The sequence below is a fragment of the Shinella sp. GW821-FHT11G07 genome, assembly GCF_058808115.1.
The window spans coordinates 1-56257 of the sequence record NZ_JBXARJ010000003.1 but is presented as its reverse complement, the minus strand read 5'-3'; the positions used below and the strand labels follow the sequence as shown (position 1 = coordinate 56257).

Below are 56257 nucleotides of genomic sequence, written 5' to 3'. Positions count from 1 at the left end.
CGACCAGAATCGCGTCGGCAAATATATCCGGTTCGAGGCGACGAATGCGCAATTGATGACGGAACTGGCCCGGCCGGAGGATCTGGCGGTGGTCAACGAGCCGTTGCGCTATGTGCGCGCGGCGCAGGGCCTTGCCCGCGGCATCGTGCTGCTGCCGATCAACAGCGCCTCCGGCACGCCGCTCGGCGTCATCGCCGCCAGCCAGGATTTCAGCGCCTCGCGCGCCGCCGTCAGCCGTTCCCTGATCTGGCAGGGCGTGGTGACCCTTATCGCCATCATTCTTCTTGCCGGCTTCATCCTTGTCGTGCTGCGCGGTTTCCTCTTGCGGCCGCTCGCCGTGCTCGGTGAGCGCTTCGAGGCCGTGGGTGCGGGCACGCCGCTGACGCCGATTGCGGGAACAGAGAAATTCCCGGCGGAAATGCAGCCGCTGGTCACCTTGTACGACCGTATCCGCAGCCGCCGGACCGAGCCGGAAAAGGCATGACGATGGTCCCGCTTCGTCTCTTCCTCGTCTGCCTTGCCTCGCTGCTTGCGCTCTTCGCTTTTGCGACGGCAGGTTTGGCCGCTCCGCCGCTGCCGCGCGACAAGGGGCTGCCGATCACCGTGCAGGCCGGCGCCTCGGTTCTGTCGATCGAGAGTTTCGACGAGAACACCGGAACGTATCGAGCAACCGTGGACTTGCGCCTGCGCTGGAATGATTCGCGTCTTGCTGCAGCCACCGACGCGGGGGGCGCCCCGCCGGAGACGCTGCGGGGTTCTGCGGCCGAAGCCCGCATGAAGGACATCTGGATCCCGCCGGTCCGCATCGCCAACCAGACGGGTGAGGCGCTGCGCTCGGAATATGGGCTCCGGATTTATCCCTCCGGCCGCGCCGAGCTGCTGCACCGCGTGACGGCCGATTTCACCGTCGGCGTCGACGTGCAGCGCTTTCCCTTCGATCGCCAGAAACTGACCATCGAGATTGCCGCCGACACGCTGACGACCGCCGAGATGCAATTGCGCTTCGACCAGTCGGATATCGACTTCAGCCGCCCCTCCGCCAATGCGGAGCTAGCCGGCTGGAGCATCGGCCTCATCGACCTGAAGAGCGCGCCGCTGCCGGGCTGGTACAACGGAAGCCATGCGCGCATCATCGCCGCGCTGGATATCAAGCGCCAGCCAGGGCTTGTCGTCGCCTCGATCTTCATTCCGCTGCTGGCCTCGCTGCTCATCCCGCTGCTGGCGATCTGGCTGAACAGCATGGAAGACGGCGTCTTCCAGGTGGATACCTATGAGATGGTCAACATCATCATCGGCGGCCTCTTTGCGGTGATCGCGCTGAACTTTACGGTCTACAGCAGCTATACCGTGCTGTCGGTCGGCGACAACACGGTGAACCGGCTGTTTGCCCTCAACTATATCGGGCTCGCCTCGGCGCTGTTCGTCAACATCGTCTTCTCACGCTTCAACGTCATCGCGCGCCTGTTCGGTCCCTATGTGCAGGAGCAGGCCTATGTGACGCTGATGTGGACGATCCCGACGCTGATCCTGGTCCTGGCAACCGCCTTCATGCTGGCGGCTTACGTCTGATGTCGATCAGGCCGCCACGCGGATGGCGGCTTCTTCGCGGATGCGCTTGACCATCGAGCGCAGGCCGTTGGCGCGCTGGGAGGAGAGGTGTTCGACGAGGCCGATTTCGTTGAACGTGTCGATGGCATCGAGCGCGGCGATCTCGGAGGCGTGTTTGCCCGAATAGATGGCGAGCACAATGGCGACGAGGCCGCGCACGATATGGGCATCCGAATCGCCGTCGAAGGTCATCACCGGATCGGCGCCGCCCTCAATGTGGCTGACGAGCCAGACCTGGCTGGCGCAGCCCTGCACCTTGTTGGCCGCTATGCGCTTGTCTTCCGGCAGGTCCGGCAGCGCCTTGCCGAGTTCGATGACATAGCGGTAGCGGTCTTCCCATTCTTCGAGATAGGCGAAGTCGTCGATGATCTGCTGAAGCGTGGCCATGGCATTCCGTCCTGAGCAATTCCGGTGAAAGTGCGACGCGGTTTCGCGTCCGGAGTTGCGTCACTCTAAGGGATTACGGTCTTCATATAGGCGAGGGCGCCGGGAATTTGAACCGGAATCCTTCGCCACAAAAAGAAACGCCGTACGGAACGGATCCATACGGCGGTTGCAGGGGCAACGAGTCAGGCAGGCAGTATTTCGGAAAGTCTTAGCCCTTGTGGTCGGGGCGGCGGGTCGGGATGGCGACGGTGCCGGTGATGACCTCGTCGTCGGCATCGATTGCGGCGACATCCGGAAGCGGCTGGTCGAGCGCTTCGTCCTTCGCCGTATCGGCCTTGGCGACGGCAGCACCGTCTTCGGCAAACTGTGTATCGAGGAACTGGTAGGCGATGCGCGCACCTTCACGGGCCCGGTGGCCGAGAGCGACGAAGGTTTCAGCGCCCTTCTGGCAGACGTCAGGCTTTTCCAGGCACATCGCCGTCACATAGCCGAACGCCTCGCTTGCGGCGGTGAAGGTGTCGCCGAGTTCGACGTTCGGCCCCTTCTCCAGCTTCGCGGAGGATTCCGCGTCGAGGAACGGGAGCAGGACGAGAACCATGGAGAACCAGAACGTTCCCTTGATCAGAAACCACATCGCTTGCCATCCTTGTTATCGGGCCTCGGCTCTTTGCGGCCTTCGGCTTGCTGGTCCTTGGCGAACCGTTGATGCGAGAATAGGAGCCGGAAGGAAATTCCCCTTTTCAAGAATCACTCAGGTTTTGCCCAGATTTAAGTAAAATGCGACCTATCTCCGACTTTACCGGCATTTGAGGCAGATTTTAGCGATTGCCGTTAAGGATGAAGGCGTGGCCACCGGACCCAAGGCGCCGGAACGCCGGGAGGTGCATTTGGGGCGGCTTGCCCCAGAGGTTAACATGAACAGAAAAATGCCGCAAAATGAGGCGCTTACACCCCGTTAACCACGCCGGACGAATGGCCGGTGGATTGCCCCGAAATGGGACTTTTGAGGCTTTTTGGGCCGGTTTCGGGCCCCGTCGTTTATTCTTTCCTTAAGTCGCCGATGCGATTTTGGGCTCACACAAAAGAACATAAACGGCAGGGTTTTGCGTTGCGCCAATTGACCATCATCGCTGACAGAATGGCAGCCCGCCTGGGCGCCGTTGCGGGCGTTGCGGGCGTGGACGCCACGGATGAGCGCCCGTCCGCGTCACTGCGCGCCACGACGCTGGCGCTTCTTGCCGCCATTCCCGGCCTGCCGCTTGCTCTGTCCGCCATCATGCCCGCCTCGGCCGCGCTGCCGGCCGGTGTCGCTGTCGTCGGCGCCGGTGCGCTGCTTGCCGCCGCCGCGACCTCGGTGCGCCAGCCCAAGCCGCTGAAGCCGAAGACCTTTGCCGAAGAGCTGGCCGCCAGCGCGCCGGTGCAGACCTCTCCTTACGATCTGTTTGCCGGCCTCGTGACGCTGCACGATGCGCGTGGTTTCGTGACCGCCGTGCACGGCCGCGACCGTGCAGACATGCTCGCCTGGATGCGTGACCCGATGGCGCGCGGCTATCTCGACCAGATCCACATTTCCGACCGCCTCGGCTTCCTCGCCGCGATCGACCGCCTGCGCCAGGGTGGCGTGCGCGAGACGGTGGACATCCGCATCGACCGCCCGCGCCTGGAGGCGGATGCCGAGCAGTTCATGCATATGCGCGTGGAAATGACGGCGCTGCACGGTGCCGACGGCACGCTTGCCGCCGTCGTCGCCCAGTCGCGCGACATGTCCGAAGAGGCACGGCTGAAGAGCGAAGGTGCGCGCAAGACGGCGGAAGCCGAATCGGCCAACGACGCCAAGACGCGCTTCCTCGCCGCTGTCAGCCATGAGCTGCGCACGCCGCTGAACGCCATTCTCGGCTTCTCCGACATTCTGACCGGCGAGTATTTCGGCAAGCTCGAAAACGATCGCCAGCGCGAATATGTCGCCCTGATCCACCAGTCGGGTTCGCACCTGCTGTCGGTGGTCAACACCATGCTGGACGTCTCGAAGATCGAGGCCGGGCGCTACGAACTTTTGACCGAGCCCTTCATCGTCGCCGACAGCGTGCGGGCCTGCGAGCAGATGCTCGGCCTCCAGGCGCGCGACAAGGGCATCAAGCTGACGAGCCGCGTGCCGCGTGCCATCGGCGAGGCGGTGGCCGACCAGCGGGCGATCCAGCAGATCCTGATCAACCTCGTCGGCAACGCGATCAAGTTCACCGACCGCGGCGGCGTCGTCACCATCGATGCGGCGCGCGAGGGCAAGGACCTGCTTTTGACCGTCAGCGACACCGGCATCGGCATTCCCGCTGACAAGCTTGCGCTGATCGGCCAGCCCTTCATGCAGGTGCAGAACGAATATACCCGCAAGTACGAAGGCACCGGCCTCGGTCTGTCACTGGTCAAGGGTCTCGTGGCGCTGCATGGCGGCAGCTTTGTCATCCAGAGCCGGCCGGGCGAGGGCACCGTCATCACCATCCGCGTGCCGGCAGATGGGTCCGGCGTGATGCACGAGGACGACCACCGGCTGACCACCGCATCCACCGTTGATTTCCCGCCGCGCCTTGCAGCGGGCAGTGAGACCGTTTACGAGCCGTCGCTCGATGGCAAGGACACGACCCATGAACGCGCACGTCAGAAAACAGCCTGAGCGGCGGCCGCAAGGCCAGGCCCGCAAGGGCGGTTCCGGCAAGCGCGCGGCCGCGCCGCCGCCGCGCCGGCAAAACGTCGTCATCACCGGGCTTGTCGCGCTCGGAGGCCTCGCCGCGCGCAATCCCGGCACCGTCGGCGGCACCTGCGCCTTTCTCGTCGTGTTCTCCTTCGTGGCGGCCAACGCGCTGTGGTACCAACCGGGCGGCCATCCCGCGCCGTTCCTCAAGATGCGTGCGGCCGACAATTCGCTCGGCTTCACGGCGACCAAGCCCGAGCCGCACGACCAGACGACCTTCGTCATCGAACGTCTGGAAGAGGGCGAGGAACTGCCTGAAGTCACCGACGTGATGCCCGGCGAGCGGCCCTTCGACGAGGTGGCCAAGGTCATCGAGAAACGGCCGGCGCCGGTAAGCGAGACGACACAGGACGAGGCCGACCCGGTCGCTGCCGCGATCATGGAGGCCGAGGCCGATCCGGCGGTCACCTCCGCCGTGGCAAAGCCTGCACCGAGCGACCTGGTGATGAAGATCCAGAAGGGGCTCAGCAACATCGCCTACACGGATATCGCCGTGGACGGCCTGATCGGCGAAAAGACCCGCCTGGCGATCCGCCATTTCGAGAAGCATTACCGTCTCCCGGTGACAGGCGAGCCGAACACGCAGGTGCTCGCCAAGCTGAAAGACATCGGCGCGCTGTAATGCGCGCATGCGACCAAAGTCGTACGACTGCAACGCACACATCTACCGGTTGCTTTTAAAGGAAGCATTAACCATGCCTGCCGGATAATCTTCCGATTGCCGGGAGGATTGTCGAGCCATGTCCAACGCTGCCTTGCGTGAGACTGCGGATACTTTTGAAGATGATGCACCGGCCGATGCCGGGGCGCTGCGCCGGGTCGTGGGCGGGCTGGCCGCCGAGGCTTCGGATCTCGGCCTGCATCTCGTCGATATTGCGGGTTCCATTCAGGATACGGCCGCGCAATCGCGCGAACATGCCAGCCTCTTCACCCGGCTGACCCAGTCGGCGACGGCCATTGCCAGCACCAATGGCGACATTGCCCGCACGCTTGGAGAAACCGACCAGCTGGCCGCAAGCGCCCGCAAGGTGCTGGGCGAACAGGCGGTGCAGCTCGACGGCTCCATTGCGGCCATCGACCATATGGTGACGGCCTCCAACGAGATCGGCACGGAGATTTCCGCCTTCTCCCGGGCGCTGGCGGATGTCGGCCGGCTGGCCGACGCGATCGGCACCATCGCGCGGCAGACCAATCTTCTGGCGCTCAATGCCGCCATCGAGGCGGCGCGTGCGGGCGAGGCGGGCAAGGGGTTTGCGGTGGTCGCCGCGGAGGTGCGCACATTGTCGCTGGAAACCTCCAGCACGACGGCCTCGATCCAGAAGACGTTGCAGGAACTGCGCGCGCGCATCGACCGGCTGGAAGCGGCGGGCGAGGGCGCACGCGTATCGGCAGAAGGCGTGAAGGTGACGGCGTCGCAGGTGCAGGGCTCGTTTGCCGGCGTGGAGGCGGTCATGTCGAAAATCCTCGACAGTGCGTCCTCGCTCGCGGCCACGACAGGTGCCGTAGACAAGGAATGCAGCGAGTTTGCACGGTCGATCGGTGCAGCCTCGACGGAGATCATCCGCTCCAACGAGGTGCTGCAGAAGGCCTCCGGCAAGGTCGGCGAGGTGGTGACCATCTCCGAGCGCATCATCCAGGCGACGGCGAGCGCGGGGATCGAGACGCCGGACAGTCCCTATATCCGCCTGGTTCAGGCGTTGGCCGACGAGGTTTCGGCACGTTTTGCCGGTGCGGTGCTGAGCGGCGAGATCGGCATGGAGGCGCTGTTCGACCGGCAATACCGGCCGATCCCGGGCAGCGATCCGGTGCAGATGATGACGCGGTTCACTGACTTTACCGATCGCGTTCTTCCGGCAATCCAGGAGCCGGCCGCGACGCGCGACCAGCGCATCGCCTTCTGTGCGGCGGTGGACGAAAATGGCTACCTGCCGACGCACAACCGCAAATTCTCCGAGCCGCAGCGGCCGGGCGATCCTGCCTGGAACACCGCGAACTGCCGCAACCGCCGGATCTTCAACGACCGGGTGGGGCTGGCTGCCGGCCGCAACACACAGCCGTTCCTCCTCCAGACCTATCGTCGCGACATGGGCGGCGGGCAGTTCGTGCTGATGAAGGACATTTCCGCGCCCATCACCGTCAATGGCCGGCACTGGGGCGGGCTGCGGCTGGCGATCCGCGTATAGATCTGGCGATTGCCCCGGCACCCGGCGCGGTGTATGCCGCGACCATGCGTCTTCGCACCGATATCTTCGTCTCCGCCCTGATGCGCCGTGTCTTCGCACGCGGCGATTTCGCGGCTGTCGAGGCGAAGGGCGCGGAGGAGGCGGGAGCGGTGTTCGTCCGGCAGGTTTTCCGCGACGGCTCGGAGACCCTCTATGCCCCGGCGCCGCAGAGTTTCTTCGACGCGGAGGAGAGCGGCCAGCGGCTGTTCGAGACGCGGCTGAGCGGGGTGGACGCGGCCGCGGTTTCTGCGGCGATCGACCGGGAGCGGCGCTTCGACAGCGACCTCTGGGTGGTGACGGTCGAGACGGACGATCTCGGTGACCTGATCGATTTCGGCGTGGCCGAGCCGAAGGATGACGGGTTCTTTCGCCGTTAACCGCGTTGAGAAATTCGGCGGCACCGGCCGCATTTGAAACGGATTCTTTGCCGATAGGATTTTAAGACGTGGCCACGTCAATGATGGACGCCTGACAGGAATGACCAAGTATTACATCCAGGTCGACATGACGTCGACGCTCCTTGCCCGGCAGGCAAACAGCCAGTGGATTGTTGCGCCCGGCGTTTCGATCGCCACCAAGGGCACGGCCGTCGATGCCGCCGGCGCCCATACCGGCCGCTCTCTGGTGTTCGACGGCAAGGTGACGTCTTCCGCCGGCAATGGCGTGGTTCTGGGCTCCACCGCCATCAAGGCGAATGCCGGCGACGTTACCATCAAGGCGAACGGCGTCGTCTCCGCCAAGCTGATCGGCCTGACGGCGAGCGGGGCGGATCTGGTCCTTACCAACCACGGCACGCTGTCCGGCGGCACCTATGCCGGCGTCTTTACCGGCGAAGGCCTGAATTTCACCAACCGTGGATCCGTGTTGTCCAGCGCCGTCGGCGTCAAGGCGAGCGGCGATAATGCGCTTGTGACCAACCATGCCACGGTGAAAAGCGCTGGCGATGCAATGATCGTGTCGGGTGTGAAGACGATCGTCACCAATTACGGGCTCATCCGGTCGACGGCGGATGACGGCATTCGTAGCGTCGGCCTGAAGGCCACCGTGACCAACAGCGGCACGGTCGATGCCAAGCTCGACGCGATCACGGTCACCGGCGCGAACGCCATCATCACCAACAACGGCAAGGTCGTCTCGCGCGGCGACGAAGGCATTGTCGTGACGGGCGCCAACCTCGTCATGTCGAACAACGGTACGATCACCGCCGCCCGGGATGCCGTGCGGCTGGATGGTGCAAACGCCAATTTCGCCAACCACAAGACGATCACCTCGACCATGGGTGACGGCATCGACGTCGGTGGCGCGGGCGCACGGATCACCAACAATGGCATCCTGAAGGGTGCATCCGGCATCTTCATCGACGGCGCGAATGCGACGCTGACCAACAATAGCGCCGTGACGGCGACATCGGGTGTTGCGGTGTCACTGCTTGGCAGCGGCAAGAACATCTTTTCCAACAATGGCTCGCTGACCGCCGACAGCCTTGCGCTGAAGGGTGGCAGCGGTGTCGAGGCCATTACCAACAACGGCACGATCCGCGGCAATGTCGATCTCGGTGCCGGCAACGACATCTTCGACACACGCGGCGGCAAGGTGATCGGCTCGGTGGCGGGCGGCAAGGGCAACGACACCTATCTCGTCGCCGATGCGGCCCTGAAACTCGTCGAGAAGGCGGGCGAGGGGATCGACACGGTGCAGTCGTCGGTGAGCTACAAGCTCGGCGCCAATCTCGAAAAACTCATCCTGCTCGGCACCGCCGGCATGAGCGGCACCGGCAATGGCCTGGACAACGTGATCATCGGCAACAGCGGCGGCAACACGCTCTCCGGTGGGGCCGGCAACGATATCCTCGACGGCCGCAAGGGCAACGACACGCTCATCGGCGGTAGCGGGGCCGATGTCTTCATCTTCTCCAAGGGCTCGGGCAAGGACAGCGTGACGGATTTTGCGCCGGGCACCGACCGCGTCGATTTCTCTAGCCTTGCGGACATCACCAGCTTTGCCGACCTCGTGAAGAACCATGCAGTGCAGAGCGGCGACGACGTGCTGATCCGCGCCGGCAACGATGTGCTGACGCTGAAGCACGTCGATCTCTCCGATCTTTCGAAGGGCGACTTCCTGTTCTGACCGTCCTGTTCCTGCGGGAACAGCCGGCAGGCGGCCGACATGGGAAAAGGGAGGCACAGGCAACGGCCTGTGAACCCCTGGAGAAACGCCCATGTTTATCGTGCTGCCTGCCCTTGCACTGCTGATTTCGGGAATGTTCGTCGTGACCATGCTGGCCGCGCTCTCCGCCGAGCGCAACGAAGGCGCGACGGTTCGCCTGCCGGCCAAGCGCCGGATTTTCTAACAGAACTGGATTTCAACCGGCGGCGCGTTGCCGTTTCGTCACGGAGGACCTGTCATGGTGATCCTGCCCATTCGCCTGCGCGTCGTCGCCATTGGCCGCCTTCGGCAGGCCGTTGCCGTTCGTGTAGCTGTCCGCCCTCTGCCAGCTTTCGACCCTGAGGATCGCCTCGGCGGGGTCTAGCGTCGACAGCAGCGCTTCCGCGCCGCCCGCGGCAAGATGCGGGTAGATCTTTTCCAGAATGAACGCGCTGTCTGCTTCGGGCAGGTCGAGCGCCACCAGCGTTTCGGCAAGCTGCCGCCCCGAAACATCGAGCAGGATGCGCTCCGAAAGCCATTGGCTCGAGGCGAGCGCATCGGCGAGCGTCACCGCCAGCATCCCGATTTCCCCACCGCGCGCAAAGCGCACGAACAGCACCTGATGCATTTCTGTTGCCGGTTCGAGCCCGGCAGGCGCTTCGGCCGCAGGCGTTGCGGCACGAACGAGGGCGCGCAGCTCCTCGCGCATCTGTTCTTCCCGCTCCAGCCTTGCCGCTTCCGCGAGAGCCAACTCCCGGTCTTCACCGGTGCGGCGGCTTGCATGGTCCTGATGCGTGCCGACCAGCGCCTCGATGATCGCGGGTGAAAGATCGTCGCGCCGGCCGATGGCGTGGGCGTGCTCGGGACCGGATGCGCGCAGGATGCGCATCAGCGTCGCATCGGGGATGGCCTTCGAGCCCATGAGGAATATGGCGGCGATGCCGATCGGCTGTCGGGCGATGAAGAGGGCGGTGTCGTCGGGGATCTGCGGGCAGCGCGACAGGGCGGCGACGGCTTGCCGGCGCGCTTCCTCGGTGGAGGCGTCAAAGAGCGGCGCGAACAGTTCGCCGAACTGATAAAGATCCGACCTGGACGGAAAACGCAGGCTCTCGAAGCTGGAAACCGTGGCCATCAACACGATGTCCTTCGGCCGCCCCGCCTGCGGTCTCTCCAATTCGCGAAACCTGTCCGCCACAAAACACCCGTCATCCCCGGAACGGCAGCCCCTTGCCGATCCCCATTGTCGTTCATGAAAAATAGAGGAAAAGCGTTAGCGAGCCGTTAACCTTGCTCGCGCGGAAACGGCAATGTTTACAAAGCGCTGCCGCAGGAGTTGCAGGCCGTGCCTTCGCTGTCGGCGTGCCGCATCAGGACGCCTATCCGGCCAGCGCCTGTGCCATAGGGAACTGCGCGCGTGCGATCTTCAGGCTAGTGTTAACAGCATGTTAACCCGATAGTCGTTAGTTTTAGGGACATGGATCGGCTCGTCTAATTCGATGGACGTGGTATGATTCGGGTGTTGGAACGGCGGTCCGCCAAAGGGCGTCGCTGGTTCGATGGGAAAGGTGCGATGGTCCGGATACCGGACGGTCCCAGACAATTTCTCGTGAATGGGAAACTTTTGGACCCGTATCGCCGTTTTCCACCTGTATGCGACTGGGATGACATCAGCTCATGTCGCAGCCGGGTGACGACGGAACCGGATGCACCGGCCCGGAAACGGGCAGGGTGAGATTGTAGGAGTACTTCATCCGTCTCGATTCTTCTTTTGGAGGCGAGAATGGCAGACGTAGTACGATTAAAGGAATGGCTCGCGCGAACCACGAGACGCGACACCATTCGCCGCGAGGCCCCGGCCCAGGTGCTTCTGTTCACCGGCGTGCGCTATGAGCGCCTGACCCCGGCCATGCTTGCCGCGCGCAGCAAGGCCGCGAAGACGACCGCCCCGGATACAGCCCGCCGGCCCTGATGACGATTTCGCCGATCGCTGCGGTTGCAGCGTTTGGATTTGCGCGCTGATGGTCGCGGCGCATCTACGATCGCAGGGAAAACCTGCTCTTCGAGCTCCAGGCGAGCTACTTCCTTACTGTTGTTCTGCCGGAAACGGCTCGCAACTGGCATCCGCCAGGAAGGCATTTGCCGCGTTCTCGCGGCTTCGCGTGGGCACGAAAGTGCGCAGCACGGCGTAACCTTCCTCGCCGCGCATTTCGACCAGGATCGACTGTTCCAGCTCCTGCGGCACGGCCTTGCGGATGCCGATGAGCTGGATCGGCGTGGCGATCAGCGTGTCGAGCGCGCCGCTGACGGAGGTGCGGTCGTTCATGCTGAAGACCTCGTTGGAGGCTTCGTCATAGACGACGAGCGACCAGAACGGTACCTCGCCCGCCGCAAAAAGGCGGATCGGGCCGTTTTCCACCGAGAAGGTGCAGACGGCGGTCTTCATGGCCGGATCGTCGTTGATCGGCGCCAGCGTGCCGCCGGTGTTTGCCAGCGGGAAGAAACGGTTCGCCTCGCCGAAGCTCTGCACGCGGGTGTAGGCGTCGCGGCCGGTAAAGCTCGGCAGGGAAAGGATGATGACGATGTGCAGGAGTGCGGCGCCGACGAGGCCGACGGCGATGGCATAGAGCAGACTACGCATCGGCGCAGTCCAGCCGCGTGATGCCGGGCATGGCGAGGTCGATGACGCCGGAACTGCCGGCCGTCGGCGTGTCGAGCAGGGTCATGACCAGCAGGAACGGTGCCTTGCCCTCCGGCACGGCGAGCCAGTTGCCGGGCGTGGCGGACGCGGCGATGCGGATCGAAAAACTGCTGTCGGCGCTGCGCAATACCGACCAGGCGTTGATGCCGGTCGGCAGGCCGGGCAGCGTGCCCGGCAGCGGGTTACCGTTGCGGTCGGCCGCATGCAGCGTCCAGAGGCGGGCAGGCGGCGTGATGCCCTGGATTTCATACCGACAATTTTCGACGAGCGAGCGGTTCTCGCTGTCTTTTGCTGCGGTGAAGGTGAGACCCTCGGCAGCGCCGAGCAGCAGCTTGCCGTCGCGTGCGCGGTGCGCCTTCGCATAGGGGTCGGCGTCGATCGTCTGGGCGGCCGGGAAGGCGGTCCATGGCCCGAGCGCAATGGCGCCGAAGCCGACCGTTGCCCTCAGCGCATAGATCGAACTCAGGATGCCGAGGCCGAAGGCGACGGCGAGCGCTGTAGCGATGACAAGGGGTGTACGGAACAAGGGCAATCGACCGTTGGAATCAGCTTCTGGTTACTCTGTCCGGTTCGGTCGAGCCCCGTCAAGCGCGGCCACGCGGCCGTCCGCCTTCAGGGGCTTCGCCTCATTGAACTGGCGGGTTATGTCTTTCAAGAGCTTGGTGACATCGGCCGAGAGCGAGCGGGGGCGGACAAGCGCCGGCAACGGGTTCTCGTCGCCGGTCGTCGCAGCCACCTCGGTCGCCTTCGTGCCGTCCGGCAGCGGGTTTTCGATGCCGGGAATGGGTTTCAGCTCGATGCCCTGATGGGCATAGTCCATCAGGCGCTTGAACGTCATGGCGGGCAGCGAGCCGCCGGTCATGTTGTTCGTCGAGGTATAGTCGTCATTGCCGAACCAGACGGCGGTGGTGTAGTTGCCGGTGAAGCCGACATACCAGGCGTCGCGATAGGCCTGGGTCGTGCCCGTCTTGCCGCCCGAGACGATGCCGCGATCGAGCGCGCCGCGCCGCGCCGTGCCGCTCACCGGAATGGTGACGAAGATGCGGTTCATCGACGAATCCGCCTGTTCGGACAGGATGCGCTTGGCCGGCGGTTCGTCGCGGCCGAAATCGTAAAGAATGTCGCCGTCGTAATTGAGCATCTGGCTGATGCCGTGGCGGCGCGACTGCAGACCGCCGGCAGGGAAGACGGCATAGGCCGTCGCCTGGTCGAGCACGGTGACTTCCGAGGTGCCGAGCGGCATGGTCTTGTCGGTGCGCAGCGGTGTTTCGACGCCCATTTCCTTGGCGATTTCCGCGATGCGCTTGGTGCCGAGCTTGTCCTTGGCGAGGCGGACCGGCACGGTGTTGATGGACTTCGCCATCGCCGTCATCAGCGTCACGCGGCCGGCAAAACTGCGGCCGTAGTTCTGCGGCGACCAGCCGTTCCAGCTGATCGGTGCATCGACGATGGTCGTCTCGGGCGTCATGCCGGATTCCATGGCGGCGGCATAGGTATAGGCTTTGAAGGACGAGCCCGGCTGGCGCAGCGCTCGTGTCGCGCGGTTGAACTGGCTCTCGCCATAATCGCGCCCGCCGACCATGGCGCGCACGGCGCCGCCATTTTCCACCATCGCCAGCGCGCCCTGCTTGACGCGGTAGCTCTCGCCGTATTGGCGCAGGCCGCTTTCCACGGCTTCCTCGGCGGCGGCCTGCAGGCCCATGTCGATGGTCGTGCGCACGATGAGCGAATGCTGGGCGAAGGGTTTTGCGATACGCTGCACCTCCTCGAAGGCCCAGTCGAGGAAGAAGTCCGGCGCCGTCTTCTCGTTGCGGTCGATGATGGTGGCGGGGTTGCGCCGGGCGGCGATCACCTGGCCCTCGGTCATCAGCCCGCCCTGCACGAGATTGGTCAAAACCTCGTTGGCGCGGGCGCGGGCGGCCGGCAGGTTGACGTGCGGCGCGTAGCGCGCCGGCGCCTTGAACAGGCCGGCGAGCATGGCGGATTCGGCAAGGTTCACGTCGGTGACGTTCTTGCCGAAATAGAACTGCGCCGCCGCCGCCGCTCCGAACGTGCCACCGCCCATATAGGCGCGGTCGAGATAGAGCCGCAGGATCTCCTTCTTGGAGAGGTTCGCCTCCAGCCAGAGGGCTAGGAAGGCTTCCTTCACCTTGCGCTCGATGGTGCGCTCGTTCGACAGGAACAGGTTTTTCGCCAGCTGCTGGGTGAGGGTGGAACCGCCCTGCACGACGCCGCCGGCGCGGGCATTCTCGTTCATGGCGCGGGCGAGGCCGAGGAAATCGATGCCGAAATGGCTGAAGAAGCGGCGGTCTTCCGTCGCGAGTACTGCCTTGATGAGATGGTCCGGCAGTTCGTCGATCGGCGCGGAGTCCTCGTGGATGATGCCGCGGTGGCCGATCTCGTTGCCGTAGCGATCGAGGAAGGTGACGGCGAAATCGCTCTGCGCGCGCCAGTTGCCTGTGGTTTCCTCGAAGGCGGGGAGCGCCAAGGCAAGCAGCAGCACGAAGCCGGCGGTGCCGAGGTTCATGCCTTCGCCGGCGACCTCGAAGACGGCCTTTTTCCAGCCTTTGACGTGGAAGCGGCGGGAGAAGATGGTGATCTCTTCCCAGATTTCGGCCAGGCGAAAACCGGCGTTCCAGACCGTGGAGTCGATCCAGGAATCGATGCGCAGAAGAAAGTGCCGCTTGCGGCGGCGGGGTTTTGTCGGTTTCTGGCTGTCGTCTTCCACGATCGCGGACCTCTTGGCGGGCGGTCACAACCTGCCCGTATTCGGTTAACGTCCTCTCACCACCGGTTTATTCAGGGACGATATCAGTCTTTTGAAGGCGACAGAACGGAATTTGCGGGAAACGGTTAGCGGCGACCGCCCTTGACCTTTGGCCCCGAGGGGTTCAGGGGTCGGACATGATGAGCAACAATGCGGAAAAGCCCGGCGATCTGCCTTTCTGGAAGACGAAGTCGCTTGCCGAAATGAACGACACGGAGTGGGAAAGCCTGTGCGATGGCTGCGGACTCTGTTGTCTCAACAAGCTGGAAGACTGGGACACCGGCGAAATCGCCTGGACGTCGATCCGCTGCGTGCTGCTCGACGGCGAAAGCTGTCGCTGTTCGGACTATGAAAACCGCCAGGCGACCGTGCCCGACTGTATCCGGCTGACGGTGGAGAGCGTCGAGACGATCAGCTGGCTGCCGCCGACCTGCGGCTACCGCCTCGTGCGCGACGGCCACGACCTCTACTGGTGGCACCCGCTGGTTTCCGGTGACCCGGACACCGTGCACCAGGCCGGCATTTCGGCCCGTGGGCGCACGATCAGCGAAGAGGGCATCGATACCGACGACTACGAGGACTATCTCGTGACCTGGCCCATGGAGGTGGGTGAGGAAAAATAGGCGGCGTCAGTGCAGGCTGGCGGCGACAAGTTTCTTCGGCGCCACGTTGCGCCAGGCGGTGCCGATCAGGTCGCGCACGCGCTCTCCGTCCGCGCTGTCGAAATAGACCGACGTCCAGCCCTTGAGGCCCCATCCGCCCGGCACCGGTGCGCATAGCCCCGGATCGGTTTCGACGACCATCGCCTGCTGGCCCGGCGTCAGTTTCAGCACTGCGCGGCCCGGCTGCGGCAGCGACATGAAAATCTTCTCGCCCACCCGGAAGTCGCGCTTGCCGAAATGCGCACTCTCCTGTGCTTCCGGCATGCCGAGCGCAATTGTGATGAGATCGTTGGATATCATAGGACGCAGCGTAGCACAGGGGCAGCTAAACAGAAAGCGGAGGCGCCCAAGCGCTGGCGGCCTGGAGGTCTCAGGTCACAATACCACGACGTCTACTACTGTGTTTTTCGAGGCCCGCGCCTGATGGTGTTGAATCCATGCCCATTTCATATGCCGGACAGCCCGCGTTGCGTCGGAAATGTCGATCCCGGCGGGCGGGCTTCGAATGGGTTCAACGGATTGGCTGAATGGATGTATCATCGCGTAGAGGCGAAACTTTTCGATAGGGTCTCCGTTTTCGCCAAGCGTGGTTTCCACCGGCTTGAAGTCGTAGAACTCAATGATGTCGATCGGGATTTCCTGGGAGCCAACCCGGACTCTACCGCGATGAAGGAGCGGGTCTTCGCGGTCTGTTCCCGGTACCATGATGACGATGTCCGGCTCTTCTTTCAGGGTCGCACTGCAATACCATCCTTCCCCTTCGATTTCATACCGACCCAGCAAGGGGTGTTGCACGCGCGCTGGTGTGAAACTCCGCGCGTAGGACGATAATTGTTCGTTCAAAGCCACCAGACTGGGACGGGGGTGCCGCCAGTTTTCGTGCAACTTTCCCACGGCGCGACAATTGTATCGTGCGGCCCGTTCCACCTTGCCTGCAGTCCAGGCCTTCAGATATGTCTGCATCGCGAAACGAATGAAGCCCGCAAGGGCTTCGACATCGTCTTCCGTCAGGTCCATGACGGCGGGGTGATGAATGTCGCTGAAGTTGATCTGCTCGATGGCCAGATTCAGTTGCAAATCCAAAGGAAAAGCAAACGTCCTGACGATCGGGGACCTCTGCGCGGGAACCACGTTCATCCATCGCAAGACACAGAAGTTGAGGTGGATTCCGTGGAGAGTGAGCACGCCCATATCGAGTCGCGGAGCCATGTCATCATGCCAAGGCAGATCATTTGTCGGCAGGTCCCAAGGCGCAGGTGACCTCGACCATGTATCGTCAAGAAAAAGGCGCGCCCTTCTGCCCGGGGCTGCCCCGTCCGAACACCACGAGTTCGAATCCGTCGGCCTTAGCGCTTTGGGTGAAATCTCCTTGATGGCTGCACGAAGGGTTTCCGCGGGCGTTGGAATGGGGCTCATGTCTGGTCTTCGCTCTGCGACGGATCGATGATTTCTTTGTAGGGCGCGATGATAAAGATTCCGTGCTTTGGTATGTGGCGCGGAAAATAGGAAAATAGTCCTTGACGGCGTTGCGGTGGTTTGATAGGGTTATGGCATAGTCGGAAAGGTGCGACCGACAGGGTTGCTGGATTTTCCTGAGGTTGGGCGATTTGTGGGTGTGCCCGACGGCTGAATGATAGGAATTTATTGACAGGCGCTCGGCTTCCAAGACCGGGCGCCTTTTCATTTGCGGGTTTTGCCATGGATGGGGTGACGATCGATATCGGGCTTTTCGGCGTCTCGCCGGAGCCGGCGGCTTATGATGGGCTGGCGGGGCGGCGGGATGGGTTTGCGGGCGGGGCGGCGCTGGTGCTGGATACCAAGGCGCAGGCGCCGCTCGATCCGTTTCTCGACATGCAGGCGATGCTGCTCGAAATGACGAAGGAGCTGCGCGAGCGGTTCCAGCGCTTCCAGAGCCAGAAGGTGGCGGCCGAGCGGGATGCAGACGTCGCTGAGGACGATGCGGCGCGCAAGCTTGCGCAGACCGATGCCAAGGCGGCGATCGAGGCGGTCTCGCTGATCGTGCGCACGCTTGAAAAGATCGACAGCCTGCAGCGCACGCTGATCAACGAACGTGTCGAGGCGGAAGCGGCACGCGGCGAGCCGGACGACGAGGCGGCGCTAGCGGACGAGTTCGAGCGGCTGGTCGAGGCGCGGGTGAAGGAACGGTTGCATGCCGCCAAGGAAAACTGGATGCGGGAAAGCGGGCCTGGTGGCGATGCTGCCGCGCGCGCGGAAAGTGGGCCGTAACAAACGGCGGTTGGGCAAGGCGCTGGACCGGAAGATCAAGAAGATTGCTGCAACAGCGGCCGCGGGCTTCACAATGATCGACGAAAAGCGGGACTGGCAGGACTTGCGAAAGAAAGCCGGTGCGCTTGAAGCCGGGCTCGGCAGCCGGAATGTCGGTCTTGCCGATGGCACTTGCCCCTCATCCCCCTGCCGGGACTTTCTTTCCGCAGGCGGGGAGAAGGGGGACGTGGAAACGGCCGTAGCACCTCCAGTGTCGAGCGATGGGGCGGAGTTTCGAGCCGACGGATCTGTCAGTGCCGGAAACCAGATGGCAGGCGACCGGCCGGAGACGGCGGCGCGGCTGTTGCCGACCCAACGCTCGAGCCTCAACCGCTGGAAATTTCAAAGCCGGCTGGCGCAGATGCCGCCGCCCGGCGACTGGCGGGTGTGGCTGCTGATGGGTGGGCGCGGTTCCGGCAAGACGCGGGCGGGGGCGGAATGGGTGCATGCGATGGCTTTGGCGCATCCGGATATCCGCATCGCGCTTGTGGCGGAAACGCTGGGCGACGGGCGTGAGGTCATGATCGACGGCGTTTCCGGCATCTGCCGGATTGCGGGTCGATCGCGGCCGGAATTCGAGGCGTCGCGCCGAAGGCTCGTCTGGCCGAACGGATCGATCGGGCAGATCTTTTCGTCGGAGGATCCGGAAAGCCTGCGCGGACCACAGTTCCATCTCGCCTGGTGCGACGAGGTCGGCAAATGGAAACATGCGCAGGAAACCTGGGACATGCTGCAGTTCGGCCTGCGTCTCGGCGACGATCCGCGCGTGCTGGTGACAACGACGCCGCGGCCGGTGCCGCTGCTGCGGGCGCTGGCGGACGATCCGCGGACGCAGGTGCGGCGCATCAGCACGCAGGACAATGCGAAAAACCTGTCGCCGGGCTTCCTGACCGCCATGGCCGACCGCTACGGCGGCACGCGTCTTGGTCGGCAGGAACTGGACGGCGAGCTTATCGCCGACCGCGAGGACGCACTGTGGAGCCGGGCGCGGCTGGAGGCGATCCGGCTGAAAAACCCGGGGCCGCTGTCACGCATCGTCGTGGCGGTCGATCCGCCGGCGACGGCATCCGCGGCTTCGGTCTGCGGCATCGTCGTGGCGGGCATGGACGGGACGGGGCGCAGCGTGGTTTTGGCCGACTGCTCGGTGACGGGCGCCAGCCCGGCGGGCTGGGCGGGCGCGGTGGTGCGCGCCTTCAAGCGGTTCGATGCCGACCGGGTGGTCGCCGAGGTGAACCAGGGCGGCGACATGGTGACGGCGATGCTGAGAAGCGTCGATGCCAACCTGCCGGTTTCGACGGTGCGGGCGACGCGCGGCAAATTTCTGCGCGCCGAGCCGGTGGCGGCGCTCTACGAGCAGGGGCGGGTGGCGCATGCGAGCGCCTTTCCCGAACTGGAAGACCAGATGTGCGACTTCGGGCCGGACGGGCTCTCCGCCGGCCGCTCGCCGGACCGGCTCGACGCGCTCGTCTGGGCGCTGACGGCGCTGGTGCTGGACCGGCAGGGCGAACCGCGGGTGCGGGGGATTTGAGGGCCGCTGAGGGTTGGATTTGGTCCCGGATTGCATTTTCTGGGTGCATTTTCGCGCATTCCGTGGTTGAGTGCGCGAGTGCTGAAGTGCCGTAGTCGCTTCAGCCGTTCCAGGCATCCGCAGGCAGTTCAGGAAGTTTCCGACCGGTACGCCATCAGGCGTCGCCGATGGCTGTGTCGTGGCCTTAAACAGGCCAGGGGAGGGTGAAATGGGAATCAACAGGACGTTTTTCTTCAATCAGGCGCGGGCCGTTCTCTTCGATGGGAGCCTGAGGCAGTCCCAGGTCGATGGGCTGACGGCGATCCTCGACAAGTGGGAAGGCGAAATGCCGGACGCCGATGATCGCTGGCTCGCCTATATGCTGGGCACTGCGCATCACGAAACCGGTCGTACCATGCAGGCTGTACGCGAAACCTTCGCCAGCACCGATGACAAGGCCATCGCCATTCTGGACAGGGCCTTCAACGCGGGCAGGCTGCCATGGGTTTCGACACCCTACTGGCACAAGGACAGCAGGGGCAGAAGCTGGCTTGGGCGCGGACTGGTGCAACTGACCCACAAGGCGAACTACGAGAAGATGTCGACGGAAACCGGCCTTGATCTTGTTGGCAATCCGACGCTGGCGATGGATCTCAAGACCGCCGTCACGATCATGTTCAAGGGCATGAAAAAGGGCAGCTTCACCGGGAAAAAGCTCGCCGACTTTTTTTCCCCCACGAAGGAAGAATGGAGAAATGCGCGGAAAATCATAAACGGGCTCGAAAGGGCGGATCTCGTCGCCAGCTATGCCAAGAGCTACTATGGCGCCATCAGCTACACGACGGGAGGTTGACGATGCGTAGGTTTCTTCTTGTTCTCGCCGGACTGGCAGCAGGCGCGGCCACCGCGGCCGATGGACCGGCGATCGTGAATTGCCGCGCGCAGGTCATCTATGACTGCACGCGCGACTGTGAGCAAAACACCATGCCGGCGGACCTGCGGCTGGATTTCACGGCCAAGCACGGCACCTTCTGTCGGGGCTCGGGCTGTGTCGAGGGATCGCTCGTCATGAGCGAAGCAAAGGGACAATGGGACGACGCCCCATACCGGATCTTCAAGCTGGAGTTCAAGGAAGCCGGAAATGAGCCTGTGTCCGGCGTCTTGCACGGTAGCGTCTTTCACGCAGAAGGCCTCGGCTCGATGGTCGGGACCTGCGAAGCCGAGGGCGGATGACGGGCAAGTGCCTGTTTTCGGCGCTTCACAAATAGTCACGGCCTGATCTTTCCCCGCCCACCGGCGCCTGACGCGGCGGTGGGCTGAAACAGGATGCACCCATGCGATTTTCATCTTTCCTGCCCTGGCGGCGCGCCGGGGTTTCTGCCGTGCCCGAAACCAAGGCATCGGGTGTGCTCACGCTGGCTGCCGAGGGCCGGGCGCACTGGTCGAGCCGCGCCTATGCGTCGCTTGCCCGCGAAGGGTTCATGAAGAACCCGGTGGCGCACCGGGCGGTGCGCATGATCGCGGAGGCCGCCGGCTCGGTGCCCTGGCTTGCCTATGAGGGCGAGACGGAGCGGCCGGAGGATTTCCGGCTGGCGCTGCTCGCCCGGCCGAACGGGCGCATGGCGGGCATGGATTTTTTTGAGACGCTATATGGGCACCTCCTGCTGTCCGGCAATGCCTTCGTCGAAGGGATACGGGTGGGGGAAGACCTGCGGGAGCTGCATCTGCTGCGGCCCGACCGGGTGCGCATCGTCGAGGGGCGGGATGGCTGGCCGGAGGCCTATGAATATCGCGCGGGCAACCATGTGCGCCGGCATGTCGTCGGCGACGGGGCCGGGGGCGAAGGGCAGGCGGTGCTGCATCTGCGGCTGTTTCATCCGCTCGACGACCGGCTGGGCTTTGCGCCGCTCGAAGCCGCCTCCATGGCGCTCGACCTCTCCAACGCGGCGGCGATCTGGAACAAGGCGTTGCTCGACAATTCGGCGCGGCCTTCCGGTGCGCTGGTCTACCAGCCGAAGGAAGGCGGCAACCTGACGCCCGACCAGTACGATCGTCTGAAGGCGGAGCTGGAGGAGGGCTATTCCGGCGCGGTGCGCGCCGGGCGGCCGATGCTGCTCGAAGGCGGGCTGAACTGGAAGGCAATGGGGCTGTCGCCCCGCGAAATGGATTTCGTCGAGGCGAAGAATGGTGCGGCACGCGACATCGCGCTCGCCTTCGGCGTGCCGCCCATGCTGATCGGCATTCCGGGTGATGCGACCTATGCCAACTACCAGGAGGCCAACCGGGCCTTCTGGCGGCTGACCGTGCTGCCGCTGGTGACCCGCACGGCGGCGTCCTTTGCGACCTGGCTTTCCGAGGAGGGGCAAACGGCACTGCGTCTGGTGCCGGACCTCGATCAGGTGAGCGGGCTCCAGGCAGAGCGGTCCGAACTGTGGGCGCGGGTGGGGGCGGCGGCGTTTCTCAACGATGAGGAGAAGCGGCGGGCCGTCGGCTACTGACAGGACGCAGCCCGAGCCTAGACGGCAGCGGACTGCTGGCCGTCATCATGACGGTTGCACCACCTATTTTTACCACTGGCGATGCGTCAAGTCACAGGTGCGAAATAGTCAGGGACGATCTTGGCTTCAGGCTGGATCGGTTAAAAAAGACTGAAAGAACAGCGCTCTGTGAGGTGTCGCTGAATCATCGCACCGATCTTCGGAATCGGTTTGTGAAGAGGCTGACTCTGTCTTTGAACAGAAGGGCGCAAGCGATTCAAAAGGCAGGCAGATTGCCGCTGCCCGACTCTGCGCGAGGCGGCAGTTTTGGACGCCCGTGGGCAGGTATCCTGAATTTCCAAAATAAACTGAAAGGCTTAACAATGGCTGACTTCGGAAACGATGGCGGGCTGTGGACGGCCCGATTGCTTGGCGCGTCCGCGGGCGCTGCCGTCTCGCTCATCTATCTCCTGCCGAAAAGCCGCCGTGAGGCGGCCTGCCGGTTCCTGACCGGTCTGGCCTGCGGTCTCGTCTTCGGCGGCCCGGCAGGGCTGTGGATCGCGGTCAGGCTCGGCATTGCCAGCTATCTCGGACCGGCGGAGATGCTGCTGACGGGATCGGCAGCGGCGAGCCTTTCGGCCTGGTGGGGGCTCGGCGTTCTGGCGCGGGTGGCGGACCGGATGCGGCAGTAGCCGCGACCGCGCAATTCCTCAATTCACATCGGAGACTTCCATGACAACCGACGACCTGCCGGTCTGGCGGACGAAGAAATATGCCGATCTGACGCTTGCCGGAGTCGCCAGTGACGGGGTGTTTTCCGGCTATGCCAGCCTGTTCGGCGAGGTGGATCTCGGCAAGGACGCGATCGCGCCCGGCGCCTTTGTCCGCTCGCTGGAAAGGCGCGGGGCCGCCGGCGTGCGCATGCTCTTCCAGCATGATCCGGCCGAGCCGATCGGCCGCTGGCGGGCGATCCGCGAGGACGCGCGCGGCCTCTATGTCGAGGGCGTGCTTTCGCCCGGCGTGGCGCGAGCCCGCGAGGTGCTGAACCTCATGAAGTCCGGCGCGCTCGACGGGCTTTCCATCGGCTTCCAGACGGTGCGCTCGAAGACCGACCGGGCGAGCGGCGTGCGCCGCATCCTGGAGGCGGATCTCTGGGAAATCTCGGTCGTCACCTTTCCCATGCTGCCCTCGGCACGGGTGTCGAACGTGAAGAATGCGCGGTGGTTCCGCGACCGGGAAACGGAGCTCGTGCGCACCATGCGCCGGGCGGCCCGGATGATGAAACGCTAACAACCGAAGAGGAAGACATGACGGAGATCCAGAAGACCGCGCCGGAAATCAAGGCCGTGCCGGAAACCATGACCGCTGCCTTCGACGACTTCATGGAGGCCTTCGAGGCGTTCAAGGAGACGAACGACCGCCGGCTCGGCGAAATCGAGCAGAAGATGACCGCCGACGTGGTGACACGCGACAAGGTGGACCGCATCAACCGCGCGATGGACGAGCAGAAGCGCGTGCTCGACCAGCTGGCGCTGAAGAGGGCGCGCCCGGCGCTCGGCGGCAGCGGCGAGGGCAATCTCGAGGTGGCCGAGCACAAGGCGGCCTTCTCCGCCTATATGCGCCGAGGCGACGACGCAGCACTCCGGGCGCTGGAGAGCAAGGCCATGTCGGCCGGCTCGGCGGCTGACGGCGGCTACCTCGTGCCGCCGGAAACGGATACCGACATCGGCCGCCGGCTGTCCGCCGCCTCGCCGATCCGTGCGCTTGCGACCGTGCGCCAGGTGTCCGGCACGGTGCTGAAGAAACCGTTCGCGACGACCGGCATGGCGGCGGGCTGGGTGGCGGAAACCGCGGCGCGGCCGCAGACCGGCAATGCGCAGCTTGCCGAACTCTCCTTCCCGACCATGGAACTCTACGCCATGCCGGCGGCCACCCCGGCACTGCTCGACGATGCGGCGGTGGATGTCGAAAGCTGGATCGCCTCCGAGATCGACATCGTCTTCGGCGAGCAGGAGGGCACGGCCTTCGTTTCCGGTGACGGCACCAACAAGCCGAAGGGGTTCCTCAGCTACACGAATGTTGCCGAGGCAAGCTGGAGCTGGGGCAATATCGGCTACATCGCGACGGGCGCCGCTGGCGCCTTCAAGGCGAGCAATCCATCCGACACGCTGTTCGACACGATCTATGCGCTGAAGGCCGGGCATAGGCAGAACGGCACCTTCGTGATGAACCGCAAGACGCAGGGCGCGATCCGCAAGTTCAAGGATGCGGACGGCAACTACCTGTGGCGCCCGCCGGCTTCAGTCGGCCAGTCGGCCTCGCTGCTCGGCTTTGCCATCGCGGAAGCCGAGGACATGCCGGACGTGGCAGCGGACAGTTTTTCGATCGCCTTCGGCGACTTCCGCTCCGGCTATCTCGTCGTTGACCGCACGGGCGTGCGCGTGCTGCGCGACCCGTATTCCGCCAAGCCCTACGTGTTGTTCTACACGACCAAGCGTGTCGGCGGCGGGGTGCAGAACTTCGAGGCGATCAAGCTGGTGAAGTTCGCGGCGAGCTGAGGCAACGGCTTTTCCCGCGGCGGACGTTTCCCCCTCATCCGCCTGCCGGCACCTTCTCCCCGAGGGGAGAAGGGGAAGATCGGCGGCCTCTCGTTTCCCTTCTCCCCGCCGGGGAGAAGGTGGCCCGAAGGGTCGGATGAGGGGGCACCTCTTCCATTGAGTTTCCCCTCGCACCGGCGGTCGTTCCCTGTCGCTGGTGCCGCGGGCGCGGTTTTCCTCCCGGCCGCGCCCGCATCCCTTTCTCCATCGGACAGGATGATCATGACCATCGCCGAACTGTTGCCGCCGCTGGCGGAGCCGATCACGCTTGCCGAGGCGAAGGCCCATTTGCGCCTTGAGACGAGTGACGAGGATGCGCTGCTGGCGGCGCTGATCCGCGCGGCGCGTGAACACCTGGAAGGACAGACAGGGCTTTGCCTGATCGTGCGGCCGCTGCGGCTCTATCTCGACGACTGGCCCGAGAACAAGGTGATTCAGATTGCCAGGGGGCCGGTGCAAACCATTGAAACGGTGACGGTTTACGATGCACTCGGCGATCCGGTCGAGGCGGATGTGGCCGGATACCTGCTGGACGGCGCGGCGCGGCCGGCGCGGCTGGTGCTGCCGGAGCGGCCGGCGACGATGCGGGCGCTCAACGGGATCGAGATCGACTTCACGGCCGGCTTCGGCGAGAGCGGTGCGGATGTGCCGGACACGTTGAAACGCGCGTTGCTGCTGCATGTCGCGGCGATGTTCGAACTGCGGGGTGTGCTTGCCCTTGACGATCAGCCGGGCGCGGTGCCGCCGGGCTACGACCGGCTGATCGCCCCCCATTGCATGCGGAGGCTCTGATGGCGCGGATCATCGATCCCGGCCGGCTTTCGGCGCGGCTCGTGCTGGAGCGGCCGGCAGAAACGCCGGACGGGCAGGGCGGCGTGACGCGGAGCTTTTCCCCGCTGGCGACGCTGTGGGCGCGCATCGAGCCCTTCGCCGCAAAGGCGGACGAGGCGGCGGGCGCCTTGCCGGTGACGGTGACGCACCACATCTGGCTGCGCTGGCGAGATGATCTGGCCGGCGGCATGCGGCTGCGCAAGGGCGCACGCCTTTTTATGATCCGTGCCTTTCGCGATCCGGACGAGACGGGGCGTTACGCGCTCTGCGACTGTGAGGAGATTAAATCATGAGCGCGGCTTCCGCCCTGCAGAAGGCGATCTTTGCCCGGCTTTCGGGGGACGCGGCGTTAACGGCGCTTGTCGGCGCCAGCAGCGTCACCGACCGCCGGCTCACCGAACCGGCTGCGCCGCTGGTGGTGATCGCGGGCATCGACAGCCTGGACCATTCGACGGCGAGCGAGCCGGGCGAGGAGCACACCGTGACGCTGGAGGCTTGGTCCGATGCGGCGGGGCACAGGCAGGTGCAGGCGATCGCCGCGGCGGTGCGGGCGGCGTTGCACGATGTGGCGCTCACGCTGACCGGCCATCATCTCGTGCTGCTGTTTCACAGCGATACCCAGCTTCGGCGCGACGGGAAATCCCGCTTCCACCGGGCGGAAATGCGGTTCCGGGCGGTGACGGAGCCGGACAGCTAACCTCAATCTCATGGAAGGGATTTCGCCATGGTGGCACAGAAGGGGCGTGACCTGCTGCTCAAGGTCGACAACGGAGCGAGCTTTACGACGGTTGCGGGGCTGCGGTCGAAGCGGCTGTCGTTCAATGCCCAGCTCGTCGACGTGACGGACGGGGATTCGGCGGGGCGCTGGCGGGAACTGCTCGGTGGCGCCGGCGTGCAGCGTGCGGCGGTGAGCGGCACCGGGATTTTCAAGGACCAGACCTCCGATACGCTGGTGCGTTTGCTGTTCTTCGCCGGCACGATCGTCGACTGGCAACTCGTCATTCCGAATTTCGGCACGGTCTCCGGGCCGTTCCAGATCGCGGCGCTCGAATATTCCGGTGCCCATGACGGCGAGATCGTGTTCGAGATCGCGCTGGAATCTGCCGGGCAGCTCGCCTTCGAGGCTCTGTGATGGGTGCGCGGGCGAACCGGCATCGTGGCGAGATAGAAGGCGTGCTCGACGGCGAGCGGCGGGTGCTGTGCCTGACGCTCGGCGCGCTTGCCGAACTGGAGACAGCCTTTGCCGTCGACAGCCTGGCGGGGCTCGCCGAGCGATTTTCCGTCGGCCGGTTGAAGGCCGACGACCTGATCCGCATCATCGGTGCAGGGCTGCGCGGCGGCGGCAACCTGCTGACCGACGAGGAGGTCGCAGGCATGGCGGTGGCCGATGGGCTGGCGGGATTTGCGCGGATCGCAGCCGCACTGCTTGAGGCAACCTTCGGTGCGGGCAGCGAGGCGGATACGCAAAACCCTCCGCCGCCGCATCCGGTGTGAGCGGCGAAGCGCCGGCCTTCCCCTGGGAAGCGGCGCTTCATGCCGGCCTCTGCCGCATGCGGCTTCCTGCAAAGGATTTCTGGGCGCTGACGCCGCGCGAACTCGGCTTCTCGCTGGGGATGATCCGGCCGTCTCCGGCGGTGCCGGCGCGCAAAACCTTCGACGCGCTGATGCGCGCCTTTCCCGATGACACTTTTTCCGATGACAAGGAGTGAACCATGGCGGATGCGGGTGACAAACCTCTCTCCGGCACGCTGCAGGATGCCGAACAGCTTTCGACGATCCTCGACGACCTGGACCTACGCTCGCGCTCCTTTGGTGCTGCGCTGACGAGCGCGCTCAAGGGCGCGGTCGTGGACGGCAAGGGGCTGGACGGCGTGTTGCGCGGTCTTGCGCTGCGCATGAGCGATATTGCGCTTTCGGTGGGGTTGAAGCCGCTTCAGGGGCTTTTGACCTCCGGCATTTCCGGGTTGCTTGGCGGCGCCACGTCCATGTTCTCCGGTGGTGCGGCGGGCGCCACTGCGGGAGGCGGTCTGTCTGCTGCCACGGGTGGTCTTTCACTGTTTGCCGGAAGCGGCGTGACGCCCTTCGCCAAGGGCGGGGTGGTCGCAGCGCCGACCTATTTCGGCAGCGGCGGTGGCGTCGGGCTGATGGGCGAGGCGGGAGCGGAGGCGATCCTGCCGTTGCAGCGCGGACCGGACGGCGCGCTCGGCGTGGCTGCGGCGGATGGCGGCAGCGGGCCGCGCATCGTCTTCAACGTGACGGCGCAGGACGCGGCAAGCTTCCGCAAGTCGGAAGGTCAGATCGCCGCCATGCTGACCCGTGCCGTCGGGCGCGGGCAGCGCAGCTTGTGAGGACCGGACATGACGGCAGGATTTCACGAGGTGCGGTTTCCGCTGCGCGTGGCGCTCGGCACGAGCGGCGGGCCGGTGCGGCGGACGGATATCGTCAGCCTTTCCAACGGGCGGGAAAACCGCAACCGGCGCTGGCAGGATGCGCGACGCCGTTATGACGCCGGCTCAGGCGTACGCTCGGTCGAGGACCTGTATGCCGTGCTTGCCTTTTTCGAGACACGGGCGGGGCAGTTTTACGGGTTTCGCTTTCGCGATCCGGTGGATCACAAGTCCTGTGCGCCGGGTGCTGCCGTTGGTGCCGGCGACCAGGCCATCGGTACGGGAAACGGCGTGACGGCGACGTTCCAGCTGGTGAAGCGCTATGCGGATGCCGGTGGTGAGACCGTGCGGGTGATCGAGAAGCCGGTGGCGGGGACGGTGGTCGTTTCCGCCGCCGGGAGTGTGGTGCCGGCAGCGGATTTCACCGTGGATCCCGTGCTTGGAACCGTGACCTTCACGCCCGGCAAGATACCCACCTCGGGCACCATCCGCGCCGGGTTCGAGTTCGATGTGCCGGTGCGTTTCGACACCGACCGGATCGATATCGACCTGGCGCAGTTCAATGCCGGGCGCATCCCGTCCATTCCGCTGGTGGAGATCAAGCCATGAGGACCATACCGGCCGGTTTGCAGGCCCATCTCGACGGCGGAGTGACGACGCTCTGCCACGCCTGGAAAGTGACGCGGCGGGATGGCGCAGTGATGGGCTTTACCGACCACGACCGTACGCTCTCCTTCGGCGGCGTGAACTATCTGGCGGCGAGCGGCTTCGAGGGAAGCGAGGTGGAGGATACGGGCGGGCTTTCCGCCGAGGGCGGCGATGTGTCCGGCGGTTTTTCCGCCGAGGCGATCCGCATGGAGGATCTCTCCGCCGGGCGCTACGACGGGGCGAAGGTCGAGGTCTATACCGTCAACTGGCAGGATCCGTCGCAGCGGCTGCTGTTGCGCACGGCGGAGCTTGGCGAAGTGCGGCGCGAAGGCGGACTTTTCCGCGCGGAACTGCGGCGGTTGACGCATGCGCTGGACCAGGTGCGCGGGCGGATTTACGGCCATCGCTGTGATGCTGTGCTGGGCGACACCCGATGCGGCGTGAACATCGCCTCGCCGGATTTTCGTGGGACGGCGACGGTGAGCGCGGTGCTGGACGACATGCACATTCGCGTCAGCGGCCTTACGAGTTTCACTGAGCGGTTTTTTCGCTATGGCGTACTGCTCTTCATGAGCGGCGCGGCGAATGGGCTGACGGTGGATATCGAGGACCAGCGCAAGGCGGGCGGGGCGGACGAGCTGACCTTCTGGTTGCCGGTGCCGGCCGGTGTCGTCATCGGCGATACGATGCTGGTGACGGCGGGGTGCGACAAGCGTTTTTCGACCTGCCGCGCGAAATTCGCCAACGGGCTGAGTTTCCGTGGCTTTCCGCATATGCCGGGCAGCGACTTCACCTATGGCTATGCCGATGGCGAGACCGCGCATGATGGGAGGCCGCTCTATGAGTGAGGTCTTTGCCGATCGCGTCGTCGCCGTTGCGCGCGGGTTCGTGGGCACGCCCTATCGCCATCAGGGGGCGCTGAAGAGCGTCGGCTGCGATTGTCTGGGGCTGGTCCGCGGCGTGTGGCGGGAGCTTTATGGCGTCGAGCCCGAAGTGCCCGCGCCCTATGCGATGGACTGGGCAGAGCGGGCGGGCGAGGAGCGGCTGCTCGATGCCGCGGCGCGCCATTGCGGGGCGATGCTGCCACTGTCCCAGCTGCGGCCGGGCGATCTTCTCGTCTTCCGCTGGCGGGCGGGGGTGGCGGCGAAACATGCCGGCATTGCCGCGCCCGAGGAACGCTTCATCCATGCCTATGAGCAGGCGGCGGTCATCGAATCGCCGCTCGTGCCCTCCTGGCGCCGGCGCATCGCCGGCGTCTTCCGTTTTCCGGAGCCTTTCTGACCCATGGCGACCCTTCTTTTCCAGGCGGCCGGTGCCGCGCTCGGCAGCGTTTTCGGCCCGTTCGGCGCCATTCTCGGGCGGGCGGCAGGTGCGCTGGCCGGCTCGATGGTCGACCGCGCGCTCATCAATGGCGGCACCACGATGTCCGGCGCACGGCTGAACGACGGGCGCGTGCCGGGCGCGGAGGAGGGCACGGCGGTGAGCCGCGTTTACGGTACGGCCCGCGTCGGCGGCACGCTGATCTGGGCGACGCGCTTCGAGGAGGAGGTGATCATCGAGCGGGCCGGCGGCAAGGCGAGCGGGCCGCGTGTTGAGACCTTCCGGTATTTCGCGAACTTCGCGGTGGGCATTTGTGAGGGGCCGATCGCGGGCATCCGCCGGGTCTGGGCGGATGGGCGCGAGCTTGACCTGACGTCGATCGAGATGCGTCTGCATCGCGGGACCGCGACGCAGCTGCCCGATCCGTTGATCGAGGCGAAGCAGGGGGCGGGCAATGTGCCGGCCTATCGCGGGCTTGCCTATGCGGTCTTCGAACGGTTGCCGCTCGATACGTTCGGCAATCGCGTGCCTGTCATGCAGTTCGAGGTGTTGAAGCCGGTCGGCTCGCTGGAGGGCAAGGTGCGTGCGGTCACGCTCATTCCCGGGTCGAGCGAGCACGGCTACGACCCGCAGCTGGTCACGGAAAAGCTCGGGGCCGGCAAGGGGCGCAACATCAACCGCAACACGCTGACGGCGGCGACCGACTGGGAAGCCTCGATCGACGAATTGCAGGCGCTGTGCCCGAACCTGGAGCGGGTGGGGCTTGTCGTCTCGTGGTTCGGGACGGACCTTCGCGCCGGTCATTGCAGGATCGTGCCGGGCGTCGAGATTGCCGCGCGCGCGGCCGAGAGCCGGCCGTGGCGCGTTTCAGGCCTGACGCGCGCCAGCGCCACGCTGGTGAGCCGGAGCGGCGGCGGGCCGGCCTATGGCGGCACGCCGTCCGATGCGAGCGTCGTCGCGGCGATCAAGGACCTGAAGGCGCGCGGCCTCAAGGTCTATCTCTATCCCTTCCTGATGATGGACGTGCCGGCGGACAATGCGTTGCCCGATCCCTATGGCGGTCCCCGGCAGGCACCCTATCCCTGGCGCGGGCGCATCACCTGCCATCCGCCGTCCGCAAACGGCACCAGTCCCGCGCGTGCGCAGGTCGACGCCTTTGTCGGGAGTGCGGATGCGGGGGATTTTTCCGTTTCCGGCGAGACTGTCAATGGGCCTGCGGGGGACGAAGGGTTTCGCCGGCTGATCCTGCACTATGCGTTGCTGGCGCAGGCGGCCGGTGGTGTCGATGGCTTCATCGTGGGATCGGAGCTGCGTGGGCTGACCTGGCTGCGCGACGGGGCGGGACAATTTCCCTTCGTCGAGGCGCTGACGGCATTGGCGGCGGATGTCCGGGCGATCCTTGGACCAGCCGCGAAGCTCACCTACGCGGCGGACTGGACGGAGTATTTCGGCTATCAGCCGGCAGGCAGTGGCGAGGTGCGGTTTCATCTCGACCCGCTCTGGGCCTCGCCAGCGATCGACGCGATCGGCATCGACAATTACATGCCGCTTTCCGACTGGCAGGACGGTGATACGCTCTCGGGCAATCCGGATGGATTTCGGCATTCGGAAGACGCTGCGGCGATGCGGGGCATGATCGCGCGGGGCGAGGGTTTTGACTGGTACTATGCCGATACGGCGGCGCGCCGTGCGCGTGTTCGCACGCCGATCACCGACGGCATGGCGGGAAAGCCCTGGGTCTTCCGCTACAAGGACCTGGAAAACTGGTGGGGCAGCCATCATTACGAGCGCAGCGTCGGCGGTGCGGAACTGCCCGCGCACACGGCGTGGGTGCCACGTTCCAAGCCGATCTGGTTTACCGAACTTGGCTGCCCGGCCATCGACAAGGGTCCGAACCAGCCGAACGTCTTCGTCGATTCCAAAAGCTCGGAGAATGCGCTGCCCTACCATTCGGGCGGTGCGCGCAATGACGCGGTGCAGCGGCGTTTTCTCGATGCGCATCACGGCTGGTGGCAGGGAAGCGAGCCGGAAGAGGGCATGGTCGATGCCGACCATATCTTCCTCTGGACCTGGGATGCGCGGCCCTTTCCGGCCTTTCCGGAGGACGCGGCGCTCTGGTCGGACGGGCTCAACTGGCAGCGCGGGCATTGGCTCAATGCGCGGCTTGGGGCCGGTACGACCGCGGATGTCATCGCCGCTATCCTGAAGGATCACGGGTTTTCGGACTTCGACGTCTCGGGCGTCGCGGGCGATCTGCCGGGTTTTGTGCAGGCGGAGCAGACCTCGGCGCGTACCCTGATCGAGCCGCTGATGGAAGCCTTCCAGATCGATGCGCTGGAAGCGGACGGCAGGCTCGTCTTCCGTTCACGCCAGAAATCGGCCTTGCCTCCGGTCACAATCGACGTGTTTGCCGAGCGTCCGGACGAGGCCCTGTTCGAGGAGAGCCGCGGGCACGCGAGCGACTTTGCCGGCGAGGCGATCCTCGACCATTTCGATGATGCGGGTGGCTATGTGCGCGTGGCGGCCCGCTCGCGCCGCATGGGGGGCGGCAACGACCGCGTGCTGCGGCTGGCGCTTCCGGCGGTCCTGCATGCGGGCGCTGCTGCAACGAGCGTCGAAACGGCCCTGCGCGACCAGCGGGCGGGGCGGCAGCGGTTGACGTTCCGCCTGCCGCCGACGTTGCTTGGGATCACGCCGGGTGATGTCGTGCGGCTGGCCGGTGGTCCCGAGGGGCGGTTTCTGATCACCGGCATCACCGACGGCTTGGTGCGCGAGGTGGAGGCGCGAGCGATTGCTGCGGGGGAGAATCCCGCGCCGGTGCTGCCGGACGGCCGGCGCAATCTGGCGCGCGGTGCCGGTGCGGCGGATGCCTTTTCGCCGGAAATCGCGTTGCTCGACCTGCCGATCTATGGCGCCGGCGATGCGCTGGATTTTGCGCGCGTTGCCGCCTATGCGCGGCCCTGGCGGGCGATGGTCGTGTCGAATTCGTTGAAGAGCGAAGGCTTTCGTGCCCGCGCCCGGCTGGAGCGGCCGGCGCGCATCGGCTGGCTGGTCGAGCCGCTTGCCCCCGGCGTCATCGGACGGTTCGATCCGGGCAGGGCGATCGTGCTGGACATGATGTCCGGCGGGCTGGTCTCGGTATCGACGCTTGCCGTGCTGAACGGTACCAACCGTCTTGCCATCAAGGGCGGGAACGGGGCGTGGGAGATCGTCGGCTTTACCGGGGCGAGCGAGATCGCGCCGGAGCGCTGGCGGCTGACGGGCCTGCTGCGCGCGCTGAATGGCACGGACGACGCCATGCTGTCCGGTCATGTGGCCGGTGCGCAGGTGGTTTTGCTCGACGATGCCGTCCGGCCGCTCGGCCTCGATGTGGAGGAGATGGGTCGGCTTTTTAACTGGATCGTCGAGCCGGTCGGGGCGGGGCAGGGAAAAGAGGGGCCTTTTGCCTTTGCCGGTGGCGAGCGGGCATTGACGCCGTTTTCGCCGGTGCATCTTCGCGGGAAGCGCGGGACGGACGGTGCGGTGCGGTTTTCCTGGATTCGGCGCGGGCGAATCGATTCGGACAATTGGGCCGCTGCCGACATCCCGCTCGACGAGCCGTCGGAGGCCTATCGGCTGGACATTCTCTCCGGCGAGACGGTGCTGCGGAGCGTCGACACGACGACGGCTGCCTTCACATATCCTGCCGCATCGCAGCTTGCCGATTTCGGCGCGCCGCAGACGACACTCTCGATTCGCTTGCGCCAGCTTGGCCGGGCGGTGCCGCTCGGACTGCCGGCCCGCGCCACGATCACCCTTTGAACGAAAGGAAAATCGATGAACGACGACCTGAAGGCCTGGTACCAGTCGCGCACCGTGTGGGGCGCGTTGATCGCGATTCTCGCCTCGCTCGCCAACGCGGCCGGTGTCGAAGTAACGGCGGGCGACGAAGGAGAACTCGCCGATCTCATCGTCGCGGCGGCGGGCACGATCGGCGGCATGCTGGCGCTTTACGGGCGGATTTCGGCGCGCCGGCGGGTGGGATAAACATGGACGGCCATTCATTTGCCATTCAGCGTGGATCGTTTATTGCTTGCATCAGAATGATCCGCACCTGAAAGTATGTTCATGGCCTCGCCACTTCTCATAGCCGCACTTGCGGCCAGCCTGATCCTGCCGGGGCCCATCGAGACGGGCAGCGACAGGAATGTCGTGCAGGTTGCAGGCGATTGCAGCGACGCGGCGGCGCAGGTGGTGGCCGAAACCGGTGGCGAACTGCTTTCGGCACAGCCGAAGGGTGATACCTGCGTGGTAACGGTGCTGGTGCCCGGCAAGGGCAATGCCCGGCCGCGCAAGGTAACCGTGCGCGTGCCGATGTAGCACTTCCGGGGCTTTTGCGGCGGGAAGAAAGAAGTAGAAAGAGGGCGAATGCGCATCCTGGTGGTCGAGGACGACGTCAATCTGAGCCGGCAGCTCAGCGAGGCCTTGAAGGAATCAGGCTATGTGGTGGACCAGGCCTTCGATGGCGAGGAAGGCCACTATCTCGGCGATACCGAGCCCTATGACGCCATCATCCTGGATATAGGCCTGCCGGAAATGGACGGCATCACCGCGCTCGAAAAGTGGCGCGCCGACGGCAAGACGATGCCCGTCCTCATCCTCACCGCCCGCGACCGCTGGAGCGACAAGGTGGCGGGCATCGATGCCGGTGCCGACGACTATGTGGCAAAGCCTTTCCATGTCGAGGAAGTTCTTGCTCGCATCCGGGCGCTGATCCGTCGTGCGGCCGGCCATGCGAGCCCCGATATCGTTTGCGGGCCGGTGCGGCTCGACACGAAAGGATCGAAGGCGACCGTCAATGGCGAGACGCTGAAGCTCACATCGCATGAATACCGGCTGCTGTCCTATCTCATGCACCATATGGGCGAGGTGGTGTCGCGCACCGAGCTGGTCGAACACATGTACGATCAGGATTTCGATCGCGATTCCAACACGATCGAGGTTTTCGTCGGGCGTCTGCGCAAGAAGATCGGCGTCGACCTGATCGAGACCGTGCGTGGCCTCGGCTACCGGATGCAAGCCCCGGCCAATGGCAAATAGCGCCAGACGCTCCCGCTCGCTCACCTTCCGCGTTCTTCTCCTCGCCTCGCTGTGGGCGGCGGTCGCCCTTATCGTGATCGCTGTCGTCATTTCGACGCTTTACCGCCAGAGCGCGGAAAAGAGTTTTCGCGACCTTTTGCGCGCCCAGCTCTACAACGTCATCAATTCGGTTTCGACGGGCGAGGACACGCGGCTTTCCGGTACGCCGCAGCTCGGCGACCTCCGCTTCTTCCAGCCGCAATCGGGCTGGTACTGGATCGTCGAGCCGATCGGCGGGGCGCTGGCGAGCGAGACGCTGACCTCATCCTCGCTGGGCACGGGTAGCATTCCGATCGCCGATACGGACAGCATTCCTTTCGATACGCGCTATGAGCGCTTCTACACGACCATCGATTCCTTCGGCAACGAGGTGGAAGTCGGCGAGACGGAAGTGGTGCTCGACGACGAAGGTCGCACGGCGCGCTTTCGGGTCGTCGGCAATCGCGATGTGCTGGAAGCGGATATCGGCGATTTCTCCGGCAGCCTCTATCTCGCGCTCGCCGGCTTCGGTTTCGGCAGCCTGCTGCTCAACGCGGCGGCGATCCTGATCGGCCTGCGACCGCTCGACCGGGCGCGCAAGGCGTTGGAAAAGATCCGGGCCGGGGAGAGCGAGCAGCTCGATGGCGATTTTCCACGGGAAATCCTGCCCTTGGCGAGCGAAGTGAATGCGCTGATCGACAGCAACCGGCGCATCGTCGAGCGGGCCCGCATGCAGGTCGGCAATCTCGCGCATTCGCTGAAGACGCCGATTGCCGTGCTGCTCAACGAAGCGCGGCTGCTGGCAGCGCCCCAGGGCGATCTCGTGCGCTCGCAGGCGGAGGCCATGCAGAGCCAGGTGCAATCCTATCTCAACCGCGCCCGCATCGCCGCGCAGCGCGAATCGGTGCTCGCCCGCACCGAGGCGCAGCCCGTTCTGGAGCGGCTGGTACGTGTGATGCGTCGCCTCAATGTCGATACGCAGTTCCCGCTGAAAGTCGATCCACCTGGCCTGGTTCTCGCGATGGAGCAGCAGGACGTCGAGGAGACGGTCGGCAACCTCCTGGAAAATGCCGCACGATACGCCCGCACCGAGGTCGTCATTCGCGCCTTCGTCGCACCGGACGATGTTCGCGGCAGTGACGATGCGCGCAAAAGCTGGATCGTTATCGAGGTGGAGGACGACGGGCCGGGCCTCGAACCGGACCAGATCCGCGAGGCGATGAAACGCGGCAAGCGGCTCGACGAGAGCAAGCCGGGCACTGGGCTGGGCTTGTCCATCGTCAGCGAGATCACGTCGGAATACCAGGGAACCTTTGGGCTTGCCCGGGGTTCGGGCGGCGGCTTGCTGGCGCGGCTGGTTTTGCCGGCCGTCACAAAGGATGTTGCCTGAGGCGTCGGACAATGCAACAAGGGAGGGGCTCGCGAATATGAGGATCGCGGGATGGACGATTTGCCGGGCGGCTCGCCGCCCCATGCGTGAAGAGAGACGGTTCCACCGGATGAAGACGGGTTTGCGCGGCGCCTTTTTCCCCCTCCTTCTGGCAACAGCGACGGTATCGGGATGCACGACCACGTCAGGCGGCAAGGGTCCGACTGGCGGCGGTGCGATTTCGGCTGGCGCGGGTGTCTACATCACCGCGCTGCAAGGCGGGCTCGTCAGCCGTAACACGGCGACCCAACTCTCGAAAGCAGACATGCAGCGGGCCCTGGAGGCCGAATATCGTGCGCTGGAGGCTGCTCCCGGCGGCCAGCCGGTCGTCTGGCAGGGCAGCGGCGTCAGCGGCTCGGTGGTGGCGGCTGCGCCCTACCAAGTCGGTTCGCAGAACTGCAGGCAGTATAGCCATACACTCACCATCGAAGGCCGCGGGACGGCGACCCGCGGTGCTGCCTGCCGCAATGCAGACGGGGCCTGGGCACCGCTTTCCTAGAGCATTTCCAGCCGAAGCGGCATCGTTTCGCTCTGGAATCAGCCGGTTCCCGTTGCGGGATCGTTTGACCGTTGCGGCGAAACGCCTCAATTTTGCGTCATCGTTCCCTTGGGAATTGGAAACGTCCCGGCGTTCCAGTAATTGATTGTCATGTTTTTCTGGATTCTTGTCGCCATCCTGACGGCCGCCGTTGCCGCCGTTCTGCTTCTTCCTCTCCTGCGGCGTCCCATGGCGGCGGCGGGCGAGGCCAGCCATGACATCGAAGTCTACCGCGACCAGCTCGAAGAGTTGAAGCGGGATGAGGCGACAGGCCTCATCGGCTCCAGCGAAGCAGAGCTTGCCCGCGCCGAAGTCGCGCGCCGGCTGATTGCCGCGAGCAAGGACGGGGTAAAGGGTAAGGCCGACCCTGCGGACCGGCGCAACCGGCTGGCGCAGGCGTTCGTTATCTTGCTGCTGCCTGCCATCGGCCTCTGTCTTTATTTGGCGACCGGCCGGCCGGATCTTCCGGCCCAGCCGCTCGCAGAGCGCCTTGCAAATCCGGGCAACGATATCAGCATCCTGATCGCCCGGGCGGAAAACCATCTGGCGCGCAATCCGGACGACGGAGCGGGATGGGATCTGCTAGCGCCGATCTATTACCGCAGCGGCCGGATGGAAGATTCGGCAAACGCCTTTTCCCAGGCGATCCGCCTGCTCGGGCCGAGCACCGAGCGGCTGGACGGCCATGCGGAAACGCTGATTGCGCTTTCCAGCGGCATCGTCACGGCCGAGGCGCGCAAGCAGCTTGAACAGTCGCTGAAGCTCAAGGCGGACAATCCGCGCGCGAAATACTACCTGGCGCTGGCGCTGGAGCAGGATGGTAAGCGGACAGAAGCACGCGCCGCGTTCGAGGCGATCGCCAAGGAAGCGCCGGCCGGTGCGCCCTGGCTGCCGCTCGTCAACCGACATATCGCGACGCTTGCCGAAGGGCAGGGCAGCGAGACCGCCGGACAGCTCGGCAACCCGACCGCGGATGACGTGGCGGCGGCGCAGGACATGTCGACGGGTGATCGCCAGCAGATGATCGCCGGCATGGTGGAGAGCCTTGCGACGAAACTGCAGGACGATCCGAACAATTTCGAAGGATGGACGCGTATCATCCGTTCCTATGTTGTGCTGGATCAAAGGCCGAAGGCCGAGGCCGCGCTACAGACCGCGCTGAAAACCTTCCCGGCGGACAGCGAGAACGGCAAACAGCTTCTGGCACTGGCCCGGGACCTATCGATTTCGGCTGAAGGCAGCGGACAATGACACGCAAGCAGAAACGTCTGGCAGTGATCGGCGGCGGTGTCGCTTTCCTCGTGGCGGCTGTGCTGCTCGTGATGTTTGCCTTCAGCCAGTCGATCGCCTATTTCTATGTGCCGGGCGATATTGCCAAGGCGAATGTGCCGCCGGGCACGCGCATCCGCCTCGGTGGCCTCGTCGAAACGGGCACGCTCAAGCGCGGCGAGGGATCGACGATCACCTTTACGGTGACGGATACGCTCGCAACGGTGCCGGTGACCTATACCGGCATTCTTCCGGACCTTTTCCGCGAAGGGCAGGGCGTCGTGGCGGAGGGCGCTTTCGGCACGGGCGGGCTGTTCGTTGCCGATACGGTGCTCGCCAAGCATGACGAGACCTACATGCCCAAGGACGTGGCCGACCGCCTGAAGGCGCAGGGCGTCGAACTCTCCGGCAAGGAAACGATCAAATGATCATCGAGCTTGGACATTATGCTCTGGTTCTCGCGCTCGCGACGGTGATCGTCCAGTCGATCCTGCCGCTGGTCGGCACGATCCGCAACGACCGCTCGTTGATGGCGGTAGCACCCGCGGCGGCCCTTGCCGGTTTCCTGCTGGTGCTTTTCTCCTTCTCGGTGCTGACCTTCGCCTATGTCGTTTCCGATTTTTCCGTCGCCAATGTCTGGGAGAACTCGCATTCGCTGAAGCCGATGATCTACAAGATCTCCGGTGTGTGGGGGAACCATGAGGGCTCGATGCTGCTCTGGCTCCTCATCCTGGTTTTCTTCAGTGCGCTCGTCGCGACCTTCGGCGGCAACCTGCCGGAGCGGCTGCGCGCCAACGTGCTGGCGGTGCAGGGCCTTATCTCGACCGCCTTCGGGCTCTTCATCCTGCTGACCTCGAACCCGTTCCTGCGTCTTTCCCCGGCGCCGGCGGAGGGCAAGGACCTCAATCCGGTCCTGCAGGATATCGGCCTCGCGATCCATCCGCCGCTGCTCTATCTCGGCTATGTCGGCTTCTCCGTCTGTTTCTCCTTTGCCATCGCCGCGCTCATCGACGGGCGGATCGATGCGGCCTGGGCACGCTGGGTGCGGCCGTGGGCGCTGGCCGCCTGGAGCTTTCTGACCGCCGGCATCGCCATGGGGTCCTACTGGGCCTATTACGAACTCGGCTGGGGTGGCTGGTGGTTCTGGGATCCGGTGGAGAATGCCTCCTTCATTCCGTGGCTTGCCGGTACGGCGCTGTTGCATTCCGCACTGGTCATGGAAAAGCGCGAGGCGCTGAAGATCTGGACTGTGCTGCTGGCAATCCTCACCTTCTCCATGTCGCTGCTCGGCACGTTCCTCGTGCGCTCCGGCGTCCTGACCTCGGTGCATGCCTTCGCCACAGACCCGACGCGCGGCGTCTTCATCCTCGCCATTCTCGTCATCTTCATCGGCGGCGCGCTGTCGCTCTTTGCCTTCCGGGCCGCGACGCTGAAGGCCGGCGGCCTGTTTGCGCCGATCTCGCGCGAGGGCGCGCTCGTCCTCAACAACCTGATCCTTACGACGGCGGCGGCGACGGTGCTGACCGGCACGCTCTATCCTCTGGTGCTGGAAGCGCTGACCGGTGAAAAGATTTCCGTTGGCCCGCCCTTCTTCAACCTGACCTTCGGTCTGTTGATGCTGCCGCTTCTGCTTGCGGTGCCGTTCGGGCCGCTGCTTGCCTGGAAGCGTGGCGATGTTTTTGCCGCCGGGCAGCGCCTGTTTGCGGCGGTCGGCGTTGGCCTGGTCGCGGCGGCGACGGTCATCTATGCGCAGGGCGGCGGGCCGTTGCTTGCCTATTTCGGCATCGCCATCGGCTTCTACATGATCGCGGGATCGATTACCGATCTGTCGCTGCGCGCCGGCATCGGCAAGGTAACCGGCAATGTTGCCTTCCGCCGTTTCATCGGCCTGCCGGGATCAGCCTTCGGAACGGCACTGGCCCATATCGGTGTCGGCGTAATGGTCATCGGTGTCATCGCGGTAACAGCGTTCGAGACCGAGCATGTGGTGGAAATGAAGCCCGGCATGCAGGTGGAGGCGGGCGGCTTTACGCTGACCTTCGATGGCATGCGCCGCGGGCAGGGGCCGAATTACTCGGAAGAGTCCGGTCACTTCACGGTGGCGCGGGGCGGGGTGACGGTGACGGACATCTGGTCTTCCAAGCGGATGTATACGGCGCGCCGCATGCCGACGACCGAGGCCGGCATCCGCACCTTCGGCTTCAGCCAGCTTTATGTGTCACTCGGCGATGCGATGGCCGATGGCGGCATCGTCGTGCGCGTCTGGTGGAAGCCGATGATCCTCTGTATCTGGATCGGTGCGCTGATCATGATCGCGGGCGGCGTCGTTTCGCTCTTCGACCGGCGCCTGCGTGTCGGGGCGCCGCAAAAGGCGCGCAAGGTGAAGCCTGTGCTGGAGGCGGCCGAATGATGCGCCGCCTCATTCTGGCTTTTGCCTTTATTCTCACGGCCTTTCCCGCTTTCGCCGTCAATCCGGATGAGGTGTTGGCCAATCCCGCCCTGGAGGCGCGCGCGCGAACCCTCTCTTCCCAGCTTCGCTGCATGGTCTGCCAGAATCAGTCGATCGATGATTCGAATGCCGAACTGGCGCGCGACCTGCGTCTTCTCGTGCGCGAGCGCCTGAAGAATGGCGACAGCGACGATGCGGTGATCGCCTATGTCGTTTCGCGTTATGGCGAGTTCGTGCTGCTCAATCCGCGCTTGCGTGGTGAAACCCTGTTGTTGTGGGGCGCGCCGATCGTGCTTTTCCTTGCCGGTGCGACGGCCATGGTGCTCTTCGTGCGCAAGCGCGGTGGAAAACCGACGGGAACACCGCTCTCGGAGGCTGAAAAAGCCGAACTGGAGCGCGCGCTGACGCGTGAATAGAACCGCTTCCCCCGAAATTCTCCAACATTACGAAAAATTCATGCGGCGGATAGTGCGCCGTAATGTGTGCAGGCCTATCTCTTCTCCCATCGGCTGCTGAGCGCAGCCATGAATGAGAGAAAAGGTGCAAAGAATGTCCAAGATTTCCGCATTCCGTCCGGGCCTCAAGACCGTACTGAAGACGACGACCGTCGCCGGACTTGCGGCCGTTATGCTGGCGACCGGCATTCCCGCGCGCGTTAGCGAAAGTTTTGCCGAAGCCGTTTCCGTCCAGGCGCCGCAGGTCGCGAGCTTTGCCGACGTTGTCTCGGCCGTTTCCCCGGCCGTTGTTTCCGTCCGTGTCCAGTCCGATATCAAGCCGGCCAATGACGAGAGCAATTTCTCGTTCAACTTCGGCGGTCGTAGCCTTGATGAACTTCCCGATGATCACCCGCTGAAGCGTTTCTTCCGTGAATTCGGGGGCCAGGACCAGTTCCGTGGTGACCGCGGCCCGGGCCGCCAGTTTGGCGACCGTCGCGGCCCCGACCGCAAGCCGCATCTGCGTCCGACCTCGCAGGGCTCAGGCTTCTTCATCTCGGAAGACGGTTACATTGTCACCAACAACCATGTCGTCAACGATGGCTCGGCCTTCACGGTCGTCATGAATGACGGCACCGAACTCAACGCCACGCTCGTCGGCAAGGACAGCCGCACCGACCTTGCCGTGCTGAAGGTCGAGGAAAAGGACAAGCGCAAGTTCACCTATGTGAACTTCGCCGATGACAGCCAGATCCGCGTCGGCGACTGGGTCGTCGCTGTCGGCAACCCGTTCGGCCTCGGCGGCACGGTGACGGCCGGCATCATCTCGGCGCGTGGCCGCGACATCGGCTCCGGTCCCTATGACGATTACCTCCAGGTGGACGCTGCCGTGAACCGCGGCAATTCCGGTGGCCCGACCTTCAACCTCAACGGCCAGGTCGTCGGCATCAACACGGCAATCTTCTCGCCGTCGGGCGGCAACGTCGGCATCGCGTTTGCGATCCCCGCCTCCGTCGCCAAGGGCGTCGTCGCCGACCTGATGAAGGACGGCAAGGTTGATCGTGGCTGGCTCGGCGTGCAGATCCAGCCGGTAAGCCGTGACATCGCCGACTCGCTCGGCCTTGCGGATGCCGCCGGTGCCCTCGTCGTCGAGCCGCAGGCCGACTCACCCGGCGCCAAGGCCGGCATCAAGAAGGGTGACGTGATCACGGCGCTCGATGGCGATCCGATCAAGGACCCGCGTGACCTTGCCCGCCGTGTCGCCGATATTGCCCCCGGCAAGAAGGTCGACCTGTCGGTCTGGCGTGACGGCAAGTCCGAGAGCATCTCGGTCGAGATCGGCACGCTTGCCGGCGAGCAGATCCAGGCCGCAACGGGTGCCGAAGAGGTCGAGCCGGAAGCTCCGGCCAGCGAACAGGCGCTTGCCGATCTCGGCATCTCGGTCACGCCCGGCGATGAAGGCCTGACGGTCTCCTCGGTCGATCCGGACTCCGACGCCAGCGACCGCGGCCTCAAGGAAGGCGACCGCATCACGTCGGTCAACAACCAGGCTGTGAAGTCTGCCGACGACGTGGTGAAGGTCATCAACAACGCTCGCAAGGACGGCCGCTCCAAGGCGCTGTTCCAGATCGAGACCAATGACGGCAGCCGCTTCCTGGCGCTGCCGATCGACCAGGGCTGATCGGCTCCGGCATTCCCTGCCCACGGCGCCGCGAGATCGCAAGGTTTCGCGGCGCTGCCATATCCGGGGGCGCTCCTAGCCAACGCCCGCCGAACATGCTGTAAGGTCCGTACGATGAAGATATTGATTGTGGAAGACGATCTGGAGGCGGCGGGCTATCTCTCGAAGGCCTTTCGCGAGGCGGGCATCGTGCTCGACCATGCGAGCGACGGCGAAAGCGGCCTCTTCCTCGCGACGGAAAACAGCTACGACGTGCTGGTCATCGACCGCATGCTGCCGCGCCGCGATGGCCTCTCGCTGATTTCGGAATTGCGCCACCGCAACATTCACACGCCCGTGCTTATTCTTTCCGCCCTCGGCCAGGTCGATGACCGCGTAACGGGCCTGCGTGCCGGTGGCGACGACTATCTGCCGAAGCCCTATGCCTTCAGCGAGCTTCTGGCCCGCGTCGAAGTGCTCGGCCGCCGCAAGGGCACGCCGGAGCAGGACATGGTCTACCGCGTCGGTGACCTCGAACTCGACCGGCTCTCCCACACGGTGAAGCGGGCGGGCAAGGAAATCCTTCTCCAGCCGCGCGAGTTCCGCCTGCTGGAATATCTGATGAAGAATGCCGGCCAGGTGGTGACACGCACCATGCTGCTCGAAAACGTCTGGGACTACCACTTCGACCCCCAGACCAATGTCATCGACGTCCATGTCTCGCGGCTGCGCTCGAAGATCGAAAAGGATTTCGACCAGCCGCTGCTGCGCACCGTGCGCGGCGCGGGATACATGATGAAGGAAGAGGCGGCGGGCTGATCCATGCAGCGACTGCTCGGCCGGCTGACTGCCCTCTACCGCACCACGGCGGTACGCCTCTCCGCAATTTACCTCCTGCTCTTCGCCGTCTGCGCGGCCTTTCTCGTCTTCTACGTTTCCTCCATGTCGGAGGGTCTGCTGCAGCAGCAGATGCGCGAGGCAGTGGCGCAGGAAACCGAGCAGATCGAGCGCGTTTTCGACAACAACGGCATGAACGGCTTGCTGCGCACGCTGGAGCGGCGTGCCCGTCAACCGGGCGCCAATCTCTACATCATCGCAAGCCCGACCGGCGAAGTGCTGGCCGGCAACGTCGCCTCGATCCAGCCCGGCGTGATGGACAATGAAGGCTGGACGGAGACCCCGTTCCGCTACCAGCGCTACCAGGAGGAAACGCGCGGCAACAACCGCCCGATGGCCTATGCGCAAGTGACGGTGCTGTCCAATGGCCTGCGCGTGCTGGTCGGGCGCGATCTCGGCGAGCCGGAGAACTTTCGCAAGCTGGTGCGCCAGGCGCTGATGGTGGCGCTCGGCGTCATGGGCATCGGCGCGCTCGCCATATGGTATCTGATCGGCCGCAATGCCTTGAAGCGCATGGATCGCATGTCCGACGCCAGCCAGCGCATCATGGCCGGCGATCTCTCGCAGCGCCTGCCGACGAGCGGCTCGGGTGACGAGTTCGACCGGCTTTCGGAATCGCTGAACACGATGCTCGGGCGCATCGAAAAGCTGAACGAGGGCCTGAAGCAGGTTTCCGATAACATTGCGCACGACCTGAAGACACCGCTGACGCGTCTGCGCAACAAGGCGGAAGCAGCCCTTGCCGGCAATGAAAAGGCTGATTACCGCACCGCGCTGGAGGAGATGATCGGCGAATCCGACCAGCTTATCCGCACGTTCAATGCGCTTCTGATGATCTCCCGCGTCGAAGCCGGCCAGGCGCCGGCGGAGATGAGCGCGATCGATATCAGCGGCATCGCCCATGATGGCGCCGAACTCTATGAACCGGTTGCCGAGGATTGCGGCCTGAAGCTCGTGACGGAGATCGCCGATGGGGTCGAAATCAACGGCAACCGCGAACTCGTCGGCCAGGCGCTCGGCAACCTCATCGACAATGCGATCAAATATGCCGAAGGCAGCGATGATCCGGAGATCCGCGTGTCGCTCGTGCGCCGGGATGGCGATGTCGTCCTGTCGGTTGCCGATAGTGGGGCCGGCGTGCCCGATGACAAGCACGACGAGGTCGTCAAACGTTTCGTGCGGCTCGATGCCAGCCGCTCCAAGCCCGGCACGGGGCTTGGCCTGTCGCTCGTCGGCGCCGTCATGGAAATGCATCACGGCCGGCTGGAACTGGATGCGACGCATCCCGAGCGGGAAAACAATCGGGGGCTGACGGTCAGAATGGTTTTCCCCGTCCTTCCGGACTGATACACCTCGTCATCAAAAAGGCGAGGAGGCATCATGAGCGTGACGGAAACGACGCGGTTTTCCGATCTTTCGACCTCTCCGATCCGGCCCCTGAGCCAGACGGAAGTCAAGTCGGTCCTGTCCGACCTCAAGGACTGGGGCAAGGATTATCCCGCCATTGCCAAGCTGCTCGGCGGGAACGAACCCCTCAAGGATTTCCTCGTCGCGGCGTTTTCGCTCTCGCCCTATCTGCGCGATACCGCGCGCATCGACCCCGGCCTGCTTGCCCGCGCGCTCGAAGCGCCGATCCTGCCGATGATCGAGGACGCGATCGCCCGTGTCCGCAACGCCTGGAAAACGGAGGGCGGCGAGGTGACGGAGGCTGTACTGATGACCCGTCTGCGCGTCGCCAAGCGCGAGGTCGCCTTCCTCACCGCGCTCGCCGACCTTGCCCGCATGTTTGATGCACGGAAAACCACCGCACTTCTCACGGATCTCGCCGAGGCGGCGACCTCGGCCGCTTTCGACTATCTGCTGCTGTCGGCGCATGAAAGCGGCAAGCTGAAACTGCCGGACCCTAAGCATCCCAGCGAAAAGTCGGGCCTGATCGTGCTCGGCATGGGCAAGCTTGGCGCGGCCGAACTCAACTATTCCTCCGACATCGATCTCGTCGTCTTCTTCGACCCGATGGCGGATATCGCGGTCGATCCAATGGAAGCGGTCGAGACGTTTTCCCGCCTCGTGCGCCGGCTGATCCGCATCATGCAGGAGCGCACGGCGGACGGCTACGTCTTCCGCACGGATCTGCGCCTGCGGCCCGATCCGGGCGCCACGCCGCTTGCTATCTCCTTTGATTCGGCCATGCTTTATTACGAGAGCCGCGGGCAGAACTGGGAGCGCGCCGCCTTCATCAAGGCCAAGCCGATTGCCGGTGATCTCACGGCCGGTGCGGCGTTCCTTAAGGGCCTGACGCCCTTCGTCTTCCGCAAATATCTCGACTATGCGGCGATTGCCGACATTCATTCGATCAAGCGCCAGATCCATGTGCACAAGGGGCACGGCGAGATCGCGGTCAAGGGGCACAACGTCAAGCTCGGTCGCGGCGGCATCCGCGAGATCGAGTTCTTCGTGCAGACGCAGCAGCTCATCGCCGGCGGCCGCGTGCCGGCGCTGCGCCTGCGCGCCACCGAGCCGATGCTGCAGGAACTTGCAAAGGCGAACTGGATCGACAAGGGCACGGCCAGGGAGCTGACCGAGGCCTACTGGTTCCTGCGCGACGTCGAGCACCGCATCCAGATGGTGCGTGACGAACAGACCCATTTGTTGCCGGAAACCGAGGCCGAGCTGAAGCGCATCGCCTTCATGATGGGCTTCGAGGATACGGCCGGTTTTTCTACAAAACTCGTTTCCGTGCTGAAGACCGTCGAGCGCCGTTATGCCGCGCTCTTCGAGCAGGAGGCGAAGCTCTCCTCCGAGACCGGAAATCTCGTCTTCACCGGCCAGAAGGACGATCCGGACACGCTGGAAACGCTGAAGCGCCTCGGTTTCGAGCGTCCCGCCGACATTTCCCGGACGATCCGCACCTGGCACTATGGTCGCTACCGCGCCACGCAATCCGTCGAAGCACGCGAGCGGCTGACGGAGCTGACGCCGCAATTGCTGCGCGTCTTCGGCGAGAGCAAGCGGGCGGACGAGGCGCTGCTGCGCTTCGACAGCTTCATTTCCGGCCTGCCGGCGGGCATCCAGCTCTTCTCGCTGCTCGGCAACAATCCGGCGCTGCTTTCCCTCATCGTCAACATCATGTCGTCGGCGCCGCGCCTCGCCGAGGTGATTGCGGCAAAACCCCATGTCTTCGACGGCATGCTGGATCCCGGCCTGCTCGCCGAACTGCCGACGCGCGCCTATCTCTCCGAACGCATCGAGGGCTTCGTCTCCGGTGCCCGGCACTATGAGGAAATCCTCGACCGCCTGCGCATCATCGCCGCCGAACAGCGCTTTCTCATCGGCATTCGCCTGCTGACCGGTGCGATCACCGGCAGGCAGGCCGCGCGCGCTTTGACGCATGTCGCCGACCTCATCGTCGCCGCGGCACTCAAGGCCGTGCAGGAGGAAATCGAGACCGCGCATGGAAAATTCCCGGGCGGGCGCGTGGTGCTGGTCGGGATGGGCAAGCTCGGCAGCTTCGAGCTGACCGCTGGCTCGGACATCGACCTGATCCTGCTCTACGACCACGACAGCGACGCCTTTGAATCGGACGGTCCCAAGCCGCTCGACAACATGAAATACTTTACCCGCATCACCCAGCGCCTGATCGCCGCGCTCTCGGCGCCGACGGCGGAAGGCGTGCTCTACGAGGTGGACATGCGCCTGCGCCCCTCCGGCAACAAGGGGCCGGTCGCGACGCGCATCACGTCGTTTGCCAAGTATCAGACGGAAGAGGCCTGGACCTGGGAGCACATGGCCTTGACGCGTGCCCGCGTGCTGTGCGGCGACGAGAGCCTCATGAAGGAGGCAGACGACATTTTTCGCGCGGTGCTGGGTCGAAAGCGTGAGCCGGCGAAGATCGCCAAGGATGTCGCGGAGATGCGCAGCCTGATCGACCAGGAAAAGCCGCCGAAGGATGTCTGGGACCTGAAGCTCATCCCGGGTGGGCTGATCGACATCGAATTCATCGCGCAGTTCCTCGCGCTGCTGGCCCCGGCGCGCGGTGTGCCGCAGCCGGAGCGGGCGATGCCGACAGGGGAGGCGCTCGCCGTGCTCGGCGGGGCGATGATGGATCCGAACGACCTCGACGCCGTGCAAAGCGCGCTGGTGCTCTATACGGAGATTTCGCAGATCGTGCGCCTCTGCGTCGATGGCAGCTTCGACCCGAAGGAGGCGCCGGCCGGGCTCATCGACCTCGTCTGCCGGGCGGGTGACAGCCCCGATCTCCGCACTTTGGAGGCAGACCTCAAACAGCGATCCAAGGCGGTGCGCAAGATATTCCAGGCCCTCGTCGCAAAGCCGTGATCGGCGTGGTGTCTTGTGCCCCTGAGGCCGTCGTGCTGCCTGAAAGCGTCAAATTCCCTGGCGTTGGGCCTCTTGCACTTCAAGAACAGGCTTTATACGAAGGCAGCAAGACAGTTCGTTTAGAGGTTAGTTTTTAATGATTCTAATGAACCGAGAAGGCGCAGAAAGACACGTTCTGAGCTGCTATGATATAGAGTTCCGGCGAAATCATAAAAACGTACTGATCATTCTATTCTCTCACTCGCCCCATCACCATTTCAAATCGATAAAATTCTCGGCAGATGTCCTGAGTATTGCAGACACTGCGGATACATACTTCACGCGAGATGCCGAGATTTTATCTGCGCACCTGTTAAATCTGGTCTCTGATTATGACCAGGTCATCGCGATCGGGGGCAGCAAGGGAGGGCATGGCGCGCTCTACCATGCAATGCTGCTCGCCCGCGCGACAGAAAAGCCGGTTCGCGTCCTGGCGTTCAGCCCGGTGGTCGTCCTGCACGACAACAAGAATGAACTGCCCTACACGTCCTATCAACGGCTGATGGACGAGGCGCAGGCGTCCGAGCAACTGTCGGCCGACCTGCGTGTCGCGACAGAGGTCGTGACGTCGGAACCGCCGCGCAATCTTGCAGTTTTCTGCATTCTCGGGTCGGGCAACCGTTTTGACTGCGTCGAGGTGCTCCGGATTCAGGGCGCGCATATCTTCACCCTGCCCATGCGCCATCACGAGTCCATCATCCCGTTCCTGTGCGACACAAGCGATCCCAAGGCCGTGACGAGAACCGTATTGGTGCTGCATGACAAGGCGGCTGAACAGGCCGACGTCGCGCACCTCCTCGAGGAAGGCGCTGTCGATGCGATGATCGCGGATCTGTCGGCTGTCCCGAAACAGCCGGGCCTTGACCACGTGGCGGATCTCATCATCACGGGAGACACCGGGGAAATGTGGCTGACATCCCGGCCCTGGCGGTAGCGCATACGCCATTCCGCGAACGCCGCCCCTCAAAGTCTTGCGTGAATGCAAAAAGCCGAGGACGACTGTCCCCGGCTTCGCATCGCGAAAAATCCGTTACGCCGCCGCCAGATGCAGTGCGGCAAGCCGCTCCCGGTCGGGGATCCGCACGGAGATGATCGTGCCCTTGCCTTCGACGGAGCGAATGCGCATCGCGCCGCCATGAAGGTGTGCCAGCGAGCGGGAGATGGCGAGCCCGAGGCCGGAGCCGCCCTTGCTCTTGGCATATTGGCTCTGCACCTGCTCGAAGGGCTGGCCGATCTTCTGCAGCGCCGATTTCGGAATGCCGATACCGGTATCGGCGATCGTCAGCGTGACGGCGCCATCGATCTTGCGCGCCCGCACCTCCACCCTGCCGCCGGCATTGGTGAACTTCATGGCATTCGACAAGAGGTTCAGCAGGATCTGCTTCATGGCGCGGCGGTCCGCGACGGTGAACAGGTGCTGCGGGCAGATTTGCTGCACCCGGATGTGCTTCTTCTCCGCTTGCAGCATGGTGAGGCGCAATGTTTCCTCGATCAGCGGCGCCAGATCGACGGTCTCGCAGCTGATGCGCATATGGCCGGCCTCGATCTTCGACATGTCGAGGATGTCGCTGATCACGTTGAGCAGGTGTTTGCCGCTTTCATGGATGTCGCAGGAATATTCGCGATACTTGTCCGAGCCGATCGGGCCGAACATCTGGTTCTGCAGGATCTCGGAGAAGCCGAGGATGGCATTGAGCGGCGTGCGCAGCTCATGCGACATGTTGGCGAGGAACTCCGATTTGGCACGGTTTGCCGCTTCGGCGCGGTCCTTTTCGGCCTGGTAGTTGGCAATGGCGACGGAAAGCTCCGCCTTTTGCCGCTCCAGCTTGGCGCGCGAGGCCGAAAGGTCGCCGATGGTCGCCATCAGGCGGCGTTCGGATTCGCGCAGGCGCACCTGGTGGCGCTTCATCATGGTAATGTCGGTGCCGACCGAGACGAGGCCGCCGTCGCGGGTGCGCCGCTCGTTGATCTGCAGCCAGCGCTCGTCGGCAAGCTGGACCTCGCTGGTCTGCGACATGCCCGCACCGTCGGCATCCGCGATGCGCCGCTCGATGACCGGGCGGGCCGCCGCGGCATGCACCGTCGCGCGATCGGTGCCGGGCACGAGCACGTCGTCGGGAAGACCGTAGGCCTGCTGGTAGTGCGCGTTGCACATCACGAGACGGTCGTTCTTGTCCCACAGCACGAAGGCCTCGGAGGTGCACTCGATGGCGTCCGCAAGGCGCTGGTCGGCCTCCTGGTAGCGCTGGGCAAGCCGGTGCTGTTCCGTCACGTCCATCGCGATGCCGATGATGTGCATGCGGCCGGAGGCCATGCGGATGACCTGCGCACGGGCGCGCAGCCACACATAGTGCCCGTCGGCATGACGCATGCGGAAGACCTGTTCCACCTGCTTGGCTTCGCCGCGGGCAACCGCGCGGGCAACCTGATAGATGCCGTCGTCATCGGGATGCATCAGGCGCGCGGCATCGCCGAAGGACAGCACGCTGTCGCGCGGCGGCATGCCGAGCATTTCATACATGGAGCGCGACCAGAACAGCCGGCGGCTCGAGAGATCGAAGTCCCAGAGGCCGCAACGACCGCGGGCCAGCGCCGTTTCCACGCGCAGGTTCGATTCCGCGAAGATCGCGTCCGCATCACGCGCCCGCTTCGCCTGGATGTAATAGGCATAGAGAATAACCAGCAGGATCGCCGAGATGCCGGCAAACAGCGTCACATTCAACGCGACCTCGTCGCGCCAGAACATGGCAATCTGGCCGAGCGGATTGGCGACGATGACGAAGCCACCCTTCTTCGGCATCTGCACGAGGGAGGCATAATAGTCCTGCCCGCCGATGCGGGTGCGGAAGACGCCCGCCGGTTCACCGAAATATTGTGTCGCCGCAAGTTCCGGCGAGAAGCGCGCAAGGGACTGGCCGACATAGCGCGCTGCCGCCAGCGAGGCGCCGAAGACGTGCCCCTTTTCCTCGACGAACAGCACCAGCCCACCCGGCTGCAGGCGGTCCTGTGGCAGGTTGAGCGACAGTGCCGCCTCGACCGCCATGCGGTCGGACTTGGCGAGGCTTTCCGCCATGGTGCCGGAGAAGACGGCGCCGACGGCCATGGCCGTCAGCGAGGTCGTGTCCTTGACGCTCGTGTCCATCCGGTCGTGCTCGGCCATGATGCCGACCATCCGCGAGATGGCTACCACGAACAAGAAGGCGATGATCAGGATCGGTATCGATCGCTTGAGCACGGGTTCGGCCCGTGTCAAATGCCGCGCGGCAGGCCCGGCGAAAATCTTCGCCTGTCCCGTCGCCTCTTGTCCCCAGGCCGCCATTCCCGGAAATTTGAGACGAGTCCACCCGCCGGCTGCGCGTCCTCGTTGCGCGTCCGCCATAATCTTCAAACCTTGTAAGCCTCTCGTGATTCGGCGCGCCGCTCGCCCGAATCTGCCCTAATGAATCAATTGTGATTCGGCTTGTCCAGAGGAAAAGGTAAAACTTTCTTAACCATATCTCGTCGGTGCGAATTTGTATGCCAAAACGAAAACGGGCGCCGAAGCGCCCGGAATCATTAAATTTTCGGGATATCAGCCCTTTAGCATACGCTCGACAATATCCGAGACGTCGGAGGAGAGTTTTTCACCCGCTGCAATCGTCCGCAACGCATTGCGCGCGTGATCGGAGCGCACGTCCTCAAGCGCCCGCCAGGAGCGCATGGAGGTGAGGATGCGGGCGGCGAGCTGCGGGTTCTTCGGGTCGATCTCGATAATCTGGTCGGCAAGGAAGCGATAGCCTTCGCCGTCCGCGCGGTTGAAGCCGGTCGGGTTGGAGAAGGCATAGGTGCCGACGAGGGCGCGCACGCGGTTCGGGTTCGACTTGTTGAAGTGCGGGCTGGTCATCAGCGCCTTGACGCGTGCGAGCGCGCCGTCGCCCGGAATGGTCGACTGGATCGAGAACCACTTGTCGATGACCAGCGCATTGTCGGCAAAGCGGGCGCGGAAGGTTTCCAGCGCGCTTGCGGTCTCGGCGGCATCCGGGAAGCGGTGCGCGAGCACGGTCAGTGCAGCACTCAGATCCGTCATGTTGTCGGCGGCCGCAAAGGCTTCCGCGGCGCGGGCCGGCGTGCCGTCGGCGACAGCGAGATAGGCAAGCGCCGCATTGCGCAGCGCGCGATGGCCGGCACCGGCGGCATCCGGTGTGAAAGCGCACTGCAGCTGGTGGCGTTCAAAAAGCGTGGCAAAGACGGCAGGATCACGCTTCGACACAAAGGCGAGCACGTCTTCGCGTCCGGCGCGGATGGCGTCGGGATCGTTGTTGCTGCCGAGTTCGCGGGCAATGTCGGATTCGGAAGGCAGGGCGAGCGCCTGCGCCCGGAAGGCAGGCTCCAGCGTCTCATCGCCGGCGATTGCAATCAGCGTATCGGCAAGAACCGCATTCGTCTCGACCGGCTCGCCGGCCCGTGCGCTGCGTGCTGCCGCGACGAGGTTCGGCAGCGCCAGATCGTTGAGCGCCTGCCAGCGCGCGAAGAGGTCGGCATCGTAGCGGGCGATATGGGCGAGGTCGGCGGGCGCCTGCTCGAAATGCAGGTTGATCGGCGCCGAAAAACTGCGGTTGAGCGAAACGACCGGGCGCGAGGCGATGCCGGAGAAGGTGACGGTCTGGCGGCGCTCCTTGAGATGGAGCACGTCGCCGGTCACGTCCGCACCGCTGACGGCGCTCGGCGTGGCTTCGGAACCGTCGGCGGAGATCAGGCCGAAGCGCAACGGGATGTGCATCGGCTCCTTCGCGCTCTGGCCCGGCGTCGGCGGGATCATCTGCTCGAGCGACAGCGTGAATTCGCCCTTCGCCTGGTCATAGCTCGACGAAACGCTGACGAGCGGCGTACCGGCCTGATGGTACCAGAGCGAGAACTGGCTAAGATCGACGCCGTTCGCCTCTTCGAAGCACTTTACGAAATCCTCGATCGTCGCGGCGTCACCATCGTGCCGCTCGAAATAGAGGTCCATACCCTTCTTGAAACCGTCGCGGCCGACGATGGTCGCGATCATGCGCGTCACCTCGGAGCCTTTTTCGTAGACCGTCGTCGTGTAGAAGTTGTTGATTTCGCGGTATTTCGTCGGACGCACCGGATGGGCGAGGGGGCCTGCATCCTCCGGAAACTGCTCCGACTTCAGGTGCCGCACTTCCGCGATGCGCTTGACGGCGCGCGAACGCTGGTCGGCGGAAAATTCGTGGTCGCGATAGACCGTCAGGCCTTCCTTGAGGCAGAGCTGGAACCAGTCGCGGCAGGTGACGCGGTTGCCGGTCCAGTTGTGGAAGTATTCATGCGCGATGATCGCCTCGATATTCGCGTAGTCCTGGTCGGTCGCGATTTCCGGGTCGGCGAGCACGTATTTGTCGTTGAAGACGTTGAGCCCCTTGTTCTCCATGGCGCCCATGTTGAAGTCGGAGACGGCGACGATCATGAAGATGTCGAGATCGTATTCGCGGCCGAACACCTCTTCGTCCCATTTCATGGAGCGCTTCAGCGCGTCCATCGCATAGGCCGCACGCGGCTCCTTGCCGTGCTCGACATAGATCTTCAGCGTGACCTCGCGGCCGGACATCGTCGTGAACGTGTCCTCCACCACGCCGAGGTCACCGGCGACGAGCGCGAAGAGGTAGGACGGCTTCGGGTGCGGATCGAACCAGGCGGCAAAATGTTTGCCTTCGCCATAGCCGGCGCCGCCGAGGAAATTGCCGTTGGACAGCAACAGCGGGCAGCTCGCCTTGTCGGCGATGATGTTGACCGTGTAGACGGCCAGCACGTCCGGCCGGTCCGGGAAATAGGTGATGCGCCGAAAACCTTCCGCCTCGCACTGGGTGCAGTAGACGCCGTTCGTGCGGTAGAGGCCCATCAACTGGGTGTTGGCCTCGGGATTGATCATCGTGGTGATGGTGATCTCGAAGGGCTCGCCTGCCGGCAGGTCGCGGATGATCAGGCTGTCGGGCGTGGCGTCGTAGCGGGCAGTGTCCAGTTCCATCTGGTCGAAGAGCAGGCTGGTCATCGTCAGCTCGTCGCCGTCGAGAACGAGCGGCGCGGCGGGATCGACGCCGTCGCGGCGATGGAAGATCAGGCGGGCCTCGACCTTGGTCTCCGTCGGGTCCAGTTCGAAGGTCAGATCGACGCGCTCGAGAACAAAGTCAGTCTGGCGATAGTCCGCCAGGTGGATGATCTGGCCGTTCTCAGTCCGCATGGATGTGTCCTGCTCTTTGCCGTCCGGTTCCCGTTCCCCTTGTGCATGGAACGATGGATCGCCGGGACGGTCTGCCCCCAAGTTCCACGAATAGATATGCGTATTCGCTTAACATCTCATTTCCGCGGGGATCGGGAAATCATAAATTTGTGCCATGCCGGCACGGTTGGTCTCTCCCGCGTCTCCGATCAAAATTATCCGCGATGCATCACCAGAATTGATAAGAACGGGGTTCGATAGGCCCGACAATGCCTGAGAAACCAGCGTTCGTCAAATTCGAAAATTGGGGAAATTTGAAGACTGATTTAGCAATTTGATGAGTCGGCGTCTGGAATTTGATTTCAAAACATGTTTTGAAACGGCTGGTTTTAACTTGGTTGCCGTCCGCCCTTGAAATGTACTCTAGGGCTGGTCGCTAACATGCATGAACTCCCAAAGGGCGGTCGTGCGCCGGTCGGGCATGAACTGTTCGTCAAGCCAATCCGTGTATTGCTCACGTTGTTTGTCAATTCTTGCGTTGTGGTCATTATCGATGCGGAGATAATTCCCGGAACCGTCGTGAGCAATCTGAATGGGATTTTCGTCCACGTATTGCTGATAGTCATGAATGTGATCGGCGATGGTGCTGAACCAATCTTCAACTTCTCTTCCGAACACGAAGGCGGCTTCGTACGCCAGACTTACCATCTCCCAATACGCGCCGCTGACCTCGTACTTTCCTCTGTAAGCTTCGCCGAAGGTCACAAACCTTTGATAGACCGCGAAACGTTTATCGAACAGATTCAGCCTATACGCCTTCTGCGCGCTCTCAACCGCTTGAGTCTGTTGTTGTGTGAGCAGATCGTTTTGGATTTTGATCGTTTTTAGTTGCTCATCAACCACCTCTTGGTTCTTCGTAAACTGGTCGCGCGTCTCTCCCAATTCCTGCCTCTGAGTGAGGACGGCAGCGACAAGCCAAATGACCGCGAGCGGAGCAAAGACGCCAGCCAGAAAATCCCCGACTTCGTTCAGATCGGTCTCGGTGGTGAAAAAGTTCGCCAGCCGGGACCATCCAAAAACGCCGATCAACCACGCTAGATAAGCTGCTGTGGCGAGGGACGCGGCGATCAGCCAGTTCAAGGTTTTGAGATCGAATTTCATTGAGTTGCTGCCGTGGTTGTAGATCGACGCAAAGTAGCAACTCTCATATACGGCGCATAGCGCTCTACATTGATTTTCGAGCGATCTGCAAACGCACAAGCTCGCTCAACGGGTGCCCGAACCATCCTTTGATGAACCCGGGCACGCAATCCGGTTCTTCTTTGACCTTCTCTGACATGCCCATCGGCGCGACATGCACGGCGTTGCCTGCATCGTCCTTCATGCGAACAGCCTTCTTCCAAAGGCCTTCGACTTCATCGGGCGTGAACCGGCGTGGTTCGGCGTCGTAATAGCAGCCCTTCAGGTCGTAGCTGACCAATACGCGCACGAATTCAAGCAACGTGGCGTCGGGGTCTTCAGCATCAAGCACAACAAATTCAATCATGGCGGTATCTCCTTTTACCGCTATGTATTTTCCGGGTGATTTTCGCGAAATATTTTCAGAGAAAGTGCATTTTCTTCAATTATAAGCGTGATTTAGCCAATTCAGAAATCTCCAAAACACTAAATATTAGCGAGACATCAGAAAGGAGTCTCGATTGTTCTAAAGGAGATTTTTTAATGCACGCTAATACCAACTACTTTTCCATCGCCACTTCAGTTGCCAAGCTCGACAAGACCGTGAGGGCATTCGAGACGGTCGCAAAAGGCCTTGCCGATACGGTCGCAAGGTCGAACTATGTCGAAGAACTGCAACAAGGCCTCATTGATGAAGTGAACGACATCTTTGACGAGCTTCACGAGCAAGGACGCACCTATCACAAGTTCAGTCAGTCCAAGGACGCCCGGAAGCGTTCGCTTTATACCGCTTACGCAAACATGAAGGCCCGCTGCAATAACCCGGATCATCCGTCATACGAAAACTACGGCGGTCGCGGCATCACATGCGATGCGTTCCCTGATTTCGAATCGTTCGCGCGCCATGTCGGCTTTCGCCCGCATCCGGATTATTCAATTGATCGCATCGACAATTCACGCGCTTACGAGCCCGGAAACCTTCGGTGGGCCTCATGGGATACCCAAGCGAACAACCGTCGCGCGCCAAAAACCGGCGATGATCGCGCGCCACTGAGCGACGAAACGAAAATGAGGATGTCGGAAGCCAAGCAGGGCGAAAACCACCCGCGATTCACCGGCTATTTCGTCACGCCATGGGGCAAGTTTGCCTCTGCTTTTGAAGCGGCGAACGCGTGTGAAGACAGGTTGATCAGCAATCCGACTTTGGATCGCTACTGCACGAACGCTGATACGGTCATCACTCGAATGTCGTTTGGACACTCGCTCTACTTGCGCTCCCACTACGATGAAGACGTTATCGGGTTGACGTTTGCAGACATCGGGTTCGGTTTCGAGCCAGTTACCCGACACTGACAAGGCCTGTTGGTTGACCTTGCCCCGTTGAAATAATCCATTTTGAAGTAAGCTCTGGCCCATTGAGAGGACCAGGGAATGAAGCGCAACC

The 56257-nt window shown here is 63.9% G+C and carries 56 protein-coding genes and 1 pseudogene (1 of these 57 cut by a window edge); 44 read left to right on the top strand and 13 right to left on the bottom strand.

Annotated features, from left to right (window positions below; genetic code table 11):
* Together AC1RT2_RS06610 and AC1RT2_RS06605 are read left to right on the top strand one after the other, a co-directional pair.
* Positions 1-484: the 3' end of a cache domain-containing protein gene (locus AC1RT2_RS06610; protein ID WP_493100504.1), read on the top strand. The gene continues 650 nt to the left of window position 1, outside the view; the window shows 484 of its 1134 coding nt (coding positions 651-1134); the start codon falls outside the window, past its left edge; the stop codon is at positions 482-484.
* Entirely contained in the window at positions 481-1569 is a 1089-nt protein-coding gene (locus tag AC1RT2_RS06605; protein ID WP_493100502.1) for a hypothetical protein, read from the top strand. Before AC1RT2_RS06610 ends, AC1RT2_RS06605 begins: the two co-directional genes overlap by 4 nt.
* 6 nt (positions 1570-1575) lie before the next feature.
* Here the strand turns inward: AC1RT2_RS06605 and AC1RT2_RS06600 are convergent, their stop codons facing one another.
* Positions 1576-1995 carry a SufE family protein gene (locus tag AC1RT2_RS06600; RefSeq protein ID WP_069059424.1) on the bottom strand — a complete coding sequence of 140 codons (420 nt, stop codon included), beginning with the start codon at positions 1993-1995 and terminating at the stop codon, positions 1576-1578.
* 208 nt (positions 1996-2203) lie between these two features.
* Positions 2204-2629 (bottom strand): DUF5330 domain-containing protein, encoded by a 426-nt coding sequence (locus AC1RT2_RS06595; RefSeq protein WP_493100500.1) that lies wholly within the window; start codon positions 2627-2629, stop codon positions 2204-2206.
* Positions 2630-3133: 504 nt separating this feature from the next.
* On the opposite strand from AC1RT2_RS06595, the gene AC1RT2_RS06590 reads away from it, so the two are divergent.
* From AC1RT2_RS06590 to AC1RT2_RS06565, 6 genes are all read left to right on the top strand, one after another.
* Positions 3134-4663, top strand: coding sequence for a sensor histidine kinase (locus tag AC1RT2_RS06590; protein WP_493100498.1), 1530 nt, complete (start codon positions 3134-3136; stop codon positions 4661-4663).
* Positions 4635-5363 carry a peptidoglycan-binding domain-containing protein gene (locus tag AC1RT2_RS06585; RefSeq protein ID WP_444800393.1) on the top strand — a complete coding sequence of 243 codons (729 nt, stop codon included), beginning with the start codon at positions 4635-4637 and terminating at the stop codon, positions 5361-5363. Before AC1RT2_RS06590 ends, AC1RT2_RS06585 begins: the two co-directional genes overlap by 29 nt.
* 118 nt (positions 5364-5481) lie before the next feature.
* The gene (locus AC1RT2_RS06580) at positions 5482-6924 is read left to right on the top strand and encodes a methyl-accepting chemotaxis protein (RefSeq protein ID WP_493100496.1); all 1443 of its coding nucleotides are present in this window, start codon (positions 5482-5484) and stop codon (positions 6922-6924) included.
* A gap of 44 nt (positions 6925-6968) precedes the next feature.
* Positions 6969-7340: a DUF1491 family protein gene (locus tag AC1RT2_RS06575; protein WP_493100495.1), complete on the top strand. Its 372-nt coding sequence runs from the start codon at positions 6969-6971 to the stop codon at positions 7338-7340.
* Positions 7341-7440: 100 nt separating this feature from the next.
* Entirely contained in the window at positions 7441-9090 is a 1650-nt protein-coding gene (locus tag AC1RT2_RS06570) for a hypothetical protein (protein ID WP_493100493.1), read from the top strand.
* 91 nt (positions 9091-9181) lie between these two features.
* Entirely contained in the window at positions 9182-9313 is a 132-nt protein-coding gene (locus tag AC1RT2_RS06565; protein WP_276508797.1) for a hypothetical protein, read from the top strand.
* A 12-nt stretch (positions 9314-9325) separates the two neighbouring features.
* Here the strand turns inward: AC1RT2_RS06565 and AC1RT2_RS06560 are convergent, their stop codons facing one another.
* The gene (locus AC1RT2_RS06560) at positions 9326-10240 is read right to left on the bottom strand and encodes a DUF2336 domain-containing protein (RefSeq protein ID WP_493100490.1); all 915 of its coding nucleotides are present in this window, start codon (positions 10238-10240) and stop codon (positions 9326-9328) included.
* Positions 10241-10888: 648 nt separating this feature from the next.
* Between AC1RT2_RS06560 and AC1RT2_RS06555 the strand changes: the two genes are divergently transcribed.
* Entirely contained in the window at positions 10889-11077 is a 189-nt protein-coding gene (locus AC1RT2_RS06555; RefSeq protein WP_069059417.1) for a hypothetical protein, read from the top strand.
* Between the two features lie 114 nt (positions 11078-11191).
* Here the strand turns inward: AC1RT2_RS06555 and AC1RT2_RS06550 are convergent, their stop codons facing one another.
* Genes AC1RT2_RS06550 through AC1RT2_RS06540 form a run of 3 tightly spaced genes read right to left on the bottom strand, consistent with a single transcriptional unit; the run spans position 11192 to position 14534 of the window.
* Positions 11192-11746, bottom strand: coding sequence for a DUF1254 domain-containing protein (locus AC1RT2_RS06550; RefSeq protein WP_493100488.1), 555 nt, complete (start codon positions 11744-11746; stop codon positions 11192-11194).
* Positions 11739-12332, bottom strand: a complete 594-nt coding sequence (locus tag AC1RT2_RS06545; protein ID WP_493100486.1) for a DUF1214 domain-containing protein — start codon at positions 12330-12332, stop codon at positions 11739-11741. The genes AC1RT2_RS06550 and AC1RT2_RS06545 overlap by 8 nt, the downstream gene beginning before the upstream one ends.
* A gap of 30 nt (positions 12333-12362) precedes the next feature.
* Positions 12363-14534, bottom strand: coding sequence for a transglycosylase domain-containing protein (locus AC1RT2_RS06540; RefSeq protein ID WP_493100484.1), 2172 nt, complete (start codon positions 14532-14534; stop codon positions 12363-12365).
* Positions 14535-14713: 179 nt separating this feature from the next.
* Between AC1RT2_RS06540 and AC1RT2_RS06535 the strand changes: the two genes are divergently transcribed.
* The gene (locus AC1RT2_RS06535; RefSeq protein ID WP_493101247.1) at positions 14714-15196 is read left to right on the top strand and encodes a YcgN family cysteine cluster protein; all 483 of its coding nucleotides are present in this window, start codon (positions 14714-14716) and stop codon (positions 15194-15196) included.
* A gap of 6 nt (positions 15197-15202) precedes the next feature.
* On the opposite strand, the gene AC1RT2_RS06530 is transcribed toward AC1RT2_RS06535, so the two are convergent.
* Complete coding sequence (locus tag AC1RT2_RS06530) at positions 15203-15535, bottom strand: MmcQ/YjbR family DNA-binding protein (RefSeq protein ID WP_493100482.1); 333 nt, start codon at positions 15533-15535, stop codon at positions 15203-15205.
* Positions 15536-15610: 75 nt separating this feature from the next.
* Positions 15611-16651: a hypothetical protein gene (locus tag AC1RT2_RS06525; protein ID WP_493100477.1), complete on the bottom strand. Its 1041-nt coding sequence runs from the start codon at positions 16649-16651 to the stop codon at positions 15611-15613.
* Positions 16652-16933: 282 nt separating this feature from the next.
* Here AC1RT2_RS06525 and AC1RT2_RS06520 point away from each other — a divergent pair, with 282 nt between their 5' ends.
* From AC1RT2_RS06520 to AC1RT2_RS06485, 8 genes are all read left to right on the top strand, one after another.
* Positions 16934-17482 carry a hypothetical protein gene (locus tag AC1RT2_RS06520; protein WP_493100475.1) on the top strand — a complete coding sequence of 183 codons (549 nt, stop codon included), beginning with the start codon at positions 16934-16936 and terminating at the stop codon, positions 17480-17482.
* A 307-nt stretch (positions 17483-17789) separates the two neighbouring features.
* Positions 17790-19049: a DNA-packaging protein gene (locus AC1RT2_RS06515; protein WP_493101245.1), complete on the top strand. Its 1260-nt coding sequence runs from the start codon at positions 17790-17792 to the stop codon at positions 19047-19049.
* Positions 19050-19257: 208 nt separating this feature from the next.
* On the top strand, positions 19258-19881 hold the full coding sequence (locus AC1RT2_RS06510) for a glycoside hydrolase family 19 protein (RefSeq protein WP_493100473.1): 624 nt from the start codon (positions 19258-19260) through the stop codon (positions 19879-19881).
* Positions 19882-19883: 2 nt separating this feature from the next.
* Positions 19884-20261, top strand: a complete 378-nt coding sequence (locus AC1RT2_RS06505; RefSeq protein WP_493100471.1) for a hypothetical protein — start codon at positions 19884-19886, stop codon at positions 20259-20261.
* A 101-nt stretch (positions 20262-20362) separates the two neighbouring features.
* Positions 20363-21526, top strand: a complete 1164-nt coding sequence (locus tag AC1RT2_RS06500; RefSeq protein WP_493100469.1) for a phage portal protein — start codon at positions 20363-20365, stop codon at positions 21524-21526.
* A 362-nt stretch (positions 21527-21888) separates the two neighbouring features.
* Positions 21889-22197 (top strand): DUF6107 family protein, encoded by a 309-nt coding sequence (locus AC1RT2_RS06495; protein ID WP_444800366.1) that lies wholly within the window; start codon positions 21889-21891, stop codon positions 22195-22197.
* A 40-nt stretch (positions 22198-22237) separates the two neighbouring features.
* Positions 22238-22795, top strand: a complete 558-nt coding sequence (locus tag AC1RT2_RS06490) for an HK97 family phage prohead protease (RefSeq protein WP_493100467.1) — start codon at positions 22238-22240, stop codon at positions 22793-22795.
* Positions 22796-22812: 17 nt separating this feature from the next.
* Positions 22813-24063 carry a phage major capsid protein gene (locus tag AC1RT2_RS06485; protein ID WP_493100465.1) on the top strand — a complete coding sequence of 417 codons (1251 nt, stop codon included), beginning with the start codon at positions 22813-22815 and terminating at the stop codon, positions 24061-24063.
* Positions 24064-24092: 29 nt separating this feature from the next.
* Here AC1RT2_RS06485 and AC1RT2_RS06480 read toward each other — a convergent pair.
* A pseudogene (locus AC1RT2_RS06480) lies at positions 24093-24212 on the bottom strand (endonuclease domain-containing protein); the annotation flags it as partial.
* Positions 24213-24324: 112 nt separating this feature from the next.
* Between AC1RT2_RS06480 and AC1RT2_RS06475 the strand changes: the two are divergent.
* The 25 genes from AC1RT2_RS06475 to AC1RT2_RS06355 all read left to right on the top strand — a co-directional run bounded on the left by AC1RT2_RS06475 (position 24325) and on the right by AC1RT2_RS06355 (position 48369).
* Positions 24325-24894 carry a head-tail connector protein gene (locus AC1RT2_RS06475; RefSeq protein WP_493100463.1) on the top strand — a complete coding sequence of 190 codons (570 nt, stop codon included), beginning with the start codon at positions 24325-24327 and terminating at the stop codon, positions 24892-24894.
* Complete coding sequence (locus AC1RT2_RS06470; RefSeq protein ID WP_493100461.1) at positions 24894-25226, top strand: phage head closure protein; 333 nt, start codon at positions 24894-24896, stop codon at positions 25224-25226. Before AC1RT2_RS06475 ends, AC1RT2_RS06470 begins: the two co-directional genes overlap by 1 nt.
* Positions 25223-25630 carry a DUF3168 domain-containing protein gene (locus AC1RT2_RS06465; RefSeq protein WP_493100459.1) on the top strand — a complete coding sequence of 136 codons (408 nt, stop codon included), beginning with the start codon at positions 25223-25225 and terminating at the stop codon, positions 25628-25630. Before AC1RT2_RS06470 ends, AC1RT2_RS06465 begins: the two co-directional genes overlap by 4 nt.
* 27 nt (positions 25631-25657) lie before the next feature.
* On the top strand, positions 25658-26065 hold the full coding sequence (locus AC1RT2_RS06460; RefSeq protein WP_493100457.1) for a phage major tail protein, TP901-1 family: 408 nt from the start codon (positions 25658-25660) through the stop codon (positions 26063-26065).
* Positions 26065-26427: a gene transfer agent family protein gene (locus tag AC1RT2_RS06455; protein WP_493100455.1), complete on the top strand. Its 363-nt coding sequence runs from the start codon at positions 26065-26067 to the stop codon at positions 26425-26427. Before AC1RT2_RS06460 ends, AC1RT2_RS06455 begins: the two co-directional genes overlap by 1 nt.
* Complete coding sequence (locus tag AC1RT2_RS06450) at positions 26424-26642, top strand: rcc01693 family protein (protein ID WP_493100453.1); 219 nt, start codon at positions 26424-26426, stop codon at positions 26640-26642. The genes AC1RT2_RS06455 and AC1RT2_RS06450 overlap by 4 nt, the downstream gene beginning before the upstream one ends.
* Positions 26643-26645: 3 nt before the next feature.
* Positions 26646-27281 carry a phage tail tape measure protein gene (locus AC1RT2_RS06445; protein WP_493100451.1) on the top strand — a complete coding sequence of 212 codons (636 nt, stop codon included), beginning with the start codon at positions 26646-26648 and terminating at the stop codon, positions 27279-27281.
* 9 nt (positions 27282-27290) lie between these two features.
* The gene (locus AC1RT2_RS06440; protein WP_493100449.1) at positions 27291-27929 is read left to right on the top strand and encodes a phage distal tail protein, Rcc01695 family; all 639 of its coding nucleotides are present in this window, start codon (positions 27291-27293) and stop codon (positions 27927-27929) included.
* Positions 27926-28816 carry a phage/gene transfer agent baseplate hub protein gene (locus AC1RT2_RS06435; protein ID WP_493100447.1) on the top strand — a complete coding sequence of 297 codons (891 nt, stop codon included), beginning with the start codon at positions 27926-27928 and terminating at the stop codon, positions 28814-28816. The genes AC1RT2_RS06440 and AC1RT2_RS06435 overlap by 4 nt, the downstream gene beginning before the upstream one ends.
* Positions 28809-29249, top strand: a complete 441-nt coding sequence (locus AC1RT2_RS06430) for an NlpC/P60 family protein (protein WP_493100445.1) — start codon at positions 28809-28811, stop codon at positions 29247-29249. Before AC1RT2_RS06435 ends, AC1RT2_RS06430 begins: the two co-directional genes overlap by 8 nt.
* Positions 29250-29252: 3 nt before the next feature.
* Complete coding sequence (locus AC1RT2_RS06425) at positions 29253-33089, top strand: baseplate multidomain protein megatron (protein ID WP_493100443.1); 3837 nt, start codon at positions 29253-29255, stop codon at positions 33087-33089.
* Between the two features lie 15 nt (positions 33090-33104).
* Positions 33105-33314, top strand: a complete 210-nt coding sequence (locus tag AC1RT2_RS06420) for a hypothetical protein (RefSeq protein WP_493100441.1) — start codon at positions 33105-33107, stop codon at positions 33312-33314.
* A gap of 81 nt (positions 33315-33395) precedes the next feature.
* Positions 33396-33647, top strand: coding sequence for a hypothetical protein (locus tag AC1RT2_RS06415; RefSeq protein WP_069061458.1), 252 nt, complete (start codon positions 33396-33398; stop codon positions 33645-33647).
* 48 nt (positions 33648-33695) lie between these two features.
* The gene (locus AC1RT2_RS06410) at positions 33696-34367 is read left to right on the top strand and encodes a response regulator transcription factor (RefSeq protein ID WP_069059394.1); all 672 of its coding nucleotides are present in this window, start codon (positions 33696-33698) and stop codon (positions 34365-34367) included.
* A complete protein-coding gene (locus AC1RT2_RS06405) occupies positions 34357-35775 on the top strand; it encodes an ATP-binding protein (protein WP_069059393.1) in 1419 nt (472 codons plus the stop codon). The genes AC1RT2_RS06410 and AC1RT2_RS06405 overlap by 11 nt, the downstream gene beginning before the upstream one ends.
* Before the next feature lie 109 nt (positions 35776-35884).
* A complete protein-coding gene (locus tag AC1RT2_RS06400) occupies positions 35885-36313 on the top strand; it encodes an RT0821/Lpp0805 family surface protein (RefSeq protein WP_069059392.1) in 429 nt (142 codons plus the stop codon).
* A 150-nt stretch (positions 36314-36463) separates the two neighbouring features.
* The gene (gene ccmI, locus AC1RT2_RS06395) at positions 36464-37603 is read left to right on the top strand and encodes a c-type cytochrome biogenesis protein CcmI (RefSeq protein ID WP_493100438.1); all 1140 of its coding nucleotides are present in this window, start codon (positions 36464-36466) and stop codon (positions 37601-37603) included.
* A complete protein-coding gene (gene ccmE, locus AC1RT2_RS06390; protein ID WP_069059390.1) occupies positions 37600-38049 on the top strand; it encodes a cytochrome c maturation protein CcmE in 450 nt (149 codons plus the stop codon). The genes ccmI and ccmE overlap by 4 nt, the downstream gene beginning before the upstream one ends.
* On the top strand, positions 38046-40031 hold the full coding sequence (locus tag AC1RT2_RS06385; RefSeq protein WP_493100435.1) for a heme lyase CcmF/NrfE family subunit: 1986 nt from the start codon (positions 38046-38048) through the stop codon (positions 40029-40031). Before ccmE ends, AC1RT2_RS06385 begins: the two co-directional genes overlap by 4 nt.
* The gene (locus AC1RT2_RS06380) at positions 40028-40486 is read left to right on the top strand and encodes a cytochrome c-type biogenesis protein (RefSeq protein WP_493100433.1); all 459 of its coding nucleotides are present in this window, start codon (positions 40028-40030) and stop codon (positions 40484-40486) included. The genes AC1RT2_RS06385 and AC1RT2_RS06380 overlap by 4 nt, the downstream gene beginning before the upstream one ends.
* Positions 40487-40619: 133 nt before the next feature.
* Entirely contained in the window at positions 40620-42185 is a 1566-nt protein-coding gene (locus AC1RT2_RS06375; protein ID WP_069059387.1) for a Do family serine endopeptidase, read from the top strand.
* 114 nt (positions 42186-42299) lie between these two features.
* On the top strand, positions 42300-42983 hold the full coding sequence (locus AC1RT2_RS06370) for a response regulator transcription factor (RefSeq protein ID WP_493100431.1): 684 nt from the start codon (positions 42300-42302) through the stop codon (positions 42981-42983).
* Between the two features lie 3 nt (positions 42984-42986).
* On the top strand, positions 42987-44408 hold the full coding sequence (locus tag AC1RT2_RS06365) for an ATP-binding protein (protein WP_493100429.1): 1422 nt from the start codon (positions 42987-42989) through the stop codon (positions 44406-44408).
* A 33-nt stretch (positions 44409-44441) separates the two neighbouring features.
* On the top strand, positions 44442-47396 hold the full coding sequence (locus tag AC1RT2_RS06360; protein WP_493100427.1) for a bifunctional [glutamine synthetase] adenylyltransferase/[glutamine synthetase]-adenylyl-L-tyrosine phosphorylase: 2955 nt from the start codon (positions 44442-44444) through the stop codon (positions 47394-47396).
* 136 nt (positions 47397-47532) lie between these two features.
* Positions 47533-48369 (top strand): hypothetical protein, encoded by an 837-nt coding sequence (locus tag AC1RT2_RS06355; RefSeq protein WP_493100425.1) that lies wholly within the window; start codon positions 47533-47535, stop codon positions 48367-48369.
* Between the two features lie 96 nt (positions 48370-48465).
* Here AC1RT2_RS06355 and AC1RT2_RS06350 read toward each other — a convergent pair whose 3' ends face one another.
* From AC1RT2_RS06350 to AC1RT2_RS06335, 4 genes are all read right to left on the bottom strand, one after another.
* On the bottom strand, positions 48466-50814 hold the full coding sequence (locus AC1RT2_RS06350; RefSeq protein WP_493100423.1) for a PAS domain-containing sensor histidine kinase: 2349 nt from the start codon (positions 50812-50814) through the stop codon (positions 48466-48468).
* Between the two features lie 192 nt (positions 50815-51006).
* The gene (gene pepN, locus AC1RT2_RS06345; protein ID WP_493100421.1) at positions 51007-53655 is read right to left on the bottom strand and encodes an aminopeptidase N; all 2649 of its coding nucleotides are present in this window, start codon (positions 53653-53655) and stop codon (positions 51007-51009) included.
* A gap of 402 nt (positions 53656-54057) precedes the next feature.
* A complete protein-coding gene (locus tag AC1RT2_RS06340; protein WP_493100419.1) occupies positions 54058-54795 on the bottom strand; it encodes a hypothetical protein in 738 nt (245 codons plus the stop codon).
* A 64-nt stretch (positions 54796-54859) separates the two neighbouring features.
* Positions 54860-55180, bottom strand: a complete 321-nt coding sequence (locus tag AC1RT2_RS06335; protein WP_493100417.1) for a hypothetical protein — start codon at positions 55178-55180, stop codon at positions 54860-54862.
* 176 nt (positions 55181-55356) lie between these two features.
* On the opposite strand from AC1RT2_RS06335, the gene AC1RT2_RS06330 reads away from it, so the two are divergent.
* Complete coding sequence (locus AC1RT2_RS06330) at positions 55357-56166, top strand: NUMOD3 domain-containing DNA-binding protein (protein ID WP_493100415.1); 810 nt, start codon at positions 55357-55359, stop codon at positions 56164-56166.
* Positions 56167-56257 lie beyond the last annotated feature (91 nt).

Coding starts and splice junctions, on each gene's coding strand:
- AC1RT2_RS06385 (WP_493100435.1), top strand. CDS start 38,046: ATGATCATCGAGCTTGGACATTATGCTCTGGTTCTCGCGCTCGCGACG.
- AC1RT2_RS06375 (WP_069059387.1), top strand. CDS start 40,620: ATGTCCAAGATTTCCGCATTCCGTCCGGGCCTCAAGACCGTACTGAAG.
- AC1RT2_RS06435 (WP_493100447.1), top strand. CDS start 27,926: ATGAGGACCATACCGGCCGGTTTGCAGGCCCATCTCGACGGCGGAGTG.
- AC1RT2_RS06500 (WP_493100469.1), top strand. CDS start 20,363: ATGCGATTTTCATCTTTCCTGCCCTGGCGGCGCGCCGGGGTTTCTGCC.
- AC1RT2_RS06445 (WP_493100451.1), top strand. CDS start 26,646: ATGGCGGATGCGGGTGACAAACCTCTCTCCGGCACGCTGCAGGATGCC.
- AC1RT2_RS06580 (WP_493100496.1), top strand. CDS start 5,482: ATGTCCAACGCTGCCTTGCGTGAGACTGCGGATACTTTTGAAGATGAT.
- AC1RT2_RS06565 (WP_276508797.1), top strand. CDS start 9,182: ATGTTTATCGTGCTGCCTGCCCTTGCACTGCTGATTTCGGGAATGTTC.
- AC1RT2_RS06425 (WP_493100443.1), top strand. CDS start 29,253: ATGGCGACCCTTCTTTTCCAGGCGGCCGGTGCCGCGCTCGGCAGCGTT.
- AC1RT2_RS06505 (WP_493100471.1), top strand. CDS start 19,884: ATGCGTAGGTTTCTTCTTGTTCTCGCCGGACTGGCAGCAGGCGCGGCC.
- ccmE (WP_069059390.1), top strand. CDS start 37,600: ATGACACGCAAGCAGAAACGTCTGGCAGTGATCGGCGGCGGTGTCGCT.
- AC1RT2_RS06340 (WP_493100419.1), bottom strand. CDS start 54,795: ATGAAATTCGATCTCAAAACCTTGAACTGGCTGATCGCCGCGTCCCTC.
- pepN (WP_493100421.1), bottom strand. CDS start 53,655: ATGCGGACTGAGAACGGCCAGATCATCCACCTGGCGGACTATCGCCAG.
- AC1RT2_RS06380 (WP_493100433.1), top strand. CDS start 40,028: ATGATGCGCCGCCTCATTCTGGCTTTTGCCTTTATTCTCACGGCCTTT.
- AC1RT2_RS06465 (WP_493100459.1), top strand. CDS start 25,223: ATGAGCGCGGCTTCCGCCCTGCAGAAGGCGATCTTTGCCCGGCTTTCG.
- AC1RT2_RS06485 (WP_493100465.1), top strand. CDS start 22,813: ATGACGGAGATCCAGAAGACCGCGCCGGAAATCAAGGCCGTGCCGGAA.
- AC1RT2_RS06405 (WP_069059393.1), top strand. CDS start 34,357: ATGGCAAATAGCGCCAGACGCTCCCGCTCGCTCACCTTCCGCGTTCTT.
- AC1RT2_RS06510 (WP_493100473.1), top strand. CDS start 19,258: ATGGGAATCAACAGGACGTTTTTCTTCAATCAGGCGCGGGCCGTTCTC.
- ccmI (WP_493100438.1), top strand. CDS start 36,464: ATGTTTTTCTGGATTCTTGTCGCCATCCTGACGGCCGCCGTTGCCGCC.
- AC1RT2_RS06560 (WP_493100490.1), bottom strand. CDS start 10,240: ATGGCCACGGTTTCCAGCTTCGAGAGCCTGCGTTTTCCGTCCAGGTCG.
- AC1RT2_RS06330 (WP_493100415.1), top strand. CDS start 55,357: ATGCACGCTAATACCAACTACTTTTCCATCGCCACTTCAGTTGCCAAG.
- AC1RT2_RS06355 (WP_493100425.1), top strand. CDS start 47,533: ATGATTCTAATGAACCGAGAAGGCGCAGAAAGACACGTTCTGAGCTGC.
- AC1RT2_RS06455 (WP_493100455.1), top strand. CDS start 26,065: ATGGGTGCGCGGGCGAACCGGCATCGTGGCGAGATAGAAGGCGTGCTC.
- AC1RT2_RS06475 (WP_493100463.1), top strand. CDS start 24,325: ATGACCATCGCCGAACTGTTGCCGCCGCTGGCGGAGCCGATCACGCTT.
- AC1RT2_RS06350 (WP_493100423.1), bottom strand. CDS start 50,814: ATGGCGGACGCGCAACGAGGACGCGCAGCCGGCGGGTGGACTCGTCTC.
- AC1RT2_RS06530 (WP_493100482.1), bottom strand. CDS start 15,535: ATGATATCCAACGATCTCATCACAATTGCGCTCGGCATGCCGGAAGCA.
- AC1RT2_RS06440 (WP_493100449.1), top strand. CDS start 27,291: ATGACGGCAGGATTTCACGAGGTGCGGTTTCCGCTGCGCGTGGCGCTC.
- AC1RT2_RS06535 (WP_493101247.1), top strand. CDS start 14,714: ATGAGCAACAATGCGGAAAAGCCCGGCGATCTGCCTTTCTGGAAGACG.
- AC1RT2_RS06600 (WP_069059424.1), bottom strand. CDS start 1,995: ATGGCCACGCTTCAGCAGATCATCGACGACTTCGCCTATCTCGAAGAA.
- AC1RT2_RS06490 (WP_493100467.1), top strand. CDS start 22,238: ATGACAACCGACGACCTGCCGGTCTGGCGGACGAAGAAATATGCCGAT.
- AC1RT2_RS06570 (WP_493100493.1), top strand. CDS start 7,441: ATGACCAAGTATTACATCCAGGTCGACATGACGTCGACGCTCCTTGCC.
- AC1RT2_RS06460 (WP_493100457.1), top strand. CDS start 25,658: ATGGTGGCACAGAAGGGGCGTGACCTGCTGCTCAAGGTCGACAACGGA.
- AC1RT2_RS06550 (WP_493100488.1), bottom strand. CDS start 11,746: ATGCGTAGTCTGCTCTATGCCATCGCCGTCGGCCTCGTCGGCGCCGCA.
- AC1RT2_RS06420 (WP_493100441.1), top strand. CDS start 33,105: ATGAACGACGACCTGAAGGCCTGGTACCAGTCGCGCACCGTGTGGGGC.
- AC1RT2_RS06515 (WP_493101245.1), top strand. CDS start 17,790: ATGGCAGGCGACCGGCCGGAGACGGCGGCGCGGCTGTTGCCGACCCAA.
- AC1RT2_RS06595 (WP_493100500.1), bottom strand. CDS start 2,629: ATGTGGTTTCTGATCAAGGGAACGTTCTGGTTCTCCATGGTTCTCGTC.
- AC1RT2_RS06335 (WP_493100417.1), bottom strand. CDS start 55,180: ATGATTGAATTTGTTGTGCTTGATGCTGAAGACCCCGACGCCACGTTG.
- AC1RT2_RS06360 (WP_493100427.1), top strand. CDS start 44,442: ATGAGCGTGACGGAAACGACGCGGTTTTCCGATCTTTCGACCTCTCCG.
- AC1RT2_RS06520 (WP_493100475.1), top strand. CDS start 16,934: ATGGATGGGGTGACGATCGATATCGGGCTTTTCGGCGTCTCGCCGGAG.
- AC1RT2_RS06555 (WP_069059417.1), top strand. CDS start 10,889: ATGGCAGACGTAGTACGATTAAAGGAATGGCTCGCGCGAACCACGAGA.
- AC1RT2_RS06365 (WP_493100429.1), top strand. CDS start 42,987: ATGCAGCGACTGCTCGGCCGGCTGACTGCCCTCTACCGCACCACGGCG.
- AC1RT2_RS06585 (WP_444800393.1), top strand. CDS start 4,635: ATGAACGCGCACGTCAGAAAACAGCCTGAGCGGCGGCCGCAAGGCCAG.
- AC1RT2_RS06470 (WP_493100461.1), top strand. CDS start 24,894: ATGGCGCGGATCATCGATCCCGGCCGGCTTTCGGCGCGGCTCGTGCTG.
- AC1RT2_RS06410 (WP_069059394.1), top strand. CDS start 33,696: ATGCGCATCCTGGTGGTCGAGGACGACGTCAATCTGAGCCGGCAGCTC.
- AC1RT2_RS06575 (WP_493100495.1), top strand. CDS start 6,969: ATGCGTCTTCGCACCGATATCTTCGTCTCCGCCCTGATGCGCCGTGTC.
- AC1RT2_RS06430 (WP_493100445.1), top strand. CDS start 28,809: ATGAGTGAGGTCTTTGCCGATCGCGTCGTCGCCGTTGCGCGCGGGTTC.
- AC1RT2_RS06495 (WP_444800366.1), top strand. CDS start 21,889: ATGGCTGACTTCGGAAACGATGGCGGGCTGTGGACGGCCCGATTGCTT.
- AC1RT2_RS06590 (WP_493100498.1), top strand. CDS start 3,134: ATGGCAGCCCGCCTGGGCGCCGTTGCGGGCGTTGCGGGCGTGGACGCC.
- AC1RT2_RS06370 (WP_493100431.1), top strand. CDS start 42,300: ATGAAGATATTGATTGTGGAAGACGATCTGGAGGCGGCGGGCTATCTC.
- AC1RT2_RS06605 (WP_493100502.1), top strand. CDS start 481: ATGACGATGGTCCCGCTTCGTCTCTTCCTCGTCTGCCTTGCCTCGCTG.
- AC1RT2_RS06415 (WP_069061458.1), top strand. CDS start 33,396: ATGGCCTCGCCACTTCTCATAGCCGCACTTGCGGCCAGCCTGATCCTG.
- AC1RT2_RS06400 (WP_069059392.1), top strand. CDS start 35,885: ATGAAGACGGGTTTGCGCGGCGCCTTTTTCCCCCTCCTTCTGGCAACA.
- AC1RT2_RS06525 (WP_493100477.1), bottom strand. CDS start 16,651: ATGAGCCCCATTCCAACGCCCGCGGAAACCCTTCGTGCAGCCATCAAG.